This is a genomic window from Erythrobacter sp., assembly GCF_024305245.1.
Lineage (GTDB): Bacteria > Pseudomonadota > Alphaproteobacteria > Sphingomonadales > Sphingomonadaceae > Erythrobacter.
Map to the genome: position 1 here is coordinate 1 of NZ_JAMWYX010000003.1, position 57,671 is coordinate 57,671.

A 57,671-nucleotide genomic window follows, 5' to 3' on the forward strand; every position below is an offset into this window, starting at 1 on the left:
AACCGCGCCCGCAAAGGAATCCCCTCCGAGTCAGAACGTGGGGAAAACGCTCTAAGGCTTGAAGGCTTTGGAACTGCCCTCAATCGCTTCATGGCGGTCAAGAGAGCCTCTTTGTCGCGAGCGAGAAAAGCGAGCGTCCCATCAACAAAAAAGTTCCAGCCAGCGGCATCTTGGTCAGCCGGCTTGTAGGTCAGCTTCAGCAAGGCGATAGCCTGTCTGGTCTGGCCGGCATTAGCCCGCATTTGTCCTTCATGGGTGTAAAGAATGCTGGCGTGATCACGCTTTTCATGACGCCATAACCGGATCAGCTCGGCCGCTTCGGCATAACAGCCGCGCTCGTAAAGGCTGCGCCAGCCGCCGTCCGGCAGCGTTTGATCGAACGCATTCCGATCCAGCGCCAGCATAGCTTCCAGGTCATAGGAGCAATCGGGCGCAGGTGCAGGTTCGACCGGTTGCGCAGCGGCGAGAAGCAGAGCGAGCATCGCGGCAGCTTAACGCATTGCTGTGGCAGGCGAAAGCGCCTTACAAAAACGGTTCCTCGCCCGGCTTGTGGATGCCGCATTCGGTCTTGTCCCAGCCTTTCCACCGCCCCGAACGCGGGTCTTCGCCCGGCGCGACCTGGGTGGTGCAGGGCGAACAGCCGATCGAGGGGTATCCCTGCGCGATCAGCGGGTGGCGCGGCAGGTCGTGCTGGATGAAATGGCCTTCGATCCGGCTCGCGTCCCAATCGATCAGCGGGTTGATCTTGAGCCGTCCTTGCGCGTCCGATGTGTCCACTTCGAACCGCGGCAGGTTAACACGCGTCGAGGACTGGAACGCCTTTCGCCCGGTGAAGCTGGCATCGTAATTCGCCAGCGCCTTTGCCAGCGGCCTTACCTTGCGGATTTCGCAGCAGCCGTCGGGATCGTATGACCAGCGCAGGCCGGTATCGTCACGCTTCGCCAGATCGTCGGCATCCGGGGTCAGGATCACAAGGTTCAGGCCCAGCCGCTTTGCAAGAGTGTCGCGGTAGGCCAGCGTTTCGGCAAAATGCTTGCCCGTGTCGAGGAACAGCACCGGCACGGATGGATCGACGCTGGCGACCAGATGCAGCAGCACCGCACTTTCCGCGCCGAAGCTGGAAACCACTGCGAGATCGCCCGCCAGCCCGTCGCGGATCACCGCTTCGAGCATTTCCTGCGTCGAGGAACCACGAAACATCCGGTTGAGCCGCAAGGCATCATGCTCGGTAAAACGCGGCGCTAGGTCGAGCGTGTCGCGGGTGCGATCGGTGGCGGCGTTGGTCGTGTCAGGCTTCATGGCGCTGCTCCGGAATCGTGCGGCGCGCATCGGCTGCGCGCTGATACACATTGTCCCACGTGGCAAAGGCGCGGGCCGCGTCTTCTTCGTCCAGCCGCTTGTCGGGAGCGAAGCTGTCGAACCCGCAGCGCCGCATGTGCGAAAGCTGGTCGATCAATACGTCGCCGACCGCGCGCAATTCGCCGGTGTAGCCAGCCTCGCGCAGAATGCGGGCGGCGGAATAGCCGCGCCCGTCGCCGAAGCTGGGGAAGTTGACCTCCACCAGCGCCAGCCGGTCGAGGAACGGCAGCAGCAGCCGCGTGTCGTCGCCCGGTTCGATCCGCACGGCAGCGGCGTTGGACTGGTCGATGGCGGCATCGACGGTGACCGTGCCGTGATCGACCGGCTCGTCATCGCGGAAGCGGAACTGCACCTCGTCGGGGGAAGTGCCGAGATCGCGGGCCTTATCCATAAAGCGCCTCCTTGAACGGCTCCATGCCGATGCGGCGATAGGTATCGAGGAAGCGTTCGCCATCTGTGCGGGACGCGAGGTAGACGTCGGTGACTTTCTCGACTGCGGCGATCACGCCGTCCTCGTCGAAGCCGGGGCCGGTGATCTTGGCAAGGCTGACGTCCTCCGCCTCCGATCCGCCGAGCGAGAGCTGGTAGTTCTCGGTGCCCTTCTTGTCGACGCCGAGAATGCCGATATGGCCCGCGTGGTGGTGTCCGCAGGCATTGATGCAGCCGGAAATCTTCAGCTTCAACTCGCCGACAACTTCAGTGCGGCCAGCCTGCGCAAACCGTTCCGAAATGCGCTGGGCGAGCGGGATCGAGCGGGCGTTGGCGAGGCTGCAATAATCGAGCCCGGGGCAGGCGATGATATCCTCGATCGTGTCCATGTTCGGCGCGCCGAGGCCAGCTTGGTCGAGCGCCGTCCACACCGCATGGAGATCGGCGATCCGCACATGTGGCAGCAGCAGGTTCTGGGTGTGCATCACGCGCAGCTCGTCAAAGCTGTAATCGCGCGCCAGCTTGGCCACGAGCCGCATCTGATCGGCGGTCGCATCGCCGGGAATGCCGCCGACCGGCTTGAGGCTGATGACGGCGGAGACATAGGCGTCGTGCTTGTGCCGGTGGGTGTTGCGATCCACCCACAAGGCAAAATCGGGGTCCGACCGGTCGAGCGTCTTTGGCCCTTCCGCAAACGCCGGATCGGCAAAATACGTCGCAATCCGTGCCAGTTCCTCACGCGGCGGTTCGACGCCCACGGCGAGCATATGCGCGAATTCTTCTTCGACCTGTCGGGTGTATTCGGCTGCGCCCAATTCATGGACGAGGATCTTGATCCGCGCCTTGTACTTGTTGTCACGCCGACCGTAGCGGTTGTAGACCCGCAGGCACGCCTCGGCATAGGTGATGAGCTGATCGAGCGGCACGAAGTCGCGCACCAGTGGCGCGATCATGGGCGTGCGGCCCATCCCGCCGCCGACATAGAACTGTGCGCCGATTTCGCCCGCATCTCTCCGGACGATCCGGATGCCGATATCGTGCAACCGCATCGCTGCGCGGTCTTTCTCGGACGCGATCACCGCGATCTTGAACTTGCGCGGCAGGTAGGTGAATTCGGGGTGAAAGCTCGACCACTGGCGCAGCAGCTCGGCATAGGGACGCGGGTCCACCACTTCATCGGCAGCAGCGCCTGCAAAGTGATCGGACGAGATGTTGCGAATGCAATTGCCGCTGGTTTGGATCGCATGCATCTCGACACGCGAGAGATCGGCGAGGATATCGGCGGCGTCCTCCAGCTTGATCCAGTTGTACTGGATGTTCTGGCGGGTGGTGAAGTGGCCATAGCCGCGGTCGTATTTTTCCGCGATGTCGGCCAGTGCTTCCATCTGCTGCGAATTGAGCGTGCCATAGGGCACTGCCACGCGCAGCATGTAGGCGTGGAGTTGCAGATACAGGCCGTTCATCAGCCGCAGCGGCTTGAACTGGTCCTCGGTCAGCTTGCCTTCCAAGCGGCGGCGCGCCTGATCGCGGAATTCCTCCACGCGGGCATCGACCATCGCCTGATCGTATGAATCATATTGGTACATCAGATCACCCAGTCCCAGCCGGTCTTGTCGGCAGTCGGCACGGCGAGATCGCGCCGCACGGTCGGGCCGAGTGCGCGCACCCGGTCCTTGATATGCGCCGGACGGACGTGTCCGGCGGCGTCGATTGTTGCTTCGATGGCGTAGGGCACGTTGACACGCCTTGCAGCGGTTTCGCGGGCGAGGATTTCCTCGGCCTCATCACCCACGTCGACCGCATCGTCGACGAACAGCGACCAGCCGGTGCCGTTCCACCATGTCACAGCGCCCGAACGCAGGTCGTTTCCGGTGAGGATTTTCATTCCGCTGCCTCCTTGGCAAGCGCGACGAGCGTCACGTTATCCCGCGCGGTAACTTCGCCGATCACGATCAGCGCGGGGCTTTTCACCGCCTCGCGTTCCACCAGATTCGGCAATCCGGCGAGCAACCCGCGCAGCACCCGCATTTCGGGGCGCGCGGCGTTCTCGATCACGGCAACCGGCATTCCGGGGGCGAGGCCATCGGCCATCAGCTTGTCGGCGATCTGTTCCGCTGTGGAAACGCCCATGTAGATCACCAGCGTGCGGCCCTTGCCTGCAAGGCCGGACCAGTCCTGCTCGGCCAGCCCCTTGCACTGCCCGGCGACGAAGCTGACGATGCTGGAGGCGTCACGATGGGTCAGCGCGATACCGCTCGCCGCCGCCGCGCCGTTGGCGGCGCTGATGCCGGGGACGACTTCAACGCACACGCCTGCCGCGCGAGCGGCCTCGGCTTCCTCGCCGCCACGCCCGAAGATGAACGGGTCGCCGCCCTTGAGGCGCACGACGTCATGCCCGGCGAGCGCCTCGCGCACCAGCAAGGCGTTGATATCGTCCTGCGGCATGGTGTGGCGCGCGCGCTGCTTGGCGACCGAGATCATCCGCGCATCGGGGCGCACCAGCGCAAGGATATCCGGGCCGACCAGCCCGTCATGCACGATGACGCTGGCCTGTTCGATCAGGCGGGCGGCGCGCAGGGTGAGCAGGTCAACTGGACCCGGCCCTGCGCCGACGAGATAGATGGTGCCAATCTGCATGGCATTGCAAATGCGCGCGCATGGCCCGCGATGCCAGCGAGAATGGTTTGGCGGCTGCGAAGCGGAACTATTGTCCTGCGTCGGGCGACGGATCGTCCCGTTCCGCCAGTGCCGCGATCAGCCGGTCGAATTGCTCGTTCTGCCGGATATTCAGATCGCGTTGCGGGAACGGAATCTCGATATCATGCTCCTTGAACAGCCACCACAGGTTCTTCAGCACTTCGCTGCGGATATTGCCGACACCTTCTTCGGGATCCCTGATCCAGCAATGGATCGTGAAATTGACCGAGCTATCGCCGAAACCGTTCATCCAGGCGGTCGGCGGAGGGGTCTCGAGCACCCGGCGGGACTTCTTCGCGGCCTGCAGCATCAATTCCTCGGCCAGCTTCATGTCGGCATCATAACTCACCCCGACTTCAACCTGAATGCGCACGTTCCTGGAGGAATAGGACCAGTTTTCGACCTGATTGATCATCAGGTTTTCGTTCGGGATCAGATATTCGCGTTCGTCCCGCGTCGTGACCGAAACCGCGCGAATGCCAATCTTGCGAATCTGGCCGAAGGTCTGCTGGCCCGCCTGATCGGCCACTGCGATCACGTCACCCGGCTTGATCGACTTGTCCATCAGCAGGATGATCCCGGCGATCAGGTTGCCGAAGGTCTTCTGCAGGCCGAAACCGATGGCAAGGCCGAAGGCGCCGCCAAAGAATGCGAGCGCCGTCAAATCGATGCCGAGCAGATCGATACCGACGAAAAACGCGGCGGCCCAGACGATGATCGTCAGGATCTTTTCCGATAGCAGCTTCTGCGTCTCGTCGAACTTGCTCACGCCGCGGATCATCTTGCGCCCGAAGCGGTTGATGAGAATCGCTGCGGTGATCACCAGCAATATGACGCCCACCACCAGCAGGGTATCGAACATCGAGATGCGGATATCGCCGACTTCAACCGCGATCCGATCGAGCCGGTCGAGGAACGCGCCCGCCGTTTCGTTCTGCGCGGCGACGCCTTCACGCAGCCTATCCGCGGCCTCGACCGCTTCGACGGGGACCGGTTCGGGGGTCTCGACAGGCGTTGGGCTGGGCGCAGGGGTGGCTTCGGCTGCGCCGTCGGCGGCGGGGGTAGGGTCGCCGTCGGGAGCCGGAGTTTCGGTGGCTTGCGGTGCGGCGAGGGTGGTAATGATCATGCAGTCTCCATCTGTGCCAGCGCCTGCGCGAGATCGGCAATCAGGTCGTCCGGGTCTTCCAGTCCGATCGACAGGCGTATTGCAGGGCCGGCGGCATCGGGGCTGCGCATCACGCAGCGGTAATCCTGGGGGGCGGTGGCGAGGGCGAGGCTTTCGAACCCGCCCCAACTATATCCGATGCCGAACAGATCGAGCGCATCGACCACCCGCGCCGCAGCCGCGCGATCATCGCTGGCGAGAACGAAGCCGAACAATCCGCAGCCGCCGGTAAAATCGCGTCGCCACAATTCGTGGCCGGGAGCCGAGGGCAGCATCGGACACAGCACTTGCGCAACTTGCGGTTGGCGCTCCAGCCATTCTGCGATCCGCAGCGCCGCGCGCGTCTGCGCTTCGAGCCGCACACCCATTGTCCGCAGGCCGCGCGCGGCGAGCGCGGCATCATCGGGAGAGACGACCTGCCCCAGATCCTGCGCAGTGCGGCGCAGGGCGCGATACCATCGCTCCCCCGCGCTGGCGCTGCCCATCATCAGGTCGGAATGGCCGCCGACATGTTTGGACAGGCTCATCATGGTGATGTCGCAGCCATGCGAGAGCGCGGCAAGACCGAGCGGGCTGGCCCAGGTGTTGTCGATCAGGCTGACCGCGCCATGTTCGCGCGCGATGGGAGCAAGGGCGGGGATATCGCACACCTCGAAGGTGAGGCTGCCGGGGCTTTCGAGCCACACCGCTTTGACCGGCTGGGCGAACAATGCCCGATAGGCATCGAGATCAAGCGGGTCGAAGAAGGTCGTTTCCACCCCCAACCGCTTCAGCAGACCCGTCGCCATGCCGCGCGACGGATCATAGGAATTGTCCGCCATCAGCAGCCGGTCGCCGGGTTTGAGCACTGCGAGCAGGCACCCGGCAATCGCCGCGACGCCGCTGGGATAGAGTACCGTGCCGTGCGCGCTGGGTTCGATCTGCGTCAGTGCCTCGGCCAGCGCCCACTGGGTTGGCGCGCCGCGCCTGCCGTAGAAGAACTGGCCGTCGGTGTTGGATTTGCCCGCCTCGCGCCGCTCGGCATCGCTGGCATAGAGATGGGTGGAGGCGCGCCACACCGGCGGGTTGACCACCGGCCCCGTCCATTCCGGTCGCCTGCCGCCCCGCACGAGGCGCGTGGCGGGCTTCAGGTGCTCATCATCATCGCCGCCGCCGCTCATGCCGTGGCCTGTCCTTGATCCGGGCCTTGCGCCTTGGGCGTACCGGGGTCCGCGCCCCATTCGGACCAGCTGCCGTCGTATAGTGCGGTGTCATGTTTGCCGATCAGATGTAGCGCGAACAACAGCACACTGGCTGTCACGCCGCTGCCGCAGGTGGTGGTGACCGGACGGGTGAGATCGACCCCGGCATCGGCGAAGGCAGAGCGCAGGTCATCGGGGGCCTTGTAATTGCCGTCGGCATTGAACACAGCGGTGAAGGGCAGATTGGAACTTCCGGGAATACGCCCCATCGGGCCGCCATGAACCGGATCGGTGCCGGTGCCATAGACCCGGTCCGCGCTGCGGGCATCGACCACCTGTTCGGCCCGGATCGTCAGATTGGCGAGCATATCGGCCTTGCGGCGAACGTGTTTCGCCGGGACGAGGGCGGCGGGCTGCGACGGGGCAACCTCGGGCGTTCCGCTCTCCAGCGGTCGCCCTTCGGCGCGCCATTTCGCCAGACCGCCATCGAGGATCGCGACCTTGTGCCACCCGCATGCCGTGAGCATGAACCACGCCCGCGCGGACGTGCGGACCGCGCTGTCATCATAGAGCACAATGGCGCTGCCCGGTGCGATGCCCAATTCGGCAAGATGCGCGGCAAGTTGATCGGGGCGCGGCAATGCCTGCGGGGTGGGCGAAGTGTCGTCCACCAGCTTCGCCAGATCGAACAGGCGCGCGCCGGGAATATGCGCGGCGGCGAATTCGGCTTCCGGGTCGCGGCTCGCAGCGGGCAGGTGGCGCGAGGCGTCGAGCACCGCAAGACCCGGATCGTCCAGATGCGCGGCCAACCACTCGCTCGAAACAAGGCTAGAGAAAGTATCGTTCATTCCCCAAGGCTAGCGGCACCATGCCGATCCGCCAAGGGCAGCGGGCAATCAATCGGCCGCAGCCGCGATCGCCTTTGCACGCAGACCGGGAAGTGAGCCGGGTGGTTGATGAAGGTTCAACGGCTGGACGCGGCCGTCGCTGCCGCCGCTCGGGCTGCCGATCACGAAGCTGCGCGCGAGTGCCTGCTGGCCCTCGCCTTCGAGCGTGACATGCACCAGCGGAATGAACAGCGGGGTGTGTCCCTGCATGATCGGGATGATCGCGGACAGCGGCATCTGCACTTCGCCGATCACGCTGCGGCTCTGGTGCGGCCCGATCCGCTCCAGTTGGTTAAGTTGGCGGGCCGCAGCAGGCGGCGCAGCATTGCTCTCCCCCTTCTGCGCGCTGGCAAGCTGCACCGCTACGGCAAGGCCGTTCACCGCACGGTCCGTGCGATTGGCAAGCGACAGGCGGTATTGCAGCGTGAACATCATGACGCTGCGGGTCGCGCCGGTGATGTCGAGCGTAAGGTCGAGACGTGGCAGTTCCGGTGCAGGAGCCGGTGCATGCGTCGCCAGCGGCGCGGCGAGACTCAGCACTTTGGGCTTGCGCCGCCGCCACAATGCCAGTCCGGCCAATCCCAGCGCCAGCACTGCTGCCGCCCCGGCAAGCCACGCCCAGCTGAATACCTGCTGGCCCAGCGCACTGGAGGGCGCAGGCGTGGCGGCTTCGGCAGATGCGGGTGCGGTTGCGGAATTGGCGGGCTGCTCGAGTCCCGCAAAACCGGGCTGGACCTCGGATGGCAGCGGGTCCGCAGTGGCCGGCGGCGGAACCTCGGGCGACGGAGCCGCTTGCGGGGCAGGGGTGGCAGATGGCGTCACCGGGCGCGCGGTGGGTTGCGGCACCACAAGCGGGCGCGGCGTGGGCGACGGCTCCGGCGTCAGCGTCGGCACTGGCGCGATCCGCGGGGTTTCGACGGCGCGCGGCGGAATGGCTACGCCTGCGCGCTCGTCCACCGGTCCGGCGGGGGCAGGCGTGGGCGTCGGGGTCGGCTCGGGCAGCGAATAGCTGCCGGGTGACTGCGGCTGCGCCCCCAGCGGCACGGCAAGGACCAGCGCGGCAAGCGCGGCAGCGGGACGGAACAGGGGGATCGGTGCGCGGGTCATCGGCTGGGCTGGTCGATTTTCTGGGGCGGGGCGGCTGAACAATTGCTGTCTCACATAGGGATTGCACTGCGCGCCCGTCCAGCCAGCCTCTTGCGCCCATCCCCCATTCGCGGCAACAGCGCGGCATGAACACCACACCCGAACCCCCTTCCGCGGCCCCGCAGTTTCTGGGCAAGGACACGCCGCTGCCGACCTCGCCCGAGCAGGCGGTGCTTGATTATGTCCCCAACCCGCGCCCCGGCTTCACCTATCTGGTGCGCTTTGCCGCGCCCGAATTCACATCCCTGTGCCCGGTGACCAGCCAGCCCGATTTCGCGCATCTGGTGATCGATTACGTGCCGGGCGAAACGATCGTCGAAAGCAAAAGCCTCAAGCTGTTTCTCGGCGCGTTCCGCAATCACAACGGCTTTCACGAGGATGTGACGGTCGGCATCGGGGTACGGTTGTTCGATGAAATGTGCCCGCAGTGGCTCAGGATCGGCGGATACTGGTATCCGCGCGGTGGCATCCCGATCGATGTGTTCTGGCAATCGGGCGCGCCGCCGGCAGGACTCTGGCTGCCCGATCAGGGCGTCGCCCCCTATCGCGGACGCGGCTGACGCGGTGCCCTGAGCGCGCGTGAGCGCATCGTTGCGGCTATACGTTCAGATCCAGCTGCACGAAGGCCGGCGGGCTCTTGTGCCCCTCGCGCCACTTGGCCAGCGGGAACTTGCCCGCGCCCAGCGCCGCCAGCGGAATGCCCGCTTCGGCCAGCGAATAGGGCGAGATGCGATGCCGGGTCATGAACCCGCCGCTGCCGTCGCTGATCATGGCGGTTTCGAACTGGAGACCCTGGCTGCTTTCGGTCGCGTTCACCACCTTGCTCACCACCAGCTGTCCATGGCCGAGATCGAGCACCACGTCGGTTCCCTTCAGCACCCCGGCCAGTCCGGTGATGCGCGCACCGGTCTTGGATAGGTTGCGCAGGATCACGTCGTAATAGTGATCTTCGTGGATCAGACCGACCTTGCGGAAGATCGAGATGCGGTCCGCCCGGTGCCGCGGCGGGCCGTTCGGCTTGACCCGCATGGTGCCGTCGGCGAACTTGGCGAGCACCGCGTCCTGCATGATTGCGGGCGAATAGACATAGCCTTGCACCAGATCTGCGCCGCGTGCGCGCACCAGTTCCAGCTCGTCCATGGCCTCCACGCCCTCGGCGACGGTCTGCATATCGAGCGCCTTTGCCAGAGCGACGATGGCGGTGATGATTGCCGGGTTGATGTCGCCATTTTCAGTGCAGCCGCGCACAAAGCTCTGGTCGATCTTGAGCTTGTCGAAATGTCCGTGCTTGAGATAGGCGAGCGAGGAATACCCGGTGCCGAAATCATCGAGCGCCAGCCGGACGCCAAGGCTCTTGAGATCGCGAAAAATTGCGTCGACCGCTTCAAGATCGCCGACGAACACGCTTTCGGTGATTTCCAGTTCGAGCCGCGCGGGATCGAGGCCCGAAGCCTCCAGCGCCGAAGCCACCACCTTGCGGAAGCCCGGCCGGACGAACTGCTTGGCCGAAACATTGACCGCCACCCGGATCGTGTCGGGCCACTGCATCGCATCCTGGCAAGCCTGACGCAGCGCCGTTTCGCCGATCTTGACGATCAGATCGTCATTCTCCGCGACCGGGATGAAATCGGCCGGGGAAATCGGGCCTTCCTGTTCGTCATGCCACCGCAGCAGGGCTTCGAAGCAGCGCACCTCGTTGCTGACCGGATCGACCAGCGGCTGGTATGCAAGTTTGAGATCTCCGCGGTCCACCGCATCGCGCAGACGTTCGCCCAGCTTCGCGTACTTGTTGGCCGCGTCGCGAAGTTCAGTGGTGAAAAAGCAGAAGGTACCCCCGCGCGATTCCTTGGCGGCATAAAGCGCCATGTCGGCGGCTCGGGTAAGTTCATCTGTATCCACCCCGTCGTAAGGCGCAATTGCAATTCCGACCGACGTGCCGATGATCGCCCGGCGACCATTGACCTGATAAGGCTGCGAAAGCGATTGGACGATCCGGTTGGCAAGCTCGCCCAGTGTTCCGCGATCATCCATGTCGGGTAGCAGGACCTGGAATTCGTCGCCCCCAAGGCGTCCCACTTCGCCGCTGTCACCGACGAGGCTTTTGAGGCGCTCGGCGACTTTTTTCAGCAATTCATCGCCCGCCGGGTGCCCCATCGTGTCATTGACATGCTTGAAACGGTCGAGGTCGATCATCATCAGCGCGCAGCTGCGCTGGCTGGCACGGAATGCGGCCAGAGTGGCGGTCAATCTTTGGCCCAGCTTGCGCCGGTTGGTGAGGCCGGTCAACTCATCGACCTGCGAATGCCGCGCGATCTGCATGTCGTGGGCGTACTGGCTGGTGATATCCAGCGCACTGCCGCGATAGCCGAGGAAGGTGCCCGATGCATCGACCAGCGGCCGACCATTCAGCCGCCACCACCGCGTGCCCACCTCGGCGCTGCGAGCATTGCCCGCAGCGATGGCGATCACATGGTCCTCGATCTTCGAATGGGCCTTGAGCTTGAACCCGATCGCGCGTTGCTGAGCTTCGCCCGGCTCGGCTTCCGTCTCGCAGAACACCTGCGTCAACGGTTTGCCGAGGACGTCTTCGGCGCCGAGCCCGAGATCGGTCAGCGCGCGCTGCGACAGGAAGGTGAGATGACCATTGGCATCGGTCGCCCAGAACATGCCGATGCCAAGCTCTTCGACATCGCTGAGCACATTGGCGCGGTCAGGCAGCGACGGCATCTTGGCGGCGTGGGCGGATTGCCGTTTCGCCAGGCCATTGCGCGATGCCTGATCCCTTACAGTCTTGAGAAAACCCATCGCCATCGCTTGTCCTCGTGAGGAGTTCCGGCCTGCAAACCTTTACCGGCGGGTCATCGTAACCGTACCGGTTGGTCCGTATCGGACGCCCACTTGCGCTGTAACCAAGTCCGATTGAAAAACAGTTACGTGCCCGGAGCTTGCGGAAGGACGATCGAAGTGGGCTGCAATTCATGATGGAACGTCTTGAGCGTTGCTGCGTTATGCCCGACAAGCAATTCTGTCACAATGTTGCCGCAGGACTATCGGCAGCGTAATAAATTGCAAGCCGCGCGCGCTGGGGGATCGGCGGGTGCGGTTTGAACACTCTGGGGGAGAACACCATGCCTGAAGCCGGGGCGCGCACTGCCGGGGCAGACGTTGCTGCCAATCGTGTGGTTTGCCGCGCCGACTGGGAGTCGATGCGTGCCGATGCATTGGCCGACCCGGGCAACTTCCACGGAGCGATTGCCGCGCGCAACATGCACTGGTTCGTGCCGGATAGCGGCCCTGCCGGTGCATGGCTGGCAAAGGACGAGGACGGTAACTGGCATGGCTGGGATGCTGCCACCGCTGCGCCGGTCAGCCCCGATCTTCCGCAGGACTTCACGCCGTGGCACACCGGCTTCGATGGCTCCACCCCGCCGCACTGGCGCTGGTTCGTGGGCGGACGCACCAATGCCGCTTTTTCCGAACTCGATCGCCATGTGCTCTCCGGCCACGGCAATGAAGCTGCGCTGATCTTCGAAGGTGATCGCTGGGACATGTCGGCTGGCGGTGGCAAGGGCGCGCCGCTCGACTGCTTTACCGTCAGCCGCAAGAAGCTGCTGCTCGAAGTGACGAAATGCGCGGTGGCCTTGCAGGCGCTCGGCCTGAAGCCGGGCGACCGCATGGCATTGAACATGCCCAACATCGTGCCGCAGATATACTGGACCGAAGCGGCCAAGCGGCTGGGCGTGGTCTATACCGCAGTGTTCGGGGGGTTTTCGGACAAGACCCTGTCCGACCGCATCGCCGATACCGGCGCGCGGGTGATCGTCACGTCAGATGGCAGCTATCGCAACGCGCAGGTCGCCGCGTTCAAGAACGCCTATACCGACCCGGCGCTCGACAACTTCGTCCCGGTGACGACTGCGCTGGAAATCCTCTCCGGACTCGATCTGGAACTGCCGCAACAGGATCGCGACACCATCGTCGAAGCGGTGCGTGAAGCGCTGACCGGCGAGATCACGGTCGATCGGTCGGATGTGATGCGCGGCGTGGGGCGGGCGCTGATCACACTCGGCGCGGAAGGCCGCATCACCAGCGCGGATGCCGCACGGGTGCGGATCGCGATTGCCTCCAGCCTCGTCACTTTGCCGCCCCGCGTCGAAGCGGTGATCGTCTGCCGCCATACCCACCAGCCCGACATAATCTGGCGCGAGGAACGTGACCGCTGGAGCCACGAGTTGACCGACGCTGCATTGGTCACCGTGCTGGAAAAGGCCCGCGCCGCCGGGTTTGCGGTTCAGACCGAGGCCGATCTGCTGGCTTTGCCAGATACGGAATTCGTCCGCGCCATCTGGGCTTCGTCAAAGCCGATGCCGGTCGATGCCGATTACCCGATGTTCTTCATCTACACCTCGGGTTCGACCGGGAAGCCCAAGGGGATCGTCCATTCGCACGGCTATGCCGCCGGGGTGGCAGAGACCATGGCGGTCAGCTTCGACGCGCGCCCTGGCGATGTTCTTTACGTGGTCGCCGATCCGGGCTGGATCACCGGGCAAAGCTATCTGATCTGCGCGCCGTTGATGACGCGGGTGACCAGCCTAGTCGCCGAAGCCTCGCCTGTCTTCCCGCACGCGGGCCGCTTCGCATCAATGATCGAGCGGCACAATGTCGCGATCTTCAAGGCCGGGGTGACTTTCCTCAAATCGGTGATGTCCGATCCCGACAACCTCGCCGAACTGCAGCGCTATGACATGGGCTGTCTGCGGGTCGCGACTTTCTGCGCCGAGCCGGTTTCGCCTTCGGTGCAGGCCTTCGGGATGGAGCACGTCACGCCGCGTTACATCAATTCGTACTGGGCGACCGAACATGGCGGTATCGCGTGGACGCATTTCTACGCCAATGACGACTTTCCCTTGCGCCCCGATGCGCATTCCTACCCCTTGCCGTGGATCATCGGTGACGTGTGGGTCGAGGATGCCGACGCGGAAACCGCGCCGGACGTCGCCTTCGCGCGCGGTGGCGATGGCGGCGTGCCGTGGCGGCGGGCCGCAACCGGCGAGAAGGGCGAAATCGTTATCGCCGCGCCGTACCCCTATCTCGCGCGCACGATCTGGGGCGACATCGAAGGCTTCAAGATCGAGGATGGCCGTGTCGATCCCGCCTGGCGCGGCGATGCGGCACGCTGGGAGGACGGATACTGGCGCCGCTGGAAGGGCGCGTGGGCCTATACCCAGGGCGACTTTGCCATTCAGCACGAAGACGGCTCGTTCTCGCTCCACGGGCGTTCGGACGATGTCATCAACGTCTCCGGCCACCGCATGGGGACCGAGGAGATCGAGGGCGCGGTGCTGCGCGACAAGGCGCTCGCGCCCGATAGCCCCGTCGGCAATGTGCTGGTGGTCGGCGCACCGCACCGCGAGAAAGGACTCACCCCGCTCGCCTTCGTGGTGCCGGTCGCAGGGCGCAAACTCACGATCGAAGACAAGCGCCGGCTGTTCGATCTGGTGCGCACCGAAAAGGGCGCGGTCGCGGTTCCCGCCGACTTCATCGAAGTCTCGCAATTCCCCGAAACCCGCAGCGGCAAATATATGCGCCGGATGGTGCGCGCGCTGGTGGTAGGCGAGGATGTCGGCGACGTCACGACCTTGCGCAACCCGGAAGCGCTCGACGAATTGCGCACCGTGATCGGCGATTGGCAGCGCAAGCAGCGCCTGTCGGACGAACAGGCGCTGTTTGATCGCCACCGCTATTTCCTCGTCCAGTACAACAATGTCGCGCCCGGCAAGCAGGTCGCGACCGTCACCGTCACCAACCCGCCGGTCAATGCGCTGAACGAACGCGCCATCGACGAGCTGGTGCTGGTCACCGATTACCTCGCGCGTGACGATAACGTGGTGGCGGTGGTGTTCACCGGGCAGGGCACATCGTCCTTCGTTGCAGGCGCGGATATCCGCCAGATGCTGGAGGAAATTCACTCGGTTGAAGATGCGATGGTGCTGCCCAACAATGCCCATCTCGCCTTCCGCACCATCGAGCGCATGGGTAAGCCCTGCGTCGCGGCGGTGCAGGGCGTGGCGCTGGGCGGCGGGATGGAATTCGCGCTCGCGTGCCATTACCGCATTGCCGAGCCGGTGGCGCGGTTCGGGCAGCCCGAAATCCGTCTGCGGTTGCTGCCCGGCTATGGCGGCACGCAGCGCCTGCCGCGCCTGCTCGCCGACCGGCGTGGGGCCGAAGGCGTGCGCGATGCGCTCGACCTGATCCTCGGCGGGCGCAGCATCGATGCCGAAGCTGCCGAGGCTATTGGTGTGGTCGATGAATTGGTCGATGGCGCGCAGGATGCGCTTTCGGCAGCGCACGCGGCGGTGCGCGACTTTGTGAAGCACGGCGCAGAGAGCACGCTCGGCCGTGCTTTCGCTGACAGGCAGGCGGCGGTCACGCGCTGGGATACGGCGTCGGATGTCAGCCTCGATGCCGTGATGGAGGACGATTTCCTCCAGCGTATTCTGCGCCAACTCGATTGGGCGGGGCGTGGGCAGGCTGGCGCGCGGGCGCTCGAAGCCGTACGTGCCGGGCTCGAACAGGGGATCACCGCAGGCCTTGCGCGCGAGGCGCGGCTGTTCGCCGAAGCCATCGTCGATCCCGAAGGCGGCAAAACCGGCATCAGGCAATTCATCGACAAAGTCGCGCCGCCGCTACCGGTGCGGCGCGACGGCGTATGGATCGACGCCGAGCACGAAATGCGTGCGCAAGCCCTTGAGGCAGCAGGCGATCTGCTGCCGGTGGGAGCGCCGTTCTACCCCGGCGTCACCCCGATTCCCGGCCACCAATATGCCTTTGGCATCGCCCGAGATCCCGACACCGGCCAGCCCCGCTTCGGCCCGCCCGCAAGCCACGAGAAGGAGCTGATCGTGGCAGTGCCAGAGCCCGCGCCCAACGAGGCGCTGCTCTACATGCTAACCAGCGAGGTCAACTTCAACGACATCTGGGCGCTGACCGGCATCCCGGTGTCGCCCTTCGACAGCCACGAAGAAGACGTCCAGATCACCGGATCGGGCGGCATCGCGCTGGTCGCGGCGCTCGGCAGCGAAACGCGCGCGCAAGGGCGGATCAAGGTTGGCGATCTGGTGACGGTCTATTCGGGCACCAATGACCTGCTCAGCCCTCTGGTCGGCAATGATCCGATGTATGCGGATTTCAGCATTCAGGGGTATGAGACCGAGACTGGCAGCCATGCCCAGTTTCTTTCCGTCCAGGCACCGCAGATGCACAAGCTGCCGCCCGATCTGACGCTTGAACAGGCGGGGAGTTATGTGCTCAACCTCGGCACGATCGCCCGCTGCCTGTTCACCACGTTGCAGATTGCACCGGGGCGGACATTGTTCGTCGAAGGCGCGGCAACGGGGACGGGGCTGGATGCACTGCGATCATCGGTGCGCACCGGACTGCAGGTGACGGGGCTGGTGTCCTCGCAGGAGCGCGCCAGCTTCATCACCGACGCGCAAGGCGCGGTGGGGGCGATCAATCGCAAGGATGCGCGCTTCGCCGATCTTTACAGCGTGGTGCCGGAAGACAAGGCGGAGGCGCAGACGTGGGAAGCCGCAGGCGCGCCGCTGGTGGAGGAATACAAGGCACTGAACAGCGGCAAGCTGGCCGATTATGTCGTCAGCCACGCAGGCGAAACGGCGTTCCCGCGCAGCTTCCAACTGCTGGCAGAGGGCGGCACGCTGGCGTTCTACGGCGCGTCGTCCGGCTATCATTTCAGCTTCATGGGCAAGCCGGGAACGGCCACGCCCGAAGAAATGCTGCGCCGCGCGGCCCTGCGCGGCGGCGAGGCGGTGCTGATCTATTACGGGCCGGGGAGCAAGGAACTGCTCGACGAGACGGGCCTTGAGATGATCGAAGCCGCGCGCCGTTTCAACGCGCGTTCTGTGATCGCCACAACCACCGACGGCCAGCGCGAATTCCTGCAATCGCTGGGGCTGGAAGACGCGATCGAGGGCATCGTCAGCTTGGAAGCGATCCGGCGGCGGGAGGGCGCGAATTTCTATTGGCCGGACACCATGCCGCGCCTGCCCGATGCCAAGGTGGATATCGAGGTCTTCAAGGCGGCGGTGCGCGATTATCAGGACCGCGTGATGAAGCCGTTCGGTTCGGCGGTTGGCAAGATCCTGCGATCATCCGACAATCCGCGCGGCAATCCCGATCTGGTGTTCGAACGCGCGGGGCAGGACACGCTCGGCATTTCGACCTCGCTGGTGAAGCCTTTCACCGGGCGGGTGATCTTCGCTGAAGACCTCACCGGCTGCCGGTTTACCTTCTACGCGCCGCAGGTTTGGACCCGCCAGCGCCAGATCCTGATGCCGACGGCCAGCATCCTCGGCACCCACCTGTGCAACGCTTTCGAAGTCGCGCGGATGAACGACATGATTGCCGCCGGGCTGCTCGAAGTGACCGAACCGCAGGTGGTCGGCTGGGACGAATTGCCCGAAGCGCATCAGGCGATGTGGGAGAACCGGCACGCTGGATCGACCTATGTTGTCAATCACGCACTCCCCGAAATGGGCCTGCGCAGCCGCGATGCCCTGCTCGAAGCGTGGGCTGCAATGGGGGATGGAAGCACCGCCGGGGAACCGGAGCCGTAGCCTGCGCATTGGCAATCCTGAAACGTTCTTAGCGCTCCTCCCCAGAGAATGAACGATCCGGCAAGCGAACGACAGCGTTGCTGCCACTTATGAGGAGAGTGCTATGGTCAAGTTGAAAGCCGCTACTGCTGCGCCTGCCACCACCACCGGCCGCCTTGCCGGAAAGATCGCCGTAATCACCGGCGCGGCAGGCAATCTGGGCGGGCATATTACCGCGCATTACCTTGCAGAAGGCGCAACCGTGGTGATGACGGGCCGTACGCCGGACCGCACCGATGCCGCTGCCGCAGCGATGATTGAGGCGACCGGGGTTGAACCTTCGCGGATTGCCACTGTGGCGCTCGATGGCGGAGACATTGCCTCGGTCCGCGCCGCCATCGCCGAAGTGGTCGCGCGGTTCGGACGGATCGACATCCTCGTGAACAATGCCGGCAGTGCCGGACCGAAGCAGCCGCTCGAGCAATTGCCGCTGTCGGCGGAAGAACTCGCCGCGCTCCAGAAGCAGGGCAGCACCGATGGAGAAACCGTGGGTGACGCGATGCGCAACATCTTCGGAGTCGCCTTCAACGTCGCGCGCACCGCCGCGCCGCACATCCCCGAAGGCGGGTCGATCATCAACGTCTCGACCATTTTCAGCCGTACGCCGTACTATGCCCGCGCGGCCTATGTTGTCCCCAAGGCGGCGATGAACGCGTGGAGCCGCGAACTCTCACTCGAACTCGGGCCGAAGGGTATCCGGGTGAACCTTGTCTATCCTGGCCCCATCGAAAGCGAGCGCATCCGCACCGTCTTCGCCACGATGGATGCCGCGCGCGGCGATGAATCTGGCACCACCGCCAACCAGTTCTTCGACATGATGAGCCTCGAACGCGCCACCGGCGGGAACGGCAAGGCCAAGACGTTCCCGACGCCGACCGATATCGCGACCACCTGCGTGTTCCTCGGCAGTGACGAGAGCGCTGCCTATAATGGCCATGATTTCGAGGTTACCCACGGCATGACCGTGCGCAAGGAAGAGCGCGCAACTTACCTTGCACGCCCGACCATGCGATCGATGGACGGCACCGGCCTCGCCGTGTTGGTCGCAGCAGGTGACAACTTCGAAGAGGCGTTGGAAATCGCGCAGGTGCAGCTTGCCTGCGGAGCGGCAGTGGTGCTCGGCCTGCCGCGTCAGGCCGACGTGGCGATTGCGGAGAAGCGCTGCAAGGCGATGGGGGTGGAAGGCGATCTCACCATCATCCGCTTCAACCGCAAAGATCCCGCCGCGATGGAAACCGCGCTGGAGGAGTACACCAAGGGCGGCACACCGGTCAGCGGGGCATTATTCCTGCCGACGCTGGGCGCGGGCGAACTGACCGGCGCGCTGGCCGAGGCCGACGACAGCGTGATCGAGGCGTTGATGGACGCCGAACTGACTGGCAGCATGGCGCTCGCCCGCACCATGAGCCGGTACTGGAAACGCCACGACAACCTGCTGCAACCGCCGCGCTTCGTGTTCGTCAGCCATGCCAGCGACGGGAAGGGCGATGTCTACGCCCACATTCTTCGCGCCGCGACCGAACAGCTGATCCGTATCTGGCGCGATGAGAGCGCCATCGACACCGCGCATGGCCGCCGCCGCCAAGCCGAGTGGGGCAACCAGATCGTCCGTTTCACCAACACCGAAGCCGAAAATATCCGCTTCACCGCAGGTCATGCCGCGCGCATCCTGCTGAAAGAAAGCAAGCTCGGCGAAATCACGCTCTACGTCCCCGGCAACATTGGCGAGGCGACCGGCGCGCGCAAGGCGATGCCCGGATTCTCCGAAAACATCACCGGCCTGCATCTGGGTAAGGTCGCACTGATCACCGGCGGCTCTGCCGGGATCGGCGGACAGGTGGCGCGGCTGCTGGCGCTGGCGGGCGGCAAGGTGATGATTGTCGCGCGGCGCGAGAGCGAGCTGGCGGTTGCCCGCGCGCGAATCGTGTCCGAACTGGAAGACATCGGTTTTTCCGGGGTCGAACGCCGGGTGCAGACCCTCGCCAATGTGGACGTCAGCAACTTCGAGAGCCTGAAGGGCGCGGTCGATGCCACGCTGAAGGCCTTCGGACGGATCGATTACTTGATCAACAATGCGGGCGTGGCGGGCGCGGAAGACATGGTGGTCGACATGGGGGTCGACGCCTGGAACTACACGCTCGATGCCAATCTGGTGTCGAATTATTTCCTGATGCACCACGTCGCGCCGCTGATGAAGGCGCAAGGATCGGGCTATATTCTCAACGTCTCGTCCTATTTCGGCGGCGAGAAATACCTTGCGGTCGCCTATCCCAACCGCGCCGACTACGCGGTCAGCAAAGCCGGACAGCGCGCTATGGTGGAAAGCATGGCGCGCTATCTCGGCCCGGAAGTGCAATTCAACGCGATTGCGCCGGGGCCGGTGGATGGTGACCGCCTGTCGGGCACCGGCGGCAAGCCCGGCCTTTTCGAACGGCGCGGCAAGCTGATCCTTGAAAACAAGCGTCTGAACGCTGTCCACGCCGCCGCGATCAAGGCAATCCGGCGCGGGGTGCGGGTCGAGGCGGTGCTGGCGCGGCTGGCCCGCAACGATACCGTCAAAATGAGCCACGACACCAACAACCCGCGCGAATTGCGCGATCTGGCGCTGGCCTGCGCGCGCGAAGGCGACGGGGAGTGCAGCTGGGATCAGTATCTGCTGACCCCGCAAATCGCTGCCGCGCTGGTTTCCCGCCTGCGCCAAGCCGGGCTGTTCCTCGACGCGCCCGAATGGGCCGACCGTCCGGCCACGCCCGAGGCCGACGCTGACTGGTTGCTGCGTGTCCCCCCCGAAAGCATGCCCTTCCTGCCTGCCGACAAGATCGCAGCGGAGGCCAAGAAAGTGGGCGGCGGAGTGCTCTCGAAACTCTATCTCGGCAAGATGCCGACCGAGCATGACGTGGCGCAGGCGACGGTGTTCTTCCTCGCCGACCGCGCCGTCAGCGGCGAAACTTTCATGCCCTCGGGCGGGCTCAGCGTCGAGCGTTCGACCACCGAGCGCGAGCTGTTCGGCTCGCCCAAGCAGGAACGGCTCGACCAGATGCGCGGCAAGACAGTGTGGATTGTCGGCGAGCATCTCGCCGATTACCTCGCCGAGACCGCGCGCGCTTTCATCGAGGATTGCCATGTCACCCGCGTGGTGCTGATTACGCGGACGGCCGAGGGATTTGACGCGATCAAGGCGCAGCTCGAAGGCGATAGTGCCGGGGCGCTCACCTCGCTGGTCGCGGGCGATGATATCGAGGCTGCAATGGACGCGGCGCTGATCCAGTGGGGCCGCCCCACCACGCTGCTGTCCACCCCGTTCACCGCGCTGCCGGGCAAGCTGTTCGACACCGCGGACCCGCTCACGCCGGACGAATTCCGCGCCGTGGTGGCCGATAATCTCACGCATCACTTCCGCGTCAGCCGCCGGGCCTCGCTGTATGATGATTGCCAGCTGGTGCTGACTTCGCCCGATGTGCCGATGGGCGACCGCAGCCCGGCCTTCGCGCTAGCAAACTTCATCAAGACCACGCTCCACGCCTTCACTGCCACGCTGGCGGTCGAGAACGAGCGGCTGGTGCATGATGTGCCGGTCAACCAGATCAACCTCACGCGCCGGGTGCAATCCGAAGAACCGCGTGATCTCGACGAGCATCTGGAGGAAGTCCGCCGCTTCGCCCGCGCCGTGCTGCTGGTCGGCGCGCCGCTGCCCGATGCCGAGGATTCGCGCTACCGTGCGCGGATCTATCGCGGCATGTCGATGACGGTGTGATCGGGGGAGCGTGAGGAGAATAGGGGGCGTGATCCAGTACCTGCCGTTCGAAAAGCCGATCGAGGCGCTCGACAAACACGTGGCCGAACTTGCCGCCTTGCCCGAAGGGGCCGAGGAGGCCGGGATGCTGGCGGAGCGGGCCGAGCGCCTGCTCGCCGATACCTACGCGCGCCTCACACCATGGCAGCGCACGCTGGTGGCGCGTCATCCGCAGCGCCCCCGGTTCGAGCGGCTGGTGGCGGGACTGTTCAGCGATTTTCTGCCGATCGCGGGAGACCGGGTGTTCGGCGAGGATCAGGCAATCATCGGCGGCTTCGCCCGGTTCGAAGGGCGCAAAGTGATGGTGATCGGCCATGTGAAGGGCGAGGACACCACCACCCGCATCCACCACAATTTCGGCATGGCGCGGCCCGAAGGCTATCGCAAGGCGATCCGGCTGATGGAACTCGCCGACCGGTTCGGCCTGCCGGTGGTGACGCTGGTCGATACCCCCGGCGCGTTTCCCGGTGTCGATGCCGAGGCGCGCGGGCAGGCTGAAGCCATTGCCCGCTCGACCGAGGCGTGCCTCTCGCTGGGCGTGCCTCTGGTGGCGGTGATTATCGGTGAGGGCGGCTCGGGCGGCGCGGTGGCGTTGGCGGCAGCCAACCGCGTGCTGATGTGCGAACACGCGGTCTACTCGGTAATCTCGCCCGAAGGCTGCGCTTCAATCTTGTGGCGCAGCGCCGCGCAGGCACCCGGCGCAGCCGAGGCGATGAAGATAACCGCGGGCGATCTTCTCAAGCTCGGGGTGATCCACCGCATCGTCTACGAGCCGAAGGGCGGCGCGCATCGCGATCCCGAAGAAATGATAAAGCGGCTGACGCTGGCCCTGCGCGCCGAGCTGGACGGGTTGGCAACGATGAACCCGGCCGAATTGCGCCGCGATCGTGAGGAATTCTTCCTCAGCCAGGGATGAAAAGCGCCGTCAGGGCGGGGCGGCGGCGATTATCGTGCGATAGGGAGGGATGGTGCCGGCTGCAGGATTCGAACCCGCGGCCCCCTGATTACAAATCAGGTGCTCTACCAACTGAGCTAAGCCGGCTTTCCGTGACCGCGCCTTAATCTCAGAACGCGCCGAAAGTCCAGCCTTCGGTGCGGGCAATGTCGGGCGTGAGGCTGGGGGGGTGCCACAGATCGCGCTGGCCATGCACCTTTCGCAGCCAAGCCGCGGTCAGCAGCGCGTCGGAAGAATGATCGTCGATGCTGCCTGTGCCCTTTACGGGGGGCGAGCCGAGCAGGTCCAGCGCATCGTTCAGCGCCGCGAAGCTGCGCAGCTTGGTGGCAGATCCCGTCACGCCGCCCAGCCGCGCCGCGACCGAAGTGTAGATTTCGGTCACCACCGAGCCTTCTGCGGGAAGCGGATCGATCGGCCACACCGGCACTTGACCTGCGAGGCGATGGAGCATCCGCATGCCCGTAAGGCTCGACTTGCCGACCTGCGCTGCGCCGACGAGATTGAAATTGCTCACCGGCCGCACCCCTTGTGCCCGCTGCGCGGCCTCGGCGCGGCGGAAGCGGCCTTCGCGGGTGCTTGCACCGGGGAGCAGGAAGCGGTCGCCTTCCAGCCCCTTGCCGTGGCGAAAATAGCGGGATGCTTCCGGATGGGTGACGAATCCGCCTGCTTCGAGGTTCGGATCATCGGCGCACAGCCGGTCGATCAGCGCCCAAAGCGCGCGGGCATCGGCTGGGCTGGCGTCCCAGCCTGGAAAGAACGCGCCCGCATCCGCGAACGGCAGTCCGATCCCGAGATCGAGCCCCACCAGTGTCGATCCAGGAAGATCAGCGAGCAGCGCCAGCACCTCGCCGCGTGCCCAGCCGCGCGGATCGGGCGGGGAGAGCAACGCAGGCGGCCCGCCCTCGATGCACGCCAAGGCCAGTGCGATGCCTTTCTGGCGCGCACCTTTCGCACCCGACCAATCAACCGCGAGGAAGTGAGTGAAGCGCGGCACTGAAATCAAAAAACCGCTCGTGCTGAGTTTGTCGGGGTCGCACTTAAAGAAAGGCAGCCCTTCGACAAGCTCAGGGCGAACGGAGGTTGGTGGTTAGTCACCCCCGCTCGGTCCGCAGCTTGTCCCAGTATTCCAGCCGCTTCTTCACCTCACGCTCGAACCCGCGCTCCACCGGTGTGTAGAACTGCTGCGGCTCCATTTCCTCGGGCCAGTAATCATCGCCCGAAAAGCCTTCGGGCGTGTCGTGGTCATAGGTGTAGCCCTTGCCGTAGCCGAGGCTTTCCATCAGCCCGGTCGCCGGGTTCACGATATTCATCGGCGGCATCAGGCTGCCGGTTTCCTTCGCGGATTTCCATGCGGCTTTCTGCGCCAGATAGACCGCGTTCGATTTGGGCGCGGTGGCGAGGTAGAGGCAGGCCTGCGCCAGCGCCAATTCGCCTTCGGGGCTGCCGAGGAAGCGGTACGCCTCCATCGCCGCCATGCATTGCGGCAGCGCGTGCGGATCGGCCATGCCGATGTCCTCCACCGCCATCCGCACCAGTCTGCGGGCGAGGAACAGTGGTTCTTCCCCCGCTGTCAGCATCCGCGCGAGGTAATACAGCGCCGCCTGCGGATCGGAACCGCGCACTGCCTTGTGCAGCGCGGAGATGAGATTGTAATGCCCGTCACGATCCTTGTCATACACGGCGACGCGGCGTTGCAGGAAGTTGCCCAAGCCTTGCGGATCGAGTGGCTCCGATAAGCCCGCCGCATACAGCGTCTCGGCCTGACCCAGCACGAACCGCCCGTCGCCGTCGGCTTGCGCGATCAGTGCGGCGCGGGCCTCGGAGGTGAGGGGGAGGGGGCCTTCGAGCGTTTCCGCCTTCGCCAGCAGCGCGGCGAGCGCGTCCTCGTCGAGCCGGTTCAGCACCAGCACCTGCGCGCGGCTGAGCAGTGCGGCGTTCAGGGCGAAGCTCGGGTTCTCGGTGGTCGCGCCGACCAGCGTCACCACGCCGCGTTCGACATAGGGGAGGAAACCGTCCTGTTGCGCCCGGTTGAAGCGGTGAATCTCGTCCACGAATAATAGCGTCTTGCGCCCGGTGCTGGCGAACTTTTCGGCCTCGGCGAAGGCTTTCTTGAGGTCGGCCACGCCAGAGAACACCGCGCTGATCGCGGCAAAGCGCATTCCGACGGCATCGGCCAGCAGGCGCGCGATGCTGGTTTTGCCGGTGCCGGGCGGCCCCCACAGGATGATGCTGGCAAGCTTTCCCGCCGCCACCATCCGCCCGATCGCGCCTTCGGAGCCGGTCAGGTGTTCCTGCCCCACCACTTCGGCAAGGCTTTGCGGGCGCAGCCGGTCGGCCAGCGGCGCGTCGCCGGGTGGCGTAGCGGGCGCGGGCGGGCGCGCATCGTCTCCGAACAGGTCAGCCATTCGTCGGGCCTGATACGCTCATCGTCGGAAAAGGGAACCATCCTGCGACGGAGCTCTTGCGAAGATAGGTCTAAGATATATCTTTGACCTATCGAAACGCATGGAGGAATGTGCGATGAGCTGGAACAAATATGGACGCGGAAACGGCTGGGACAAGCTGGGCGAAGCGATTGCGATGATGGCGATGAGCGGCAACATGAACTTCGGCGGGCCTGCTTTCGACAAGGGCGGCGCGAAGATGCGCTGGCGCTATGACAGCGACGACCGCGAAGGCGCCGAGGATGTCAGCGGCGATATGGGCGAGGGCCGCCGTCGCGGTCGCCGTGGCCGGATGTTCGGCACGGGCGAATTACGCCTCGCGATGCTGGCGCTGATCGCCGATGCGCCGCGGCACGGGTACGAACTGATCAAGGAGATCGAGGAGGCGACCAACGGCAGCTACGCGCCCAGTCCCGGCGCTGTTTACCCCACGCTTCAGATGCTCGCGGATGAAGGCAAGATCGAAGAGGCCGAAGCCGACGGTGCCAAGAAGCCGTTCAAGCTGACCGCCGCGGGCGAGGCCGAACTTGACGAGCGCAAGGATGAAGTCACCGAACTGATGGGCCGGCTGGCACTGCATGGTCGCAGGGCCGACAAGGTGCGCTCGCACGATGTGTTTCGCGCGATGGGCAATCTCGGCTCGGTGCTCAAGAACCGTGCGCGCGCCGGCAAGCTGGACGAACGCACCATCAACGAAATCGTCGACATGATCGACGAGATGGCCAAGCGCATCGAGCGGCTCTGACGCCGCCCGATTGCAGCAAACGCAAGACAGGCGTATTCTCCCCCATTCTGGTCGCACCGGATGGGGGAGGAAAGCCATGAACATTATCGGCAATCAACGCGTCAAAGCGCCGTGGCACCTTTGGGTGCTGGGCATAGTCAGCCTGCTGTGGTTCGCGGGCGGGGCCAATGACTACGTCATGACCAAGACCGCGAACGAAGCCTATCTCGGCATGGCAGCCGACAGCATGGGCGTGAGCGTCGCGGCAATCCTCGATTATTTCAACGGCTATCCGCTGTGGGCGACGGTGTGCTGGGGGCTCGGCGTATGGGGCGCGGTGGCCGGATCGGTCCTGCTGCTTTTTCGCAGCCGGTTTGCCTTGCATGGCTTTGTCGTTTCGCTGATCGGGTTGGCGGGATCGACCGCTTACACTTTCGCATCCGACATCCCGCCCGAATTTGCCACCACGGGCCAACTGGTCTTCACGGTCGTGATCTGGGCATCGGTGTTCGGGATGGCGTTCTATGCGAGGGCCATGACCAAGGCGGGCGTGCTGCGCTGAACCGCACGGGCGATCAGGCCGCTTGCGCTGCGTGACCCTGTTCGCTGGCCTGCAATGCGCGCCGATCCTCGACCAGCCGCACATAGGTATCGGCAACTACCTGATTGATCGCTTCCCAGCCATATTCGCAGGCCCGCGTCTCTCCGGCTGCGCCGTGGGCTGATCGCAGCGCCGGATCGGTGCAATAGGGGGCGAGCGCTTCGGCAAAGGCGGCGGCATCGGCGTCCTTGGTGGTCGGCACCACCAGCCGCCCGGTGACGCCTTCCAATACTAGGCTGGCGCTGCCGGTCGCACCGGCGGCCACCACCGGCAGGCCGCTCGCCATCGCTTCCAGCGTGACATTGCCAAAGGTTTCGGTGACGCTGGGGTTGAAGAACACATCCCCGCTGGCGAGCGCCTGCCCCAGTCCCTCGCCGGTCTTGAAGCCTGCGAAGATGCCGCCGGGCAGGTTCGCCTCGAACCAATCGCGCGCGGGGCCATCGCCGATCACCAACACCTTGTGCGGCACCTGACGGCGGCGCAGCTGGACGATGGTTTCGGCGAACACGTCCAGCCCTTTTTCCATCACCAGACGGCCGAGGAACACGATGGCGACGTCATCATCGGCAAGGCCGAGGCTGCGCCGCCATTCCGGATCGCGCCGCGCGGACGAGAAGATGGTGCGATCCACCCCCCGGCTCCACAGCGCGATATCGTCATGCATCTCCATCGCCAGCAATTCGTCGATCATCGATTGCGACGGCGCCACCAGCGCATCGCAGCGATTGTAGAACCGCCGCAGCAGCCGGATGATCAGCGGTTCGAGAAACGCCATCTTGTAGTAGCGTGGATAGGTTTCGAACCGGGTGTGAACAGACGCCAGCACCGGAACATCATGATCCTGCGCCCAGCGCAGCGCCGCGTGGCCCGATGGATCGGGCGAGGACAGGTGCACGATATCGGGCTGGAACTTTGCAAGATCGCGCTTCACCGCTGCGCCCAGATGGGTTGGCATGCGGTATTCGCCGCGCCCCTTCACCGGCATCGGCACATTGGGCAGACCGACGAGATCGCCGGTCGGGGGGAAATCGGGATTGGCGACCTTGGGAGAGTAGACGCGCACCTTCGCGCCCTTGGCCAGCAACGAACCGACCAGACGGTTAAGCGCCTGATTCGCCCCGTCGCGGGTGTAATTGTAATTGCCGCTGAACAGCGCAATGCGAAGATCGGAAATGTTCATTTCGCGGGTTGATTAGTAACATTCTACCCGCTTGGCGAGGGGCTATCCTGTCGACAGCGGAGGTGGCGATCCGTCAGCCGGTCCGGCTCCGGTGGTCGATTCATGCGTTGACTTGTCACGGGCGGCCTCTAGAGCGGCCAGCGGGCCACGCGGTCCCAACGCCGCGCGAGCTCTCTGCAAGGAGAGAATACATGACTGAGTACACCCGCGGGCTCATGCACGAGCCTACGCTTAAGCCTGAACGCCCCTTCTTTTCTTCGGGCCCCACGGCAAAATTCCCCGGCTGGTCGCTGGACAAGCTCAAAACCGAATCACTTGGCCGCTCGCACCGTTCGGCGCTGGGCAAGGCGCGTCTGAAGTACGCGATTGATCTGAGCCGCGAACTGCTCGGCATCCCTGATGATTACCTGATCGGCATCATGCCCGCGTCCGACACCGGCGCGATCGAAGCCGCGATGTGGGCGATGCTCGACCCGGCCCGCCCGGTGACGGTCGCCGCGTGGGAAAGCTTTGGCAATATCTGGATCCAGGACGCGGTGAAGCAGCTCAAGCTGCCCAACCTTCAAGTCCTTACCGCCGATTATGGCGAAATTCCCGATCTCACCACCATCCCGCAGCGCAATGATGTCGTGTTCACCTGGAACGGCACTACCAGCGGTGCGATGATCCCGAACACCGACTGGCTCGAAGCTGGCCGCGAAGGGATCACCATCAACGATGCCACCAGCGCGATCTTCGCGCAGGAAATGGACTGGTCGAAGCTCGATGCCACCACCTATTCGTGGCAGAAGGTGATGGGCAGCGAAGCGCAGCACGGCATGCTGATCCTCAGCCCCAAGGCCGTCGCCCGGATCGAAAGCTATGACCCGCCGTGGCCGATGCCCAAGCTGTTCCGCATGAAGAAGGGCAACAAGATCAACGCCGGCATTTTTGTTGGCGAAACGATCAACACCCCTTCGATGCTGGCGACAGAAGATTACATCGCGGCGCTGGAATGGGCCAAGAGCATCGGCGGGCGCAAGGCGTTGGTCGAACGCGCCAATGCCAACGCCAAGCTGGTGAAGGACTGGATCGAATCCACCCCGTGGCTGCGCAACATGGCGTCCGATCCGGCGCAGCAGACCAACACCGGCGTCTGCATGGTGTTTCAGGGCGAATGGTACGATGGCTTGTCGGATGACGACAAGGCGGCCGTGCCGAAGAAAATCGTCAAGCTGCTCGAAGAACGCAATGTCGGCTTCGATTTCAACGGTTACCGCGATGCGCCGCCTTCGTTGCGCATTTGGTGCGGTTCGACCGTGGAGCAGGAGGACGTGAAGCGTCTGCTGCCGTGGATCGAATGGGCCTACGACAAGGTCAAGAACGACTGATTGGCTTTGAGAGTGAGCCCCCGCGCAGGCGGGGGCCTCCCTCAGCCATATTCAACGCTTCCCCGATGGAGGTCCCCGCCTGCGCGGGGACTCGCACAGGATAAAGATCATGACCCGTCCCAAAGTTCTCATTTCCGACAAGATGGACCCCAACGCAGCCCGCATTTTCGAAGAGCGCGGTTGCGATGTCGATGTCATCACCGGCGAAACGCCCGAACAATTGATCGCGCGCATCGGTGAGTATGATGGCCTCGCCATCCGCTCCTCGACCAAGGTTACCGCTGCCATTCTCGATGCCGCCACCAACCTCAAGGTCATCGGCCGCGCCGGGATTGGCGTGGACAACGTCGATATTCCCTATGCCAGCGGCAAGGGCGTGGTGGTGATGAACACCCCGTTCGGCAACTCGATCACCACCGCCGAACACGCGATTGCGCTGATGTTCGCGCTGGCCCGCCAGATCCCCGAAGCCAACGGACAGACGCAGGACGGCAAGTGGCCCAAAAGCGGGTTCATGGGCGTCGAAGTGACCGGCAAGACGCTCGGCCTGATCGGCGCGGGCAATATCGGTTCGATCGTCGCCACCCGCGCGCTGGGCCTGCGCATGAAGGTGATCGCCTATGATCCCTTCCTGACCGAGGAACGCGCCGTGGAAATGGGCGTGGAAAAGGTCGATCTCGATACGCTGCTGAGCCGCGCCGATTTCGTCACGCTGCACACCCCGCTGACGGACGAGACCCGCAATATTCTGAACCGCGAACGGCTCGAGAATGCGAAGAAGGGCATCCGCATTATCAACTGTGCGCGCGGCGGGTTGATCGACGAAGCGGCGCTGAAGGATTGTCTGGAAAGCGGTCAGGTGGCCGGTGCGGCGCTCGATGTGTTCGAAACAGAACCGCCCGCCGTCGATCACCCGCTGTTCGGCACGCCCAATTTCATCTGCACCCCGCACCTTGGCGCCTCGACCAACGAAGCGCAGGTCAATGTTGCGCTGCAGGTGGCCGAGCAGCTGGCTGACTACCTCGTCAACGGCGGGGTCACCAATGCGCTCAACGTACCCTCGCTCTCCGCTGAGGAAGCGCCAAAGCTGCGCCCCTATATGGCGCTGGCGGAGAAGCTCGGCAGCCTCGTCGGTCAGCTGGCCCACGGCAACCTGACCAACATCAGCATCGAACGCGAAGGTGCAGCGGCGAGCCTCAACGGCAAGCCGATCACCGCCGCCGTGCTATCCGGGCTGATGCGGCGCTATTCCGATACGGTGAACATGGTCAACGCGCCCTATCTCGCCAAGGAGCGCGGGCTGGACGTGCGCGAAATCCGTCATGATCGCGACGGCGCGTACAACACGCTGCTGCGGGTGACGGTGGAGACGGCGCAGGGGCCGCGCTCTGTCGCGGGCACGCTGTTCGGCAACGAAGCGCCGCGTTTGGTCGAGATCTTCGGCATCGGGATCGAAGCCGAATTGGCCGGACACATGCTGTACATTGTCAACGACGACAAGCCGGGCTTCATCGGCCGGATCGGGACGCTGCTGGGCGGTCACGGGATCAACATCGGCACTTTCAACCTCGGCCGCCGCGATGCGGGCGGGGAGGCGGTGCTGTTGCTGAGCCTCGATGAACCCCTGACTCCAGATGTCGTCGCAGAGGCCGAAGCGGTCGAAGGCGTGAAGCTGGTCAAGGCTTTGGCGTTTTGACCATCAGTTAACCAATCCCGTTCGCCCTGAGCTTGTCGAAGGGTTGCACTTCTTCTAGCGCCGCCGGTGCCGCAAGAAGGACAGTGCTTCGACAGGCTCAGCACGAACGGAAGTGTGTTTCATTGACCCAACCCAACGATCTCCTCCCCGAAGGTCTCGAAGACCGCCTGCCGCAAGAAGCCGCGCGGATCACGGCGGCGATGCGGGCGTGCCTCGATGTGCTGGACGCGCACGGGTATGACCGCGTGCGCCCGCCGCTGCTCGAGTTCGAAGCGTCGCTCGCGGGCCGCATGGCAGGGGTTGCGGCTGGCCCCAACGGCGGGCTCGATTCGCGGGCGATGTTCCGCTTCGTCGACCCGGCGAGCCTGCGCACGCTTGCCCTGCGCAGCGACATCACCCCGCAGATCGGCCGGATTGCCTCCACCAGCCTGCGCGATGCCGCGCGCCCGCTCCGGCTCGCCTACTGCGGCGACACGGCGCTGATCCGCGCCAGCCAGCTCGATCCCGCGCGTGAGCGGCTGCAACTGGGCGCCGAACTGATCGGAGCCGACAGCGTCGCTGCGGCGAGCGAGGCCGTGATGCTTGCGGTCGAGGCGCTCGGCGCGGCGGGGCTGACCGGCATCTCGGTCGACTTCACGCTTCCCGATCTGGTCGACACCCTCGCGGCCGAGGCGCTGCCGCTGGCGCCCGACCGGCGCGAAGCGGTGCGGCGCGAGCTCGACACCAAGGACGCGGGCGGGTTGAAGGCCGCGGGCGGCGCGGCGTATCTGCCGCTGCTCTATGCCACCGGCCCGTTCGCCGAGGCGCTTCCGGCCCTGCGCGCAGTCGATGCGGGCGGGGCGCTCAAGTCGCGTCTCGATGCGCTCGAGCAGATCGCCGCCAGCATCGGCGATACCGCCCGGATCACGCTTGATCCGACCGAGCGGCACGGGTTCGAGTACCAGTCGTGGTTCGGCTTCACGCTCTACGCCGATGGCCTTCGCCGCGCGGCGGGACGGGGCGGCACCTACCGCATCGCCGGGAGCGATGAGCCCGCGACCGGCTTCACCCTCTATATCGACCGGCTGGCCGAGGCCGCGCCCGATCCCGAGGCCGCAAGGCTGATCTGGCTCCCGCTCGGTCACGACCGCGTGGCAGCCGCAGCCCTGCGCGCCCAGGGCTGGCGCACCCGCGCCCAGCTGGCCGAGGGCGAAGACGGCTTCGCGCTGGGCTGCACGCACGTCCTGAAGGCAGGCGGGCCTGCGGAACTGGAGCCGCAAGCATGACCGGCCGCGCCAAGCCGATCACGCTGCCTAACGATCCGCTCGCGCCCTATTGCATCGCGCCCGCATGGCAGGTCGGCGACCTCGTGTTTCTGTCCGGCCAGGCGAGCATCGACGAGAACGGTGCAATCGTGGGGCCGGGCGATTTCGATGCCCAGCTCGCCCAGACCTTCGCCAATATCGAGACCGTGCTGGCGGCTGCGGGCAGCGATCTTTCCAAAGTGGTCAAGGTCACGATCTATCTCACCGACATGGCCAACTTCTCCAAGAACGTAGAGGCGCGGCGGCGCTGGTTCACGCCGCCTTATCCCGCCGATACCACGCTGGAAGTGCGCGCACTGGCGCTGCCCGAACTCATGCTCGAGATCGACGTGATCGCGGCTGCGTAAAACCCGCAAGCCGACTTAACCCAGCACCCGCGCCAGAAACGCATCGACCGCTTCGGTCTGCGCCGCGCCGGCTGGCGCGCCGAGTTCACGGTTCATCCTGCCATGATCGGTGCCCGCAATCGCGGCCGCTTCCGCCTGCGCGCCTGCTTGTGCCAGCGCCGCGATGAGCGCTTCGGACTGCGCCTTGGAATTCGCCCGCTCGGCCACATACAGCGCCAGCCAGTGGGGCGCATCCTTGCCGCCCACATGGGTGATCGGGGACAACGCCTTCTGCCGCGCCGGATCGGTGCCGAACACGTCGCGGTAAAGGTTGGGCATCTCCAGCGTGGGGGTCGCCATCGCGGCAGGCACATCATAGCCCGCGCCGTCCAGTAGCACGACGCCGCGAATCGCGCCGAACGCATCGCCGGCATAGGCGGGATCGGTCGCCACCAGCGCGGCCAGATGCGCGCCCGCGCTATGGCCCATCAGCACGATCCTGTCGGGATCGAACCCGCCCGTTTCGGCCTGCGCGCGCAGTGCCCGCAAGGCAGCGCCGATATCGACCGCCTGCTGTTCCACCGGCGTATCGGGCAGCAGGCGGTATCCGGCCGAGGCGAAGACGAATCCTGCATCCTTGAAATGCTGCGGCTTGGCCTGCACCGCGCTGCGGTTGCCGATGCTCCAGCCACCACCGTGGACGAACACTACCAGCGGGGAATCGCCCACCGCATCATCGGGGGTGTAGATATCGACCTGCTGGCGATCATGGCTGCCATAGATCACCGTGCTACTGACCCGCGCACTGGCATATCCGCCCCCGCGCTGCGCGCTGGCACCTTCGCGCTGTCCGGCGCGTTCGCCCCTGCGTTCGCCCATCCGCTCGCGCAAGGACGCGGCGCAGCCTTCGGACAGTTGGGCATATTTCTCGCGCAGGCAGGTGCGCATCTGCGCCCGGTCCGTGCCGCACAGCTTGACGATTTCCGCGCGGCATTCGGCAGGCAGCCGCGCGCCGCCGCGCTGCTGGGCCAAAATCGGGGCGGCCAGCACAGCGGCGGCGGCGGCGGCGACAAGCAGGAATTTGGGCGCGGCGTTCATGACGGTTCCTTCAGGCTCGTAAATACCCTGCTTCAACGGCGCATCCCCGGCAACCCTTCGCGCTCGCGCCGGGCGGTCTGCTATCACCCTGAAATCGCGATGTTGGAGACACATGAGACACTGTCCAGGAACAGAAAAACCGTCCCTCTACGCACCTTCGCCGATGCGAGCGTAATACGCGAAGCGGGCGGCATCGTAAGACATCATTGCCGACCTGCCAGATCGCAGGCGCGGTAGGAAAGCGCGATTGCGCCATGTGCTTGCCACCATGTCGCGGACAGCCTAGTGCCGCGCCCGGCCCATCGCCATCAGAACCACCGCCATCATCGAAGGAACAACATGGCCAACGTCACCGTGATCGGCGCCCAATGGGGCGATGAGGGCAAGGGCAAGATTGTCGATTGGCTCGCCAGCCGCGCCGATGTGGTCGTGCGCTTTCAGGGCGGGCACAATGCCGGTCACACGCTGGTGATCGACGGCAAGACCTACAAGCTTTCGTTGCTGCCGTCGGGGATTGTGTCAGGCACGCTGTCGGTGATCGGCAATGGCGTGGTTCTGGATCCGTGGGCCTTGCGGGACGAGGTCGCCAAGCTCGAAGGTCAGGGCGTTTCGATCACCGACGAGAACCTCGCGGTCGCCGACAACTGCCCGCTGATCCTGCCGCTCCACCGCGATCTGGATGGCCTGCGCGAAACGGCGGCGGGCAAGGGCAAGATCGGCACCACCGGACGCGGGATCGGCCCGGCTTACGAGGACAAGGTCGGCAGGCGCGCGATCCGCGTGTGCGACCTTGCGCATCTCGACACGCTGGAGCCGCAGCTTGACCGGCTGTGTGCGCATCATGACGCGCTGCGGGCAGGTTTCGGCCAGCCGCCGGTGGATCGTGCAGCGCTGCTCGAAGAACTGCGCGAAATCGCGCCCTTCGTACTCAAATTCGCCCAGCCGGTGTGGAAGCGGCTGAAGAAGGTGCGCCGCGCAGGGGCCAAGATTCTGTTCGAGGGCGCGCAGGGCGTGCTGCTCGATGTCGATCACGGCACCTATCCCTTCGTCACCTCGTCCAACACGGTCAGCGGCACGGCGGCTTCGGGCAGCGGCCTCGGCCCCAATTCGACCGGCTATGTGCTGGGCATCGTCAAGGCCTACACCACCCGCGTCGGCAGCGGCCCGTTCCCGACCGAACTGGAAGACGATATCGGCCAGCGATTGGGCGAGCGCGGCCATGAATTCGGCACCGTCACCGGGCGCAAGCGGCGCGTCGGCTGGTTTGACGCCGTGCTGGTGCGCCAGTCCTGCGCGATCAGCGGCGTGACCGGCATCGCGCTGACCAAGATCGACGTGCTCGACGGGCTCGACCGCGTGGCGATCTGCACCGGATACCGCCTGCGTGGGAAGGTGTATGACTACCTCCCCAGCCACGCCGCCGATCAGGCCGAATGCGAGCCGATCTACGAGGAGATGGACGGCTGGCACGAAAGCACAGCGGGCGCGCGCTCCTATGCCGATCTGCCTGCCAACGCGATCAAGTATATCCAGCGCATTCAGGAATTGATCGAATGTCCGGTGGCGCTGGTTTCGACCTCGCCCGAGCGCGACGACACGATCCTGATGCGCGATCCGTTCGTGGATTGATAAACCGGGTCCGGCGAGGTTATCCTGCCGGACATGAAACGCTTCGTCGCTCTTGCAGTGCTGGCCTTGGCTGCCTGCGCCAACCCGCCGCCCAAGGTCGCGGAAGGGCCGTCGTCGCAGCCCCCGCTGGAGCGTGAGGCGCGGCGGATCGTGCCGCAGCGGACCTTCGCCGCCGTCGATTATCTGCTGGTCGACAAGTCCGAACGGATGATGATCGGTTATGCCGGGGGGCAACCGGTCAAGGTGTGGCGGGGCTTGCAGTTCGGCGACCAGCCGCAGGGGCACAAACGGTTCGAAGGTGACGAGCGCACGCCCGAAGGCCGCTATGTGATCGAGGGCCGCAATCCCGGCAGCGCCTATCATCTGAGCCTGAAAGTGTCCTATCCCAACCGCGCCGACCGCGCCTTCGCGGCCCGATATGACCGCTCGCCCGGCGGCGATATCTTCCTCCACGGCCAGCCCAACGCGCTGCCGATGGGGCGGATTCCGGGCGACTGGACCGACGGCTGCATCGCCTTCTCCAACGCCGAAATCGAGGAATTATGGAGCATCGTCCCCGATGGTACCGTGATCGAGATCAGGCCGTAATACGCAGATATACTTGATCTGATCCTTTTTTGTTCTAGTCTCGTTCCAACATTGCTGGAGTCGAGTCGATGCTGAACCTTGCTTGTGACAGGTCCGATTTTTCCTACGAAGCCGCCTGCGATCCGGCCGGGCTGCCCGCGCGCGCGGCGATTTATGCCGGCGATGCGGCGCTGCGGCAGCAGATCGCGGAAGACTTGGGCGGGGCGGGGTTCCGCACCATTGACGGTGGAACCATCGCCTCGCTGCTCGAAGGGCCGATTGCACTGCTCGGCGATGTGGTGGTGGTCGATTGCCCCGTCACCGGAACGCGCGGGCTGGACGGGCTGATGCTCGCGGGGCTTGCGCGGCTCGACATGCGGGTGGCGCGCGCGGGCGCGAAGCTGATCGTGGCGACCAACATGGCGGGGCTGGATGATGTGTTTGCGGTGCTCGACCAGTCGTCTCCGCAGATACTGGTGTCGCCCAGCCGCGCCGAACGGGTGATCGCAGTGGGCCGCGTCATGGGCGAAGCGGGCGCGGCACGCCTGCGCGAAATGGGCGAGGAAGACCGCATCGCCTTGCTTCGCCTGTCGCAACAGGTCGAGGCCATCGCCCATTCGCTCGACCGGCTCTCGCAGCGGGAGATGCAGCCGGGTTCGGGCGGCAATGCAACGCTCGGGGAATTCAGAACCCGGTTTCGTGCTGCGGAACCGGCGCCAGCCGAATTTGGCGGGCCACCCACCGGCTTTGGCGGACCCGCGGTCAAACTGCCCGATCCGCGCGTGGTGCGGCAGGTGATCGCCCATCGCCAGGCGCGCGGGCGGTTCTTCGATCCGGCGCTGTTCGGCGATCCGGCATGGGACATGCTGCTCGATCTCACCGCCGCACATGCCGAGGGCGCACAGGTCTCGGTCACATCGCTGTGCATTGCCGCAGCCGTACCGGCCACCACCGCGCTACGCTGGCTGACCCAGATGGTCGAAAGCGGTGTGTTCATCCGCGTACCCGATCCCGCCGACAAGCGCCGCGCCTTCATCGCGCTGAGCGATTCCTCGCTGGCGGCGATGGCAGGATACTTCGCCAGCCTGCGCGAACCCGCCACGCTCGCGGCCTAATCTGCCGGACGATAGCGCAGCAGCAGCGTAAGGCCGGTTGTGTCCCGTTGTCCGGCAACCGGGCCGGCCCGCCCGTCCCACACTTCGCGCGCCACATCGGCGCGGGCACGGGCGAGGATCGCGGGCGGCACTGCGCCGTCGATCAGCAACACATCCGCTTCACCCAGCAAGCGGGCCTGTCGCAACGTCAGATCCTCGGGATCGGAGCTGACAAGCGTGAACTCTACCACCTCGCCCACCCGCTGTTGCTGCGATCCGGCGGCCCAATCCGGGGCCCGCAAATGCGCCTCGGCATCGAACGGATCGAGCGCGCCGCCTTCGCGCAGCGCTGCATCCACCACGCGCCGCCGCTCTGCCCCATCCGGGAAGCGCGTGCGCAAAGCCGGCCGTGCCGCTTCCAGCGCCCGCGCCAGCAAGCCCAGCGTCTGCGGCAGCACCCGCTCCAGCCGCAGCCGCACGTGCTTGGCCAGCCCGGCAGAGGCGCCGCCCGTCCCGATCGCCACCAGCAGCGGATCGCGGTCCAGAATGCTGGGTGTGGTGAAATCGCACAATTCCGGCCGGTCGACGACATTGACCAGCATCCCCGCACAGCGCGCATTGATTGCCGCGACCTCGCAGGCGCGGGCATCGTCATAGGCGATGAAGGCGATCCGCACCCCTTCGTCTACCGCGCGCGCCAGATCGTCGATGATTACTCCGCCCGCACGCTCGACCAGCCGCCGCTTGGGTTCGGCCGCATCCCCATCTCCCAGCACGAGCACGTTCTGCCCTTCGATCTGGTGGAACAGCGGCAGGCTGGCGATCCGGCTCACTTCTGCCTCATGCGAGCCATTCGGGCACGCGCTCGGCATCCATGATCGCGCTTGCCGCAATCCTGTCGGCGACGATCGCAAACTTGTCGCCGTCGACCAGCACTTCGGCCACGAAGCCGCGTGAATTGTAGGACGATGCCATCGTCGCGCCGTAAGCGCCCGCGGTGCGGAACACGGCGAGTTCGCCTGCGACAAGCGCATCGCATTCTCGCCCCATGGCGAAGGTATCGCCGGTTTCGCAGATCGGGCCGACGATGTTGGCCGTCATCCGCGCCGCGGTCGGTTCGACCGCCTCGAAATGGTGATACGCGCCGTACAGCGCCGGGCGCGCTAGATCATTCATCGCCGCATCGACGATCACGAACGGATCATTGATCCCGCGCTTCACCCGCACCACGCGGGTCAGCAGCACGCCCGCATTGCCCGCAATCACGCGGCCCGGTTCGAAGATCAGCTTGACCCCCCAATCCTTCGTCACCCGCGCCACCATCGCGCCGTATTCGGCCGGTTCGGGCAGCACTTCGCCCACGCGGTAGGGCACGCCCAATCCGCCGCCCAGATCGACATGGGTGATCGTGTGGCCCGCCCCGCGCAACGCCGTCACCAGCGTGCCGAGCTTGCCGAAAGCGGTTTCCAGCGGAGCCAGATCGGCCAACTGGCTGCCGATATGCACCGCCACCCCGCGCAGCGCGACCCCCGGCAGGCCCGCCAGCTTGCCGAAGATCTGCCCGGCCTGGCTGATCGGCACGCCGAACTTGTTATCGGCCTTGCCGGTGGAAATCTTGTCATGCGTTCCGGCATCGACATCGGGGTTGATGCGCAGCGCGCATTGCGCCGTCATACCGCGCGCGGCGGCCAGCTCGGCCAACTCCAAGCCTTCTTCCTCGCTCTCGATATTGAACTGGCCGATGCCTGCGTCCAGCGCGGCGACCATTTCAGCGGCGGTCTTGCCCACGCCGGAGAACACGATCATGTCGGGCGCGATCCCGGCGGCCAGCGCGCGGCGCATTTCGCCCACCGATACCACGTCGGCGCCCATGCCCTGCTTGCCCAGCACCTTCAGCACCGCAAGATTGGGGTTCGATTTGACCGCAAAGGCGATCAGCTTGTCCGGCACATCGATCAAAGCCTCGCGGAACACCCGCGCATGGCGTTCCAGCGTGGCGCGCGAATAGACATAGACCGGGGTGCCGACTTCGTCCGCGATGCGCGGCAGCGGCACGTCTTCGGCGTGCATCACGCCGTTTCTCAGAGTGAAATGATCCATGGTTCTTTTCGGTTATTCGGGCGGCAAATCGAAGGGGTCGTCCTGCCGTTCTTCGGAGCGGCGGCGCAGTTCCACGCTGCGTTCCGGCGCGGCGAGCGCTTCGCGGCGCAGCAATTCGTCAGCGGTGGGCGGAACGGCGGCGCCATAGGGGGCGACCGGCAGGTTCGCGCCTGCAGGCGGGGTGAGCGGCGCGCGAGAGCCGCAAGCGGCGAGCAGCATCGCGCCCGCCAGACAAACTGCAATCCGCATCATTCCTCCATCCCCAACATCGTTCTTGCCCGTCCGACCTGCAAACGGACCTGCGCCGGAGCGGTTCCGCCATGCGAAGCCCGCGCCGCGACCGAAGCATCCACCGATAGCGCAGCATAAACCCGATCGTCGATCCGCGCATCGATCGCCTGGAGTTCGGCGAGCGGCAGCTGGTCGAGCGCGATGCCGCGCGTTTCCGCCAGCTTCACCGCGCTGCCGGTGATGTGATGCGCCTCGCGGAACGGAATGCCCGCCTCGCGCACCAGCCAGTCGGCAAGGTCGGTGGCGGTGGCATAGCCGAGTTCCGCCGCAGCGCGCATCCGGCCTGTGTTGAAGGTGCTGCCCGCGATCATCCCCGTCATCGCGGCGATGGCGAGTTCCATCAGCGATGCGGCCTCGAACACCGGCGTCTTATCGTCCTGCATGTCCTTGGAATAGGCCAGCGGCAGGCCTTTCATGGTGATCATCAGGCTGGTCAGCGCGCCGATGACGCGGCCCGAATGCCCGCGCACCAGTTCGGCAGCGTCGGGGTTTTTCTTCTGCGGCATGATCGACGAGCCGGTCGAAAGGCTATCGGGCAGGCGGATGAAGCCGAACGGCTGGCTCGCCCACAGGATCAGTTCTTCGGCCAGCCGCGACAGGTGCAGCGCGGTGGTGGAGCAGACATAGAGGAAATCGAGCGCGAAATCGCGGTCGGATACCGCATCCAGCGAATTGGTGGTCGGCGCATCGAAGCCGAGCGCATTAGCGGTCATGTCGCGGTCGATCGGAAAGCCGGTGCCCGCCAGCGCGGCCGATCCCAGCGGGCATTCATTCATCCGCGCGCGCGCATCGGCCAGCCGCGAACGGTCGCGCCGCAGCATCTCGTAATAGGCCATCAGGTGGTGGCCCAATGTCACCGGTTGGGCGGTTTGCAGGTGTGTGAAGCCGGGCATGATGTCGCCCGCGTGTTCGCCCGCCCGCGTGACCAGCGCCTGTTGCAATCCGGCGAGGCCTTCGTCCAGCTGATCGAACCGGCCGCGCACCCACAGGCGGAAATCGGTCGCCACCTGATCGTTGCGGCTGCGCGCGGTGTGGAGGCGACCTGCGACCGGGCCGATCAGTTCGGCCAGCCGCGCCTCGGTGGTCATGTGGATGTCTTCGAGGTCCCAGTCTTCGGGCACGCCGTCGGCGGCATATTCGGCGGCGACTGTGTCCAGTCCGGCGCCGATGATGGCGGCGTCCTCGGCCGCAACGATCCCTTGAGCCCCCAGCATCGCGACGTGTGCCTTGCTGGCGGCGATATCCTCGCGCCACAGCGCCTTGTCGAAGGGAATCGAGGCGTTGATTTCGCGCATGATCGCGCTAGGGCCGGCAGCGAAGCGCCCGCCCCACATGGCGTTGGTGGCGCCCCCGCCGTTCGAACCGTCACCGGAGCCTGTCATGTCCCGCTCGCCGCTCATATTCGCTGTATCGTTCCTGCTGCTGGCCGGATGCGATAGGGCCGCCGAAGCGCCAGCGCAACCGGCGCAAAGCGCAGAGGGCAGCGCAGGCGTGGGCGAAGTGGCGCGCACCTTCGCCGGAACCCCGCTGCCGGCGATGCAGTTCGCGGATGCCGACGGCAACAGCCTCGATCTTGCCGCGCAGGACGGGCCGGTGTTGATCAACCTGTGGGCGACGTGGTGCGGCCCATGCGTGGTCGAGATGCCGCAGCTGGATGCTCTCGCGGGCGAGCTGGACGGCGAGGTGCGCGTCATCACCGTCAGCCAGGACGTGCGCGGGGCCGAGGTGGTCACGCCGTTCTTCGCGCAGAGGGACTTTGCCCGGCTCGAACCGTGGCTCGACCCCGACGCGCAGCTTTCCGCGCAGTTCACGCCCGAAGGCCTGCTGCCGCTGACGGTCCTGTTCGATGCGCAGGGCAAGGAAGTGCTGCGGGTGGCGGGCGGTTACGAATGGGACAGCCCCGACGCGATCGCCATGATCCGCCAGAGCCTTGCCCCGCAGTAATGCGAGCCCGTTTTCGCCTAGCCTGCGGTTAGCGGAACGGTTTGCTGGTGCTGCAACACGCGCCATTCGTCATGTTCGAGCCTGCGCATGGTGGTCGTGCAATAGGCAGCGTAGGCTCTGCCGTCACGATCCGCTTCGGCCTTGTAGGCGACGACGATCAGCCCTTCCTGCGGGCGGGCGACCTGCTTTTCGCTGAACGTCACCTGTGACCATCGCGGCGTTTTAGCGACTGCCTCGATCGCCTGATCGCCGGTGAATACATATGGTCTTTCGGGAAGGACCATGAGGCATTCCGCATCGATCAATTCGCGGTACTGCTCCGCATCGCCTGTCCATAGGCTCTGTTCGAATTCCCAAACGCGCGCATCTTCCATGTCTTGGCTCCTGCAAATTGCAGATTCGAACCCGAGGCAATCGCGATCGTTCCGAAGCTGCGCCTGCATGTCGGACGACTGGTGGCTGGCTTCCCGTCAGCCGAGCATATCGTTTGGTCCGGGTGCGGGCGCGGGCACCCATCAGGTTTGTTACGTCCGGATGGTACGACCGTGGAGCGGACGATGACTTCGGACCGCCGGCGGCGAGTATGAGCATGTCGAACGGACGCCCATTCTCCCTTTCTCTTGATCAATGTCTTGAGAACATCGCTGGTGATGCTCAACTTCGCATCGTTCCGTCAGGATTGAGCATTATTGTCCGACCGGTCGCAGCCGAAGCATAGATTGCTTCGATCAATCGCACATCCCTGAGCCCCATCTCGCCAGGCGTTCTGATCGGAGTGCCGCCGCGTATTGCATCGGCGAGGTGATCGAGTTGCCGTGCGAACTGGACGTTTGAATTCCCCGGCGACAGGTCGTGCTTTTCCCGTCCCGCTTCCAGCGTCAGCGTGTTGCCGCTGTAATTGGTTGCCGGCTGCATCATCAGCGCCCCCGATGTGCCACGCGTCTCGACCATGTTGAGGCCAGCCGAATCGTAAGAGGTGACAAGGTGGGCCGCCGCTCCGGAAGGGAAGCGGCACTGGACCGAAACATGCGCAAATATTTCCGCGAACCGTTGGTCGCCAATTGGCCGATGGGTGGCAGCGCTGATGCGTTCCGGCATTTCGCCGGACAGGTAAAGCGCCGCTTGTAGGCCATAGATTCCGTAGTCCTCGAGCGGCCCGCCGCCCGCCAGAGCGCGGCTCACCCGCCAGTTTTCAGCCGGGGTGGTCGGACCCATGCGATAGGAATGTTCGGTGCGGATCAGCCGCAGGTCGCCGACAGCTTCCGCCTCCATCAGCTCAACTGCTTTAAGGTTGTACGGCTCGAAATGGCAGCGATAGGCTATCATCAGCTTCCGGTTTGCCCGGTTGCTCGCCGCGATCATGCGTTCGCATTCTTCGCTTGAGAGCGCCATCGGCTTCTCGCACATGACGTGCTTGCCTGCGGCGAAGGCCCGCTCGGTCCACTCCGCGTGCAATCCGCTCGGCAGCACGACATATGCCGCCTCGACCCCGTTATCTGCAGCAATATCAGCGAAGGAGTCATAGGAGTACCGCGATTCTGGCGGGATGCCATAGGCCTCGCCGACCTCCCGCAGCTTGCGGGGATTGCCGGATACAAGAGCGGCGATATGCGCGCGTTCGGACTGATCGAACCGGGGCATGATCTGCTTGAGTGCATAGTCTCCAAGGCCGATGATGGCGAAGCCGACGCTGTCCGACCGTCTCTGGCGCGGCGGAGCATCAGGCAACTCGACCCCTTCGGGCATCGGCTGGCCGGCTGCCGACACGCCGCGCGCCTGGCCCAGCGCCGATTCGGCGGTTACCATCAAGGATGCGGCTGCCGCACCTCCACCGACCTGAATGAGGCGGCGCCGTGTCAGTTCGAAATCGGTCATTGCATCTTCCTTTGGTAAACGCGGTGCGGAAGCATGCACTGCGATGCTAGGCCTTGAATTGTCCGTCGACCCGCCGCAGCACCGGGCTGGGACCGTCGAGCAGCACCTTGGGCAGCAGCGCGGCGGGCATGTCCTGATAGCTGACCGGGCGCAGGAAGCGGTCGATCGCAAGTGTGCCGACCGACGTGCTGCGTCCGTCCGACGTCGCCGGAAAGGGGCCACCGTGCACCATCGCGTGCGTCACTTCGACCCCGGTAGGCCAGGCATTGGCGATAATCCGTCCGGCGCGCTGTTCGAGGATCGGGAGCAGGTCGCGCGCCGCCGGATAATCATTGCTGGCCATGTGCAGCGTAGCGGTCAGCTGGCCCTCCATCGCTGCCAGAATTTCGGCGACCTCGTCCAGATCGGCGCAGGTGACGATGATGGAACTCGGCCCGAACACCTCGTGGCCCAGCGCCGGCTGGCTGCGGAAATCGGCACCGCTAACGGTGTAAACATACGCCTGCCCGCACGCGCCCGCACCTTCCGCGCCGGTTCCCACCAGTGTCGCGCCGTGGGCGGCAATGGCGGCTATGCCTTTGGCATAGGCGCTCTGGATGCCGGTGGTCAGCATAGTCTGCGCCGGAATGCCTCCCAGCGCCTCGGCCACGGTCGCGACAAAACGTGTCGTCGCTTCACCTTCCACGACCAGGACGATGCCGGGATTGGTGCAAAACTGCCCTGCGCCCAGCGAGAGCGAACCGGCGTAGGCGTTCGCCAGCGTCTCTGCGGCTTCATTCATCCGGTGCGGCATCAGCACCACCGGATTGACGCTGCTCATCTCGGCATAGACCGGGATCGGCGTCGATCGGTTTGCGGCGTGATCCATAAGCGCAAGGCCGCCCGCGCGCGATCCGGTGAAGCCGACTGCTGCGATGCGCGGATCTTTCACCAACGTCTCACCCAGCTTGTAATCGGTGCCGTTCAACAGCGAGAACACGCCGTCTGGTAGTCCGACCTCACGGATCGCGGCAAGGATCGCGCTTGCGACCAGTTCGGAGGTGCCGGGGTGCGCCGGATGACCCTTGACGACCACGCAGCACCCGGCGGCCAGCGCTGATGCGGTGTCCCCGCCTGCCACCGAGAAGGCGAGCGGAAAGTTGCTCGCACCAAACACCGCGACGGGGCCGAGCGGCACCTTGCGCATTCGCAGATCAGGCTTGGGCGGGGCGCGGTCGGGGACGGCATGATCGATCCGCAAGGCCTGCCAGCTGCCGTTCTCGACCTCATCGGCGAACAGGCGCAGCTGTCCCACGGTGCGGCCACGCTCGCCATTCAGACGCGCTTCGGGAAGGCCGCTTTCGGCCATAGCACGCTGGGTCAGGGTATCGCCTAGCGCGTCGATCTTGTCCGCCATGAGCCGGAGGAAGGCAGCGCGTTCTGTCAAGGGCAGGCTGGCGAAGGCCGGCTGTGCCGCCCCAGCCGCGGCGCAGGCATCGGCAATGTCCGCGGCGCTTGCTTCGGCGAAGGCGGGTTCGAGCGCTGCGCCGGTTGCCGCTGTTACTGCGGCGAAGCGTTCTGCCCCGCCGCGCCATTCGCCCGCGACCAGATTATTGCCCGTCAACATGAGTGTTCCTCTCGAATGCCAGAATTCGAATTGCGCGAAAACGCGGCTTGCCAAGGTCCGCATTACATGAAAGGTAGCGCTACCATAAATGACATGGGTTGCAACAGCGCAAACCCGGGGGAGAGGGATATTGGAGACGAAGCGCGAAGGCGCCAACATGGTGCTGATTTCGGCAATCGTGGCGGTGGCGACAATCGGGGGTTTGCTGTTCGGTTATGACAGCGGCGCGGTCAACGGCACCCAGCCGGGTCTGAAGCTGGCGTTCGGGCTGAGCGAAGGGGGGTTGGGTTTCACCGTCGCCTCGCTCCTGATCGGCTGCGCGATTGGTGCCTTTTCTGCAGGCGCGCTTGCCGACCAGATGGGGCGGCGCAACGTCATGCGGATCGCCGCAGTGCTGTTTCTTGTGGGCGCGCTCGTTCAGGGGCTCACCGCCGATTATCTGCTGTTCGTAATCGCACGCATCGCGGGGGGCATGGCGGTGGGGGGGGCCAGCGTATTGTCGCCCGCCTACATTGCCGAAGTCGCGCCCGCGAACATTCGCGGGCGGATGACGACGGTGCAGCAGATCATGATCATCACCGGCCTCACGCTGGCGTTCCTCGTCAATTACGCGCTTGCCGCAGCGGCGGGCGATTCAACCGGCGCTTTCTGGGGCGGGATCGAAGCATGGCGGTGGATGTATCTGATGCAGGCGGTGCCCGCGGCGATCTTCCTTGCCGCGCTGTTCTTCATCCCCGAAAGCCCGCGCTATCTGATCGGCAAGGGCCGTCATGATGAAGCCTCTACGGTGCTCACCAGCCTGTTCGGCCCGACCGAAGCCACCGCCAAGCTGGCCGAAATCCGCGCCAGTTTCTCCGAGGATCACAAGCCGCGCCTCGCCGATGTGCTCGCGCCTCCCGGCACCAAAAGCGTGTTGGGAATGCGACCGATCGTGTGGGTGGGCATCATGCTGGCGGTGTTCCAGCAGCTCGTCGGGATCAACGTGATCTTCTATTACGGTGCGACGCTGTGGCAGCTGGCCGGATTTACCGAGAGCGATTCGCTGCTGATCAACATTGTCTCGGGCGCGGTGTCGATTGCGGCCTGTTTCGTCACCATCGCGGTGATCGACAAGGTGGGGCGCAAACCGCTGTTGCTGATCGGTTCGGCCGGGATGGCGGCGACATTGTTCGTGATGGTGTTCGTTTTCAGCCAGGGCGGACTTGATGCCGACGGCAACCTTGTGCTGTCGGCTGGCCTCGGCACGGCGGCGGTTATTGCAGCGAACCTCTATGTCATCTTCTTCAACGTCAGCTGGGGCCCGGTGATGTGGGTGATGCTGGCCGAGATGTTCCCCAACCAGATTCGCGGATCGGCGCTGGCAGTGGCGGGGTTCTTCCAGTGGTTCGCCAATTACCTCATCGCGCAATCCTTCCCGCTGATGGCGGCGGGGATCGGCCTGGCCGCAAGCTACAGCTTCTATGCGGTGTGTGCGGTGATCAGCTTCTTCCTCGTCCAGCGCTTCATCGTCGAGACCAAGGGCAAGGAGCTGGAGGAGATGGTGGGGTAGGGTCGCACTGGCTAGCCCCCCACCTCCTCCAATGATAGCGAGAACGTGATGACATCTGCCTCGCCCAACCCAGCTGGAAACCCTGTCCGTGTCGTTGTCCTTGGCGGCGGCACGGCGGGCTGGATGACAGCCGCCGGAATTGCACGCCTGCTGCCCGATCTGGCGAGCGTGCAACTGGTCGAGAGCGAGGAAATCGGCATCGTCGGCGTGGGCGAGGCAACGCTGCCGCATATCCGCGGTTTTGTCGAAAAGCTTGGGATCGACGAGGCGGCGTTCATGAAAGCCACCCACGCGACCTTCAAGCTGGGCATCGATTTTCGCGATTTCGGGCGGATCGGGGAAAGTTACATCCACCCGTTCGGATCATTCGGGGAGGAAGTCGGCGGCGTCGGTTTCCACCATTACTGGCTGGAGCTCGCCCGCCACGGGATGGCGCGCGATCTGGGCGATTATTCGCTGGCGGTGGCGGCAGCCAAAGCCAACCGTTTCCGACCGCCGTCGCAGGACGATAGCCTCGCTTCGACTTATGGGTATGCCTACCAGTTCGATGCGACGCTGTTCGGCCCGTTCATGCGCGAATTCGGTCTGGGAATCGGGATCGAACGGCACGAAGGCCGCGTGGTCACTGTCGAGCGCGATGGTGCGAGCGGCAATGTAACCGCGCTGGTACTGGCGGACGGTCGCCGGATCGAAGGCGATCTGTTCATCGATTGCTCGGGCTTCCGCTCGATCCTGCTGGGGCAGGAACTGGATGTTCCGTGGGAAGACTGGACGCACTGGCTTCCGTGTGACCGTGCCGCTGCGATGCCCTGCACCCATGCGACGGATGATATCCGCCCCTATACCACAGCAACCGCAATGCCGGCCGGGTGGCGCTGGCAAATCCCCCTCCAGCACCGGATGGGCAATGGCTATGTCTTTTCCAGCGCGCATGTCTCCGAGGATGAGGCCTGCGAAGCGATCCGCGCCGCCGCCGAGGGCACGCCGCTGGCCGACCCGCGCATTCTGAAATTCCGGCCCGGCCGCCGTGCGCAATCGTGGAGCCACAATGTCATCGGCGTGGGGCTCGCAAGCGGGTTTCTCGAACCGCTCGAATCCACATCGATCTACCTTGCGCAAATGGCGATCACCTATCTGATCGAGCTGTTCCCCGAACGCGGGGCCATCGACCCGCGTGACCGCGACGAATTCAACCGGCTGGTCGACATGGAATATGACCGGGTGCGCGATTTCCTGATCCTGCATTACAACGCCACCACCCGCGACGATTCCGAATTCTGGAACCACGTGCGCACCATGCGCCTGCCCGACAGCCTCGAAGGCAAGTTGGAACTATGGCGCAAGGCGGGCCGGATCGAGAAATATTCCGACGGGCTGTTCTACGATGCCAGCTGGATCGCGGTCTATGTCGGTCAGGGCTTGCTGCCCGAAGCGCATGATCCGCGCGCAGCGATGATTGCGCCGGATGCGCTCGCCCGCGCGACCGAACGCCTGCGTCTGGCTGTAACGGGCGAGGTCGCGGCCATGCCCGGCCATCGCGACTTTCTTCGCGCCGAGGCCGCAAGGCTGGCCGAGGCTGCGTGAGCACCCCGCGCGAACCATTGCGCCGGATCGTCGTGGTCGGCGGCGGACAGGTCGGCATCCTCACCGCCATTGCAGTGCGGCGCAGCTTGCCGGGATGCGAGGTGATCGTGATCGGCGGTGCGCCGGGGCCGGCATCCTTTGCCGACTGGTCGCCCACCGCGATGCCCTTCACCAACAAGCTGCACGACCGGCTGGGCATTGCCGAGGCGGATATCATCACGAGGGCGGGCGGATCTTATCGCCTCATCACCCGCTATGTCGGCTGGGGCGGGGCTGGGCAGGCGGGCGTGGTGGCCTATGGCGAAACGCTCGACCCGGCGCTCAAGACCGCGTTTGCGCGCGATTGGGGCGGGGTGCGGGCGCTTGGTTCGGGCGCGCCGCCCACTGCCAGCTTGGCACAGGTGCTGGCAGAGGCAGGGCGGTTTGCACCCCCGCCACCGGGTGAGCCGACCCCGATCTCCGCCGTCGACTACGCGCTGCGCTGGAACCCCGCGGCCTATCGCGCACTGCTGATCGAACAGGCCGAGGCTTTGCAGGTCGGCTACCTCGAAGGTGTGATCGACAATATCGAACCGGGCGAGGGCGATGCGATTGCCGCGATCGGCCTGAACGGACAGGGGCGGATCGCAGCCGATCTGTTCATCGACTGCAGCGGCCCCCAAGCAACCTTGCTTGCCGCGCAGATGCGCTTTGCGTTCACCGACTGGTCGGACACCCTGCCGACCCGTCACGTCTACCTTGGTCAGCCGGGGGCGCCGATGGCAGCGCTGGAAGACCGGATCACGCTGACCGGGGCAGGCTGGGTCAGCGAGGTGGCCGGGCGTGACGGGTTGCAGGCAATGCTCGGCGCTCCCGCACATGTCTCGCGCGAGGATGCGCTGGCGATGCTGCGCGTTCCTGCACGAGCGGTGATCGCGCTGACGCCGGGGCGGGTGGCGGAGCCGTGGGTCGGCAATGTCATCGCGATTGGCGATGCGGCGGCGCGGTTCGATCCTTTGGGGCCGCTCAATCTCGATCTGGCGCATCGTCAGCTTGATCTGCTGCTGGAGATGCTGCCCGGTCGCACGATCTCTCCGCTCGAACGCGCCGAATACAACCGCCGGTCGGGGCTGATGATGGACGGCGTGCACGAGGTGCTGGCGCTGCATTTCGCCACGGAAGATGCCCGGCGCGTGTTCGGCATGCGGGCTTTGCCGGGGCGGGTTGCGGCAGTGATCGACCAGTTTACCCGGCGCGGACGTATTCCGTTCCGCGAAGAACTGCCGCTGCTGGGACAGGAACAATTTGCCCTGCTGGCAGCGCTCGGGTGGCAGCCGGGTCTGCCGCCTGCCTTGCGGCATGGCGATGCAGGCACTGAAGCGCGCGCGAGGGCGGCGTTCGAAGCCTCGGCGCAGGCGGCGCTTGCCTTTGCCCCGCCCTACGCCGCGTGGCTCGAACGGGCGTTGCTGGCTAGCCGAGCGCCTGCCGGATAAGTTCGCGCATCTGGGCAAACCGTGCCGGTGAAGGCGGCCCGATAATACCCTTGGCGTGATCGGGCAGATGCGCCGCCGGATCGCCATTTTGCTCGAACACGTAATGCTCCAGCATCCCGCGCCACACCGCGCGTTGATCGGGCGGCAAGTGCTTGAACGCCAACAATGCGTGAAGCAGCGCGTCGTAGGGGCTGCCGATCCCTTCTGGCTGGCCCGGTGCCCACCAGTAATTGACCAGAATGCTGACCGGATCGAGGGATTCGACCCCGTGCCACCAGCCGTAGGGGATGTAGATCGCGTCGCCGGGTTCGAGTGTTGCGGTACTGGCGTGTTGCGCCGCCTCGGCGAAGCGGGGGTAACGTGCAAGGTCGGGTGCGGCGGGGTCGACCATGCTCACCGGCGTGCCGGCAGGGGTCAATTCGAACGGACCGGGATACAGATTCGCAATTTGTTCGGGCGGGAACAGGGTGAAACGCCGCCGCCCTGCTACACAGCAGGCGACGTTTTCCTTGGCATCGTAATGCGGAGCGACCCGGATCCGGTTGCCGATCCAGATGCGCGGGGCAACGTGGGGTAGCAGCGGCAACCGATTGGCGTCCGCGAATGCGGGGAGCAGGCCTGCGATGTCTTCCGACTGCACTGCCATCGCAGGCGCATCGGGCATCGCGGCGGCGCTCAGCAAGTCATTCAGGAAGAATTCGAGCCGCCCGCTGGCTCGTACGAAGTTCAGCCGGGTAAGATCGTGGGTGTAGAAAAACCGTCCCTGTTCCGAGGCTGAGGCGGCAATCGCCCCGACCGGGCGTAAGGCCGTTTCGCGGCAAAGGTAATCCACGATCGCGCGGTCACTCATGCGCGCAGCAGCGACCGCTGGCCAATGCGCGACAAGTCCCCGCATCACAACCGGCCGAACCTCGGCTCGCAGCGCATCGAAGGCGTCGGCAGCGAGCGGCGCGGTTACCTCACGGATCGGCGCAGAGGCCGCGAGGCCTGTCATGCGGTGAGATATTCCGCCGGTGCAATCGCCCCGCCGCTCTGGTGCAGGAAATCGGCCTGCGTCGGCATCTGGTCAACCGTTTGGCGGATCACCTCGCGGATATGGCTGAGGCGTTTGCGCGTTTCCTGCTCATCGAGCATCCACGCCGCCGGATGATACGCCTGCGGCGTAATCCCCTGACTCAGCATGACCGATAGCCAGCTGTCCTCGGTGAACAGCTCGTTGTTCTCGCGGAAGATGCGGCCGGAGCTGCGGAACATTTCGATCTTCTCGGCAAGGCTATCGGGCGCTTCGAGATGGCGGCAGTAGCGCCAGAATTCGGAATCGTCGCGCTCGCTCGCGCGGTAATGCAGCACCAGAAAGTCACGGATATTGAGATATTCGTGCTCGGTGTCCGTGTTGAACCGATTGATTTCCACCCGGCTGAACCCGGTATCGGGGAACAGCGCCAGCAGCCGTGCGATCCCCGATTGCACCAGATGGATCGAGGTTGATTCGAGCGGTTCGAGGAACCCTGCGGCGAGCCCGAGCGCAACCACGTTCTTGTCCCACGCCTTGGCGCGATGGCCGGCAGTGAAGGCCAACTGATTGGGATCGGCCAAGGGCTTGCCATCGAGGTTGGCCAACAGCAGATCGGTTGCCGCACTGCGATCCATATGCGCCGAGGAAAAGACATGGCCGTTGCCGATCCGGTGTTGCAGCGGAATTCGCCACTGCCACCCTGCGGTGCGGGCGGTGGAGCGGGTCAGCGGCTCGGTGCGGCCTCCCAGCTCGCATGGCACGGCCACCGCGCTGTCGCACGGCAACCACTTGCTCCAGTCGGTAAAAGGCACCCCCAGCTTCTGCCCCAGCAGCAATGAGCGAAAGCCGGAGCAATCGATGAACAATTCGCCCGCGATCTCGCGTCCGTCTTCAAGCTTGAGAGCGGTGACAAAGCCCGATTCGCCATGCTGAAGCACTTCGGTGATCCGGCCTTCGACCCGGGTCGCGCCGCCGCTTTCGGCGAAGGCACGCAAAAAGCGTGCGTAACGTCCGGCATCGAACTGGAAGGCATAGGAAAGTTTCGACAGTGGTGATTTCGGATTGTCGCCGCGCGGCCAGGCGAAGCGGCCCGATTTGCCCGCCGCCGCCGCGATCGAATAATCATCGATCCGCGCGCTTTCCCTGAAGGTCTGCCCGCGCAGCCAGAAATGCTGGAATTCAATCCCCAGCATGTCGATCCCGAAGCTGCCGAACGGGTGGACGTAGGAATGGCCCGGCCGCAGCCAATCGACGAACTCGATGCCGAGTTTGTAGGTCGCGCGGGTTTCGCGCATGAATTGCGCTTCATCAAGGCCGAGCAGGCGGTTGAAACCGATAATTTGCGGAATGGTCGCCTCGCCGACGCCGACCGTGCCGATCGCTTCGCTTTCGACCAGCGTGACTGACAGGCCGGGCATTGCGCCGAGCACGCGGGTGAGCGCCGCCGCCGTCATCCATCCGGCAGTGCCGCCGCCGACGATCACGATCTTGGTGACAGGCTTGGGGGCAGACGCGATGCTCATGCGCTCAAAACCTGTGGTGCAAAGCCAGCCGCCGGTTGCAGGTTCCAGCTGCCCGACTGGCGCAGAAACGATTCGTGCGGCGGCAGCTGTGCCGCGACATCGCGGTAGCCTGCGCGCATTTGCGCCATGGCTGCGGCAACCTTTGCTTCGTCCAGCGTATCGGCAATCGGATCATAGCTGTCAGGCCAGAGATTCTGCCCCAGCATCACCGCGATCCAGCTTGGTGTGGAGAACAGCTCCGCCTCGTCGCGCAGCACCCGGCCATGGCGCTGCCACATCGCCATCTTGCGCGACAGGGTGTCGGGCACGCTCATGTGCCGGACATAGCGCCAGAACTCCGAATCCTCGCGCTGGGTTGCCTTGTAATGCAGGATGATGAAATCGCGCACGTCTTCGAAGATGCCGCGCATCCCGCGGTTATATTCATCGCGTTCCACCGGGCTGATCGGATTGTCGGGGAACAGCGCAAACAGACGGGCGATGCCGTTCTGGATCAGATGGATGCTGGTCGATTCGAGCGGTTCGATAAATCCGGATGATAGCCCGATAGCAACGACGTTGTGGTTCCACGCCTTGCGCCGCATTCCGGTGAGGAATCGCAATGCGCGCGGTTCGGCCAGAGGCGCGCCTTCGAGATTGGTGAGCAGGATCTCGCGCGCCGTATCCTCGTTCATGAAGGCGCTGGAGAACACATGGCCATTGCCGGTGCGGTGCTGGAGCGGGATGCGCCACTGCCAACCGGCGGCATGCGCGGTGGAGCGGGTGAACGGGGCAGGCGGGCCGGGGCTGACGGTGGGCACCGCAATCGCGCGGTCCATTGGCAGCCAGTGGCTCCAGTCCTCATATCCGGTTTCCAGTGCCTCTTCGATCAGCAGGCCGCGAAAACCCGAGCAATCGATGAACAGATCGCCCGCAACCAGTGTGCCATTATCCAGCATTACGCTGACAACATCGCCGCTTTCGCTGTCGCGCGAGACATTGGTAATGCGCCCTTCGATCCGGACGGCGCCTTGCCGTTCGGCCAGCTTGCGCAAGTATGCAGCATAAAGCCCGGCATCGAAATGATAGGCATAGGCTATCTGGCTCACCGCCGACTGCGCGCCCGCCGCGGGCCGCGCAAAATGGCCGGCGCGCGCGGCTGCCGCGCTCATCGAATAGTCGCAAATCTCGCCAGACCCGCCGCTGCGCTCATGCTCCCGCAGGAACAGCTGGTGGAACGGGATGCCGTGCAGATCCTGTCCGAAGCTTCCGAACGGATGGAAATAGCGATCGCCCTGCTTGCCCCAGTTTACGAACTCGATCCCGAGTTTGCAGGTGCCGCGCGTTTCACGCAGGAATTCGGCTTCGGGGATGTCGAGCATCGCATTGAAGCTGCGGATCGCCGGGATGGTTGCCTCACCCACGCCGACCGTGCCGATCGAATCGGATTCGATCAAGGTGATGGTGCGACGCCCATCGTTGAAATAGCGCGACAAGGATGCAGCCGCCATCCAGCCAGCCGTGCCGCCGCCGACAATTACCACCCGTTTCAGGCGGTTTGCGTTACCGATACCATTTGCTCTGGACATACTCGCTACCTTCTAACCGGACGGAGGGTTGTTGGCAATTTACCACAGGTATCGTGCAAAAATCTTCGCACCCTATTGTCAAGCGGACTTACCCTCGATAAGTCAATGTCCCACAAGAAAGACAGCTATCTGAGAAATAATGATAGCGCTAACATGGGAGGGGATCTGATGCACATTTCGCTGCAGGATCGTGGCGTTCGGGCGAACCGCTACAATTCGTGGTTCAAGGGCGCGCTACGGACCGGTGTTTCGGCTCTGGTCATGGGGGGCGCGCTTTGTTCGGGTAGTGCCTGGGCGCAGGATGAAAATCCGCCCGAAGAAACCGGTCCTTCCGAAGAAGTTGAAGCGCCGGCGAATGAAATCGTCGTCAGCGGGCTGCGTCAGTCTCTCGAGAACGCCCAGAACATCAAACGCGACGCCGACACCATTGTCGACGCGATCACCGCGCAGGATATTGGCGCGCTGCCCGACCGATCCGTAACCGAAGCGCTCCAGCGCGTTCCCGGCGTGGCGATCAACCGCTTCGCCGGATCGAGCGATCCCGATCACTTTTCGGTAGAGGGTTCGGGCGTTGTGGTGCGCGGGCTCAACTTCGTGCGTTCGGAATTCAACGGCCGGTCCGCGTTCGCTGCAGGTGTCGGCGGGCAGGCCCTCAATTTTGCCGACGTTCCGGCCGAACTGCTTGGCTCGGTCATCATCAGCAAGAACGCGACCGCCGAAATGATCGAAGGCGGACTGGCCGGGACGGTTAATCTCAACACCCGCAAGCCGTTCGACAACAACGGCCTCAAGGTCGCCTTCAGTGCCGAGGCCAATTACGGTGATTTCCGCAAGGAATGGACGCCGACATTCTCGGGCCTGATCAGCAATACCTGGGATACCGACAAGGGCCGGTTCGGCCTGCTGGTCAGCGGTTCGTATTCGCGGATCAAAAGCCGCGCTGACGGTTTGCAAGTTGCCAACTACCAGACCCGCGATGGCGCGCTGGTCAATGCTTCCAACACTCAAGGGGTGCAGGTGTGCCGCAACCCGCTGCCGAATGCGTCGGATAATTTCACGCTGCCGCCAGCCGGTGCGCAGTGCGGCAATTTCGGTTCTGCCGGAGCGGACGGGTTTGCCGACTATGCGGATTCGCGCGTCGCGCCGGTGGGCGGGCAGTTCCGCACGCAGGAATTCGACCGTGAACGCAACGGCTTTGCCGTGTCGGCGCAGTTCGAATCGATCGACGAAAAAACCTTGATCACAGCGGAGTTCATCCGTTCCGCCTCCACCAACAAGTGGGGCGAATATACCTTCGAAACCGCGCCCGATCAGTCGGAATACACCACCTATCCGGTCGGTTGTTTGCAGAATGCGGACGGACCGAGCCGGATCAACCCGGATGGCTCGCTGGGCGATCCCACATCGCGTGCGCAGTGCCCGGTCGGTGGCTTCAGCGATTTCGCCTACGACGACAGCGGCCTGTTCCAATCGGGCTACATCGTCAACACGAGCAATGGCTGGCGCGGTGATCCGGCCGCATCGCCGTTCGTTCCGATCGGCGGCCAGCAGCAATCGCTGGCGCGGCGTCAGGTCAATGACGAAGTCACCAACGAGGACTATTCACTCAACATGCGCACCGAGCTGACCGATCGTCTGACGATCGAGCTTGACGCGCAATATGCGACATCACGTAAGGAAAACCTCGATTTCAGCGTGTTCGGATCGGTATTCGCCGATCAGGAACTGGACATCACCGGCGATCTGCCAGTGATCGTTCCGCGCAAACCGCAGTTTCTGGGCTATAACTGGTCGACCCCGGGTGAAGCTTTGGGCGGAGCCACCGAGGAGCAGTATTTCAACGATCCGCGGTTCCAGTTCTGGCGTGCGGCGATGGACCACATCGAAGATAGTGAAGGCGAACAATTCGCGTTCCAGGCCGATCTTGCCTATGAATTCGATGAAGATTCCTTCCTGCGCCGTGCCAAGTGGGGTGCGCGCTATCAGGATCGCGAGCAGACGGTGCGCTACACCACCTATAACTGGGGGATGCTGAGCGAGGTGTGGTCGGGTTCGCGTCCGACCAATTTTGCCGACACGCCTGCGGAATTGTCCGAGCGCTATGATTTCCCGAACTTCTTCCGCGGCGCTGTCGCCGGACCTCCGGGCGGGTTCTATTATGCGGGCGATCTGATCGGCGATTACGAAGGCGCGATTGCCGATTTCCAGTCGATTCAGGATTTCTCCCGCACGCTAGGCTCCGATCCGACGTGGGTGCCGCTGTCGGGGCGGCAGGGCGCCACACCCGGAACGCCGTTCCTGGGAGAGGATATCCAGCCGATCACCCAGCAGGATTCGGCCGCTTACCTGCAACTGGAATTCGGCAGCGACAATGTGTTCGGGTCGATGCGCCTGTCCGGCAATATCGGCGTGCGCTACGTCAACACCGAGGTGCGCTCCGAAGGGATCCTCGGCGTGCCGAGCCAGCAGGCGCTCAGCATCACCCAGCCATTCGACGTGCGCTGCGCGGTGGGTGTGCCGGTTGGCGCGCCTCCGGGCACGGTGCCGACAAGACCGGGCGGGGTGTGTAACCTCGGCGCGCAGGGCTATGCCGAACTCCAGCAGTTCGCCGGTTCCGGGACGTCAGACGGCGGTGTGCGCAACGTTGCCGATGTGAACTACGACTTCTGGCTGCCGAGTATGAACCTCAAACTGGGGATCAGTGATGACGTGATCGTCCGGCTCGCCGGTTCGAAGGTCATGACCCGGCCCGACAACGCCAATATCCGCAACTTCCTGAACATCGGACTGGAAGGTAGCGAGTTGACGGCGACGGCAGGCAACCCCTTCCTGCGCCCGGCCACGGCATGGCAGTTCGACGCCAGCGTGGAATGGTACTTCGCCCCGGTTGGCTCCTTGACGTTCAATGCGTTCTACAAGGACGTGAAGGACTTCTTCTTCCAGGATATCTTCACCCGGGAGGTCACAAGCAACGGGATTACCCGCGACGTGCTGGTGCGTGGTCCGGCCAACTTCGAGGAAAACGGCAAGATCAAGGGTTTCGAGCTGGCCTATCAGCAGACCTATGACTTCCTGCCCAAACCGCTCGATGGACTGGGTGTGGCTGCCAACTACACCTATATCGAAAGCGAAGGTCTGCCGAACACCTTCCTGAATACGGGTGAGCCGGTGGATCAATCCACAGTCCCGCCGGGCAACCTTCCACTGGAACAGCTGTCGAAACATAACGTCAACGCGACCGTGTTCTATGAAAAAGGTCCGATCTCGCTGCGTGCAGCCTATAATTGGCGGTCTCGGTTCCTATTGACGCCGGCGGATGCGATCTTCCCGTTCTATTCGATCTTCAATGAAGCGACCGGACAGCTCGATGGTTCGATTTTCTTCAGGGTGTCGAATGAAATTCAGCTCGGCGTCCAGGGCGTGAACCTGCTCGACGAAGTGACCCGAACGACGCAGGCCTATACCGGCGATCCGAACGTTCTGGCACCGCGCTCGTTCTTCATGAACGACCGGCGCTTCTCGTTCATTGTCCGGGGCAACTTCTGACCTTTGTCGTGCTGTCATCAAAAAAGGCTCTCCGGTCCAAGCCGGGGAGCCTTTTTCGTTAGGGCTGGCCTACCGCCGCGTCAGTGAATGCGGAGAGCGCAAAAAAAGACCCGGGGCAGCGCCCCGGGCCCAAAGTTAACGCTGAGGCACGAGGATCAGCCAGCAGCGCTCATGACATCGGCCAACGCGGAGCGCAGCGGTTTGGGCCGGTAGCGGGAATCGTATGGCGCGCCGCGCACCTCCAGCCCATCATCGCGCTTGGCCGGGTCGAACCCCTGAAGCCAGTTGAAGCGATCGACCATGCCCCAGACGAGCACGTCATCAAGGTGCGCGTCGTAATCGAGCATCAGATCGAAATAGCGCCGCGAGAAATCGGCGACCTTTTCGTCGCGCTGCGCGATGTCACCGGGCAGCGCCTTGTCCTTCACATCGAATTCGGTGATCAGCAGGCGGTATCCCATGCCGGTGACCTCATCGAGAAAGCTGCGCCATTCGCGTTCGGCAAAGGGGCCGACGCCGGTGGCGGGATCGATCGCGAACATTTCGATATGCGACTGGATGCCCAGCGCATCGACCGGCGTGCCGCGCTTGCGGAAGCCTTCGAGCAGGCGCAGCACATCGGCGACATGCTCGCGGTGCTGCGGTTCCCAGCTCATGTAATCGTTATAGACCAGCTGCGCATCGGGCAGTTCGGCGCGGGCGGTATGGAAGGCGAGGTCGAGCACGGCTTCGGGGCTGCCCATCGCACGGCTCATGCTCGTTTCGATCGGGGCATTGCGATCATGGTCGATCGCCTCGTTCACCACGTCGTAACTGGTGATGATGCCTTTGTACCGGCGGGTAACGGTCTGGATATGCTCGGTCAGCAACCGTTCGGCTTCCTGCACCGGATTGGCGCCGTAGTCATAGGTGTTGAGCCAGTTCGGGAACCACTGCGGGCGGTGCCACAGCAGCGTGTGACCGCGCACGGCGAGGCTGTTTTCCTGCGCCCAGCGGACGATCTCGTCCATCCGGTCGAAAGTGTAGGCCGTGGGCGACGGGCGCAGCGCCTGCCACTTCATCTCGTTTTCGGGGACGACGATGCCGCATTCGCCCTTGATGATCGCGGTATAGGCCGGGTTCTGGATCGATCCGGCGTTAGTGTTACCGGGGGTCGAGGCAATGGCGCTGCCGAACTTGCGTCCGCCGCGTGCGGCTATGGCGTTCAGGCCGGGCTGCGGCACGCCTCCCGCGGGCAGGGTGGGCGAGGTCGGCGGCGTGCCGACCGGCGCAGTGCCG

The 57,671-nt window shown here is 64.6% G+C and carries 44 protein-coding genes and 1 tRNA gene (1 of these 45 running past the window's edge); 18 read left to right on the top strand and 27 right to left on the bottom strand.

The genetic code is table 11. The features are described from left to right. From Q0L48_RS04815 to Q0L48_RS04860, 10 genes are all read right to left on the bottom strand, one after another. The coding region (locus tag Q0L48_RS04815) for a hypothetical protein (RefSeq protein WP_296717925.1) at positions 1 to 482 on the bottom strand (482 nt) is incomplete at its 3' end. A gap of 40 nt (positions 483 to 522) precedes the next feature. Then, on the bottom strand, positions 523 to 1,299 hold the full coding sequence (locus Q0L48_RS04820; RefSeq protein ID WP_296717926.1) for a phosphoadenylyl-sulfate reductase: 777 nt from the start codon (positions 1,297 to 1,299) through the stop codon (positions 523 to 525). Continuing rightward, the gene (locus tag Q0L48_RS04825; protein ID WP_296717927.1) at positions 1,289 to 1,750 is read right to left on the bottom strand and encodes a DUF934 domain-containing protein; all 462 of its coding nucleotides are present in this window, start codon (positions 1,748 to 1,750) and stop codon (positions 1,289 to 1,291) included. Before Q0L48_RS04825 ends, Q0L48_RS04820 begins: the two co-directional genes overlap by 11 nt. Then, a complete protein-coding gene (locus Q0L48_RS04830) occupies positions 1,743 to 3,374 on the bottom strand; it encodes a nitrite/sulfite reductase (RefSeq protein ID WP_296717929.1) in 1,632 nt (543 codons plus the stop codon). The genes Q0L48_RS04825 and Q0L48_RS04830 overlap by 8 nt, the downstream gene beginning before the upstream one ends. Beyond that, a complete protein-coding gene (locus Q0L48_RS04835) occupies positions 3,374 to 3,673 on the bottom strand; it encodes a DUF2849 domain-containing protein (protein WP_296717930.1) in 300 nt (99 codons plus the stop codon). The genes Q0L48_RS04830 and Q0L48_RS04835 overlap by 1 nt, the downstream gene beginning before the upstream one ends. After that, a complete protein-coding gene (gene cobA, locus Q0L48_RS04840) occupies positions 3,670 to 4,425 on the bottom strand; it encodes a uroporphyrinogen-III C-methyltransferase (RefSeq protein ID WP_296717932.1) in 756 nt (251 codons plus the stop codon). The genes Q0L48_RS04835 and cobA overlap by 4 nt, the downstream gene beginning before the upstream one ends. A 67-nt stretch (positions 4,426 to 4,492) precedes the next feature. Beyond that, the gene (locus Q0L48_RS04845) at positions 4,493 to 5,611 is read right to left on the bottom strand and encodes a mechanosensitive ion channel domain-containing protein (RefSeq protein WP_296717933.1); all 1,119 of its coding nucleotides are present in this window, start codon (positions 5,609 to 5,611) and stop codon (positions 4,493 to 4,495) included. After that, on the bottom strand, positions 5,608 to 6,810 hold the full coding sequence (gene metC / locus Q0L48_RS04850; protein WP_296717936.1) for a cystathionine beta-lyase: 1,203 nt from the start codon (positions 6,808 to 6,810) through the stop codon (positions 5,608 to 5,610). Before metC ends, Q0L48_RS04845 begins: the two co-directional genes overlap by 4 nt. Continuing rightward, a complete protein-coding gene (locus tag Q0L48_RS04855) occupies positions 6,807 to 7,679 on the bottom strand; it encodes a sulfurtransferase (protein ID WP_296717937.1) in 873 nt (290 codons plus the stop codon). The genes metC and Q0L48_RS04855 overlap by 4 nt, the downstream gene beginning before the upstream one ends. Positions 7,680 to 7,727: 48 nt before the next feature. After that, complete coding sequence (locus tag Q0L48_RS04860; protein WP_296717938.1) at positions 7,728 to 8,825, bottom strand: hypothetical protein; 1,098 nt, start codon at positions 8,823 to 8,825, stop codon at positions 7,728 to 7,730. A 125-nt stretch (positions 8,826 to 8,950) separates the two neighbouring features. Between Q0L48_RS04860 and queF the strand changes: the two genes are divergently transcribed. Next, positions 8,951 to 9,424, top strand: a complete 474-nt coding sequence (gene queF / locus Q0L48_RS04865; protein ID WP_296717942.1) for a preQ(1) synthase — start codon at positions 8,951 to 8,953, stop codon at positions 9,422 to 9,424. 37 nt (positions 9,425 to 9,461) lie between these two features. Here queF and Q0L48_RS04870 read toward each other — a convergent pair whose 3' ends face one another. After that, positions 9,462 to 11,675 (bottom strand): EAL domain-containing protein, encoded by a 2,214-nt coding sequence (locus tag Q0L48_RS04870; protein ID WP_296717943.1) that lies wholly within the window; start codon positions 11,673 to 11,675, stop codon positions 9,462 to 9,464. A gap of 317 nt (positions 11,676 to 11,992) precedes the next feature. Here Q0L48_RS04870 and Q0L48_RS04875 point away from each other — a divergent pair, with 317 nt between their 5' ends. From Q0L48_RS04875 to Q0L48_RS04885, 3 genes are all read left to right on the top strand, one after another. Then, complete coding sequence (locus tag Q0L48_RS04875; RefSeq protein WP_296717945.1) at positions 11,993 to 17,500, top strand: AMP-binding protein; 5,508 nt, start codon at positions 11,993 to 11,995, stop codon at positions 17,498 to 17,500. 103 nt (positions 17,501 to 17,603) lie between these two features. Beyond that, positions 17,604 to 21,293 (top strand): SDR family NAD(P)-dependent oxidoreductase, encoded by a 3,690-nt coding sequence (locus Q0L48_RS04880; RefSeq protein WP_296717946.1) that lies wholly within the window; start codon positions 17,604 to 17,606, stop codon positions 21,291 to 21,293. A gap of 28 nt (positions 21,294 to 21,321) precedes the next feature. Next, positions 21,322 to 22,248, top strand: a complete 927-nt coding sequence (locus Q0L48_RS04885; protein ID WP_296717948.1) for an acetyl-CoA carboxylase carboxyltransferase subunit alpha — start codon at positions 21,322 to 21,324, stop codon at positions 22,246 to 22,248. 50 nt (positions 22,249 to 22,298) lie between these two features. Here the strand turns inward: Q0L48_RS04885 and Q0L48_RS04890 are convergent. The 3 genes from Q0L48_RS04890 to Q0L48_RS04900 form a co-directional block, all read right to left on the bottom strand. Then, a tRNA-Thr gene (locus Q0L48_RS04890) sits at positions 22,299 to 22,374 on the bottom strand. Between the two features lie 22 nt (positions 22,375 to 22,396). Further along, positions 22,397 to 23,281 (bottom strand): hypothetical protein, encoded by an 885-nt coding sequence (locus Q0L48_RS04895; RefSeq protein WP_296718755.1) that lies wholly within the window; start codon positions 23,279 to 23,281, stop codon positions 22,397 to 22,399. A 97-nt stretch (positions 23,282 to 23,378) separates the two neighbouring features. Continuing rightward, on the bottom strand, positions 23,379 to 24,692 hold the full coding sequence (locus Q0L48_RS04900; protein ID WP_296717950.1) for a replication-associated recombination protein A: 1,314 nt from the start codon (positions 24,690 to 24,692) through the stop codon (positions 23,379 to 23,381). Positions 24,693 to 24,807: 115 nt separating this feature from the next. Here Q0L48_RS04900 and Q0L48_RS04905 point away from each other — a divergent pair, with 115 nt between their 5' ends. After that, positions 24,808 to 25,476 carry a PadR family transcriptional regulator gene (locus tag Q0L48_RS04905; protein ID WP_296717953.1) on the top strand — a complete coding sequence of 223 codons (669 nt, stop codon included), beginning with the start codon at positions 24,808 to 24,810 and terminating at the stop codon, positions 25,474 to 25,476. A 76-nt stretch (positions 25,477 to 25,552) separates the two neighbouring features. Then, positions 25,553 to 26,017 carry a hypothetical protein gene (locus tag Q0L48_RS04910; protein ID WP_296717957.1) on the top strand — a complete coding sequence of 155 codons (465 nt, stop codon included), beginning with the start codon at positions 25,553 to 25,555 and terminating at the stop codon, positions 26,015 to 26,017. A 13-nt stretch (positions 26,018 to 26,030) separates the two neighbouring features. On the opposite strand, the gene Q0L48_RS04915 is transcribed toward Q0L48_RS04910, so the two are convergent. Continuing rightward, positions 26,031 to 27,236 (bottom strand): glycosyltransferase family 1 protein, encoded by a 1,206-nt coding sequence (locus Q0L48_RS04915; protein WP_296717960.1) that lies wholly within the window; start codon positions 27,234 to 27,236, stop codon positions 26,031 to 26,033. 191 nt (positions 27,237 to 27,427) lie between these two features. Between Q0L48_RS04915 and Q0L48_RS04920 the strand changes: the two genes are divergently transcribed. The 4 genes from Q0L48_RS04920 (at position 27,428) to Q0L48_RS04935 (ending at position 31,953) form a co-directional block, all read left to right on the top strand. After that, positions 27,428 to 28,606 (top strand): phosphoserine transaminase, encoded by a 1,179-nt coding sequence (locus Q0L48_RS04920; protein WP_296717962.1) that lies wholly within the window; start codon positions 27,428 to 27,430, stop codon positions 28,604 to 28,606. A gap of 109 nt (positions 28,607 to 28,715) precedes the next feature. Further along, a complete protein-coding gene (serA, locus tag Q0L48_RS04925) occupies positions 28,716 to 30,302 on the top strand; it encodes a phosphoglycerate dehydrogenase (RefSeq protein WP_296717965.1) in 1,587 nt (528 codons plus the stop codon). Positions 30,303 to 30,424: 122 nt separating this feature from the next. Then, positions 30,425 to 31,567, top strand: coding sequence for an ATP phosphoribosyltransferase regulatory subunit (locus tag Q0L48_RS04930; protein WP_296717967.1), 1,143 nt, complete (start codon positions 30,425 to 30,427; stop codon positions 31,565 to 31,567). Beyond that, positions 31,564 to 31,953, top strand: coding sequence for a RidA family protein (locus Q0L48_RS04935; RefSeq protein WP_296717970.1), 390 nt, complete (start codon positions 31,564 to 31,566; stop codon positions 31,951 to 31,953). The genes Q0L48_RS04930 and Q0L48_RS04935 overlap by 4 nt, the downstream gene beginning before the upstream one ends. Positions 31,954 to 31,968: 15 nt before the next feature. Here Q0L48_RS04935 and Q0L48_RS04940 read toward each other — a convergent pair whose 3' ends face one another. After that, positions 31,969 to 33,030, bottom strand: coding sequence for an alpha/beta hydrolase (locus tag Q0L48_RS04940; RefSeq protein WP_296717972.1), 1,062 nt, complete (start codon positions 33,028 to 33,030; stop codon positions 31,969 to 31,971). A gap of 339 nt (positions 33,031 to 33,369) precedes the next feature. On the opposite strand from Q0L48_RS04940, the gene Q0L48_RS04945 reads away from it, so the two are divergent. From Q0L48_RS04945 to Q0L48_RS04955, 3 genes are all read left to right on the top strand, one after another. Continuing rightward, entirely contained in the window at positions 33,370 to 34,659 is a 1,290-nt protein-coding gene (locus Q0L48_RS04945; RefSeq protein ID WP_054119810.1) for an adenylosuccinate synthase, read from the top strand. Positions 34,660 to 34,692: 33 nt separating this feature from the next. After that, complete coding sequence (locus tag Q0L48_RS04950) at positions 34,693 to 35,247, top strand: L,D-transpeptidase family protein (RefSeq protein WP_296717974.1); 555 nt, start codon at positions 34,693 to 34,695, stop codon at positions 35,245 to 35,247. A 68-nt stretch (positions 35,248 to 35,315) separates the two neighbouring features. Then, positions 35,316 to 36,341, top strand: a complete 1,026-nt coding sequence (locus Q0L48_RS04955; RefSeq protein ID WP_296717979.1) for a MarR family transcriptional regulator — start codon at positions 35,316 to 35,318, stop codon at positions 36,339 to 36,341. Here the strand turns inward: Q0L48_RS04955 and Q0L48_RS04960 are convergent. The 4 genes from Q0L48_RS04960 to argH are packed head-to-tail and all read right to left on the bottom strand — an operon-like array spanning position 36,338 to position 40,045. After that, positions 36,338 to 37,153: an NAD(P)-dependent oxidoreductase gene (locus Q0L48_RS04960; RefSeq protein ID WP_296717981.1), complete on the bottom strand. Its 816-nt coding sequence runs from the start codon at positions 37,151 to 37,153 to the stop codon at positions 36,338 to 36,340. The genes Q0L48_RS04955 and Q0L48_RS04960 overlap by 4 nt on opposite strands. Positions 37,154 to 37,160: 7 nt before the next feature. After that, the gene (gene lysA, locus Q0L48_RS04965) at positions 37,161 to 38,420 is read right to left on the bottom strand and encodes a diaminopimelate decarboxylase (RefSeq protein WP_296717984.1); all 1,260 of its coding nucleotides are present in this window, start codon (positions 38,418 to 38,420) and stop codon (positions 37,161 to 37,163) included. A gap of 12 nt (positions 38,421 to 38,432) precedes the next feature. Beyond that, positions 38,433 to 38,672 (bottom strand): hypothetical protein, encoded by a 240-nt coding sequence (locus tag Q0L48_RS04970; RefSeq protein ID WP_296717985.1) that lies wholly within the window; start codon positions 38,670 to 38,672, stop codon positions 38,433 to 38,435. Next, entirely contained in the window at positions 38,669 to 40,045 is a 1,377-nt protein-coding gene (argH, locus tag Q0L48_RS04975; RefSeq protein WP_296718758.1) for an argininosuccinate lyase, read from the bottom strand. Before argH ends, Q0L48_RS04970 begins: the two co-directional genes overlap by 4 nt. A 46-nt stretch (positions 40,046 to 40,091) precedes the next feature. Between argH and Q0L48_RS04980 the strand changes: the two genes are divergently transcribed. Next, positions 40,092 to 40,655, top strand: coding sequence for a TlpA disulfide reductase family protein (locus Q0L48_RS04980; protein ID WP_296717988.1), 564 nt, complete (start codon positions 40,092 to 40,094; stop codon positions 40,653 to 40,655). A 17-nt stretch (positions 40,656 to 40,672) separates the two neighbouring features. On the opposite strand, the gene Q0L48_RS04985 is transcribed toward Q0L48_RS04980, so the two are convergent. From Q0L48_RS04985 to Q0L48_RS04995, 3 genes are all read right to left on the bottom strand, one after another. After that, positions 40,673 to 41,029: a DUF4440 domain-containing protein gene (locus tag Q0L48_RS04985; RefSeq protein ID WP_296717989.1), complete on the bottom strand. Its 357-nt coding sequence runs from the start codon at positions 41,027 to 41,029 to the stop codon at positions 40,673 to 40,675. Positions 41,030 to 41,309: 280 nt separating this feature from the next. Continuing rightward, positions 41,310 to 42,530 (bottom strand): Gfo/Idh/MocA family oxidoreductase, encoded by a 1,221-nt coding sequence (locus tag Q0L48_RS04990; RefSeq protein WP_296717992.1) that lies wholly within the window; start codon positions 42,528 to 42,530, stop codon positions 41,310 to 41,312. Positions 42,531 to 42,576: 46 nt separating this feature from the next. Continuing rightward, positions 42,577 to 44,136, bottom strand: a complete 1,560-nt coding sequence (locus Q0L48_RS04995) for an aldehyde dehydrogenase (NADP(+)) (RefSeq protein WP_296717995.1) — start codon at positions 44,134 to 44,136, stop codon at positions 42,577 to 42,579. 127 nt (positions 44,137 to 44,263) lie between these two features. Between Q0L48_RS04995 and Q0L48_RS05000 the strand changes: the two genes are divergently transcribed. The 3 genes from Q0L48_RS05000 to Q0L48_RS05010 are packed head-to-tail and all read left to right on the top strand — an operon-like array spanning position 44,264 to position 48,741. Beyond that, positions 44,264 to 45,685 carry a sugar porter family MFS transporter gene (locus Q0L48_RS05000; protein WP_296718760.1) on the top strand — a complete coding sequence of 474 codons (1,422 nt, stop codon included), beginning with the start codon at positions 44,264 to 44,266 and terminating at the stop codon, positions 45,683 to 45,685. A gap of 48 nt (positions 45,686 to 45,733) precedes the next feature. Next, positions 45,734 to 47,269: a tryptophan halogenase family protein gene (locus tag Q0L48_RS05005; protein ID WP_296717998.1), complete on the top strand. Its 1,536-nt coding sequence runs from the start codon at positions 45,734 to 45,736 to the stop codon at positions 47,267 to 47,269. Beyond that, a complete protein-coding gene (locus tag Q0L48_RS05010; RefSeq protein ID WP_296718001.1) occupies positions 47,266 to 48,741 on the top strand; it encodes a tryptophan 7-halogenase in 1,476 nt (491 codons plus the stop codon). The genes Q0L48_RS05005 and Q0L48_RS05010 overlap by 4 nt, the downstream gene beginning before the upstream one ends. Here the strand turns inward: Q0L48_RS05010 and Q0L48_RS05015 are convergent. Genes Q0L48_RS05015 through Q0L48_RS05025 form a run of 3 tightly spaced genes read right to left on the bottom strand, consistent with a single transcriptional unit; the run spans position 48,719 to position 52,847 of the window. Continuing rightward, a complete protein-coding gene (locus Q0L48_RS05015; protein WP_296718004.1) occupies positions 48,719 to 49,735 on the bottom strand; it encodes a cupin-like domain-containing protein in 1,017 nt (338 codons plus the stop codon). The two genes, Q0L48_RS05010 and Q0L48_RS05015, sit on opposite strands and share 23 nt — an antisense overlap. Next, positions 49,732 to 51,279, bottom strand: a complete 1,548-nt coding sequence (locus Q0L48_RS05020; protein ID WP_296718005.1) for a tryptophan halogenase family protein — start codon at positions 51,277 to 51,279, stop codon at positions 49,732 to 49,734. The genes Q0L48_RS05015 and Q0L48_RS05020 overlap by 4 nt, the downstream gene beginning before the upstream one ends. Next, the gene (locus Q0L48_RS05025; protein WP_296718008.1) at positions 51,276 to 52,847 is read right to left on the bottom strand and encodes a tryptophan halogenase family protein; all 1,572 of its coding nucleotides are present in this window, start codon (positions 52,845 to 52,847) and stop codon (positions 51,276 to 51,278) included. The genes Q0L48_RS05020 and Q0L48_RS05025 overlap by 4 nt, the downstream gene beginning before the upstream one ends. A 168-nt stretch (positions 52,848 to 53,015) precedes the next feature. Between Q0L48_RS05025 and Q0L48_RS05030 the strand changes: the two genes are divergently transcribed. Continuing rightward, positions 53,016 to 56,393, top strand: coding sequence for a TonB-dependent receptor (locus Q0L48_RS05030; protein ID WP_296718010.1), 3,378 nt, complete (start codon positions 53,016 to 53,018; stop codon positions 56,391 to 56,393). A gap of 155 nt (positions 56,394 to 56,548) precedes the next feature. On the opposite strand, the gene Q0L48_RS05035 is transcribed toward Q0L48_RS05030, so the two are convergent. Beyond that, positions 56,549 to 57,671, bottom strand: the 3' portion of a protein-coding gene (locus tag Q0L48_RS05035; RefSeq protein WP_296718013.1) for an endo-1,4-beta-xylanase. Its footprint extends 92 nt past the window's final position; only the last 1,123 of its 1,215 coding nucleotides appear in the window; its start codon lies beyond the right edge, outside the window — the gene reads right to left on this strand; its stop codon occupies positions 56,549 to 56,551.

Excerpts from the sequence above, each read along its gene's own strand:
- Q0L48_RS04945 (WP_054119810.1), top strand. The coding sequence starts at position 33,370 with ATGGCCAACGTCACCGTGATCGGCGCCCAATGGGGCGATGAGGGCAAG.
- Q0L48_RS04940 (WP_296717972.1), bottom strand. The coding sequence starts at position 33,030 with ATGAACGCCGCGCCCAAATTCCTGCTTGTCGCCGCCGCCGCCGCCGCT.
- Q0L48_RS04985 (WP_296717989.1), bottom strand. The coding sequence starts at position 41,029 with ATGGAAGATGCGCGCGTTTGGGAATTCGAACAGAGCCTATGGACAGGC.
- Q0L48_RS04820 (WP_296717926.1), bottom strand. The coding sequence starts at position 1,299 with ATGAAGCCTGACACGACCAACGCCGCCACCGATCGCACCCGCGACACG.
- Q0L48_RS04835 (WP_296717930.1), bottom strand. The coding sequence starts at position 3,673 with ATGAAAATCCTCACCGGAAACGACCTGCGTTCGGGCGCTGTGACATGG.
- lysA (WP_296717984.1), bottom strand. The coding sequence starts at position 38,420 with ATGGATCATTTCACTCTGAGAAACGGCGTGATGCACGCCGAAGACGTG.
- queF (WP_296717942.1), top strand. The coding sequence starts at position 8,951 with ATGAACACCACACCCGAACCCCCTTCCGCGGCCCCGCAGTTTCTGGGC.
- Q0L48_RS05020 (WP_296718005.1), bottom strand. The coding sequence starts at position 51,279 with ATGAGCATCGCGTCTGCCCCCAAGCCTGTCACCAAGATCGTGATCGTC.
- Q0L48_RS04980 (WP_296717988.1), top strand. The coding sequence starts at position 40,092 with ATGTCCCGCTCGCCGCTCATATTCGCTGTATCGTTCCTGCTGCTGGCC.
- Q0L48_RS04990 (WP_296717992.1), bottom strand. The coding sequence starts at position 42,530 with ATGACCGATTTCGAACTGACACGGCGCCGCCTCATTCAGGTCGGTGGA.
- Q0L48_RS04860 (WP_296717938.1), bottom strand. The coding sequence starts at position 8,825 with ATGACCCGCGCACCGATCCCCCTGTTCCGTCCCGCTGCCGCGCTTGCC.
- Q0L48_RS04970 (WP_296717985.1), bottom strand. The coding sequence starts at position 38,672 with ATGATGCGGATTGCAGTTTGTCTGGCGGGCGCGATGCTGCTCGCCGCT.
- Q0L48_RS04880 (WP_296717946.1), top strand. The coding sequence starts at position 17,604 with ATGGTCAAGTTGAAAGCCGCTACTGCTGCGCCTGCCACCACCACCGGC.
- Q0L48_RS04995 (WP_296717995.1), bottom strand. The coding sequence starts at position 44,136 with ATGTTGACGGGCAATAATCTGGTCGCGGGCGAATGGCGCGGCGGGGCA.
- Q0L48_RS04905 (WP_296717953.1), top strand. The coding sequence starts at position 24,808 with ATGAGCTGGAACAAATATGGACGCGGAAACGGCTGGGACAAGCTGGGC.
- Q0L48_RS04910 (WP_296717957.1), top strand. The coding sequence starts at position 25,553 with ATGAACATTATCGGCAATCAACGCGTCAAAGCGCCGTGGCACCTTTGG.
- Q0L48_RS04875 (WP_296717945.1), top strand. The coding sequence starts at position 11,993 with ATGCCTGAAGCCGGGGCGCGCACTGCCGGGGCAGACGTTGCTGCCAAT.
- Q0L48_RS04950 (WP_296717974.1), top strand. The coding sequence starts at position 34,693 with ATGAAACGCTTCGTCGCTCTTGCAGTGCTGGCCTTGGCTGCCTGCGCC.
- serA (WP_296717965.1), top strand. The coding sequence starts at position 28,716 with ATGACCCGTCCCAAAGTTCTCATTTCCGACAAGATGGACCCCAACGCA.
- Q0L48_RS04855 (WP_296717937.1), bottom strand. The coding sequence starts at position 7,679 with ATGAACGATACTTTCTCTAGCCTTGTTTCGAGCGAGTGGTTGGCCGCG.
- Q0L48_RS05005 (WP_296717998.1), top strand. The coding sequence starts at position 45,734 with ATGACATCTGCCTCGCCCAACCCAGCTGGAAACCCTGTCCGTGTCGTT.
- Q0L48_RS05015 (WP_296718004.1), bottom strand. The coding sequence starts at position 49,735 with ATGACAGGCCTCGCGGCCTCTGCGCCGATCCGTGAGGTAACCGCGCCG.
- Q0L48_RS05025 (WP_296718008.1), bottom strand. The coding sequence starts at position 52,847 with ATGTCCAGAGCAAATGGTATCGGTAACGCAAACCGCCTGAAACGGGTG.
- Q0L48_RS04920 (WP_296717962.1), top strand. The coding sequence starts at position 27,428 with ATGACTGAGTACACCCGCGGGCTCATGCACGAGCCTACGCTTAAGCCT.
- Q0L48_RS04825 (WP_296717927.1), bottom strand. The coding sequence starts at position 1,750 with ATGGATAAGGCCCGCGATCTCGGCACTTCCCCCGACGAGGTGCAGTTC.
- Q0L48_RS04900 (WP_296717950.1), bottom strand. The coding sequence starts at position 24,692 with ATGGCTGACCTGTTCGGAGACGATGCGCGCCCGCCCGCGCCCGCTACG.
- metC (WP_296717936.1), bottom strand. The coding sequence starts at position 6,810 with ATGAGCGGCGGCGGCGATGATGATGAGCACCTGAAGCCCGCCACGCGC.
- cobA (WP_296717932.1), bottom strand. The coding sequence starts at position 4,425 with ATGCAGATTGGCACCATCTATCTCGTCGGCGCAGGGCCGGGTCCAGTT.
- Q0L48_RS04830 (WP_296717929.1), bottom strand. The coding sequence starts at position 3,374 with ATGTACCAATATGATTCATACGATCAGGCGATGGTCGATGCCCGCGTG.
- argH (WP_296718758.1), bottom strand. The coding sequence starts at position 40,045 with ATGTGGGGCGGGCGCTTCGCTGCCGGCCCTAGCGCGATCATGCGCGAA.
- Q0L48_RS04870 (WP_296717943.1), bottom strand. The coding sequence starts at position 11,675 with ATGGCGATGGGTTTTCTCAAGACTGTAAGGGATCAGGCATCGCGCAAT.
- Q0L48_RS04955 (WP_296717979.1), top strand. The coding sequence starts at position 35,316 with ATGCTGAACCTTGCTTGTGACAGGTCCGATTTTTCCTACGAAGCCGCC.
- Q0L48_RS04845 (WP_296717933.1), bottom strand. The coding sequence starts at position 5,611 with ATGATCATTACCACCCTCGCCGCACCGCAAGCCACCGAAACTCCGGCT.
- Q0L48_RS05030 (WP_296718010.1), top strand. The coding sequence starts at position 53,016 with ATGCACATTTCGCTGCAGGATCGTGGCGTTCGGGCGAACCGCTACAAT.
- Q0L48_RS04915 (WP_296717960.1), bottom strand. The coding sequence starts at position 27,236 with ATGAACATTTCCGATCTTCGCATTGCGCTGTTCAGCGGCAATTACAAT.
- Q0L48_RS04935 (WP_296717970.1), top strand. The coding sequence starts at position 31,564 with ATGACCGGCCGCGCCAAGCCGATCACGCTGCCTAACGATCCGCTCGCG.